The 56,704-nt window shown below is 71.6% G+C and carries 57 protein-coding genes (1 of these 57 cut by a window edge); 15 read left to right on the plus strand and 42 right to left on the minus strand.

The annotated features are described in order from the left end of the window. The 4 genes from L6E12_RS10600 to L6E12_RS10615 form a co-directional block, all read left to right on the plus strand. A partial coding sequence (locus L6E12_RS10600) for a 1-acyl-sn-glycerol-3-phosphate acyltransferase (protein ID WP_236227708.1) occupies positions 1–744 on the plus strand: 744 nt, incomplete at its 5' end. Between the two features lie 134 nt (positions 745–878). After that, entirely contained in the window at positions 879–2,003 is a 1,125-nt protein-coding gene (locus L6E12_RS10605) for a S1 family peptidase (protein ID WP_236227709.1), read from the plus strand. Between the two features lie 57 nt (positions 2,004–2,060). Further along, positions 2,061–3,716, plus strand: a complete 1,656-nt coding sequence (locus L6E12_RS10610; RefSeq protein ID WP_236227710.1) for an alpha-glucosidase — start codon at positions 2,061–2,063, stop codon at positions 3,714–3,716. A 331-nt stretch (positions 3,717–4,047) separates the two neighbouring features. Beyond that, on the plus strand, positions 4,048–6,363 hold the full coding sequence (locus L6E12_RS10615; RefSeq protein ID WP_236227711.1) for a bifunctional SulP family inorganic anion transporter/carbonic anhydrase: 2,316 nt from the start codon (positions 4,048–4,050) through the stop codon (positions 6,361–6,363). A gap of 263 nt (positions 6,364–6,626) precedes the next feature. Here the strand turns inward: L6E12_RS10615 and L6E12_RS10620 are convergent, their stop codons facing one another. Then, positions 6,627–7,817 carry a helix-turn-helix domain-containing protein gene (locus tag L6E12_RS10620; RefSeq protein ID WP_236227712.1) on the minus strand — a complete coding sequence of 397 codons (1,191 nt, stop codon included), beginning with the start codon at positions 7,815–7,817 and terminating at the stop codon, positions 6,627–6,629. Positions 7,818–8,079: 262 nt separating this feature from the next. On the opposite strand from L6E12_RS10620, the gene L6E12_RS10625 reads away from it, so the two are divergent. After that, complete coding sequence (locus L6E12_RS10625) at positions 8,080–8,442, plus strand: hypothetical protein (protein ID WP_236227713.1); 363 nt, start codon at positions 8,080–8,082, stop codon at positions 8,440–8,442. Between the two features lie 67 nt (positions 8,443–8,509). After that, complete coding sequence (locus tag L6E12_RS10630) at positions 8,510–8,926, plus strand: hypothetical protein (RefSeq protein ID WP_236227714.1); 417 nt, start codon at positions 8,510–8,512, stop codon at positions 8,924–8,926. Here the strand turns inward: L6E12_RS10630 and L6E12_RS10635 are convergent. Next, complete coding sequence (locus L6E12_RS10635; RefSeq protein ID WP_374201858.1) at positions 8,913–10,640, minus strand: ribonuclease J; 1,728 nt, start codon at positions 10,638–10,640, stop codon at positions 8,913–8,915. The two genes, L6E12_RS10630 and L6E12_RS10635, sit on opposite strands and share 14 nt — an antisense overlap. Further along, complete coding sequence (gene dapA / locus L6E12_RS10640; protein WP_236227715.1) at positions 10,637–11,650, minus strand: 4-hydroxy-tetrahydrodipicolinate synthase; 1,014 nt, start codon at positions 11,648–11,650, stop codon at positions 10,637–10,639. The genes L6E12_RS10635 and dapA overlap by 4 nt, the downstream gene beginning before the upstream one ends. Before the next feature lie 98 nt (positions 11,651–11,748). Between dapA and L6E12_RS10645 the strand changes: the two genes are divergently transcribed. Beyond that, the gene (locus tag L6E12_RS10645; protein ID WP_236227716.1) at positions 11,749–12,249 is read left to right on the plus strand and encodes a hypothetical protein; all 501 of its coding nucleotides are present in this window, start codon (positions 11,749–11,751) and stop codon (positions 12,247–12,249) included. Positions 12,250–12,279: 30 nt separating this feature from the next. On the opposite strand, the gene L6E12_RS10650 is transcribed toward L6E12_RS10645, so the two are convergent. The 7 genes from L6E12_RS10650 to L6E12_RS10680 form a co-directional block, all read right to left on the minus strand. Then, complete coding sequence (locus L6E12_RS10650; RefSeq protein ID WP_236227717.1) at positions 12,280–12,900, minus strand: TIGR03085 family metal-binding protein; 621 nt, start codon at positions 12,898–12,900, stop codon at positions 12,280–12,282. Between the two features lie 20 nt (positions 12,901–12,920). Further along, on the minus strand, positions 12,921–14,429 hold the full coding sequence (locus L6E12_RS10655) for a serine/threonine-protein kinase (protein ID WP_236227718.1): 1,509 nt from the start codon (positions 14,427–14,429) through the stop codon (positions 12,921–12,923). Positions 14,430–14,499: 70 nt separating this feature from the next. Next, positions 14,500–14,895: an ACT domain-containing protein gene (locus L6E12_RS10660; protein ID WP_236227719.1), complete on the minus strand. Its 396-nt coding sequence runs from the start codon at positions 14,893–14,895 to the stop codon at positions 14,500–14,502. Between the two features lie 4 nt (positions 14,896–14,899). After that, positions 14,900–15,652, minus strand: coding sequence for an FAD-dependent thymidylate synthase (thyX, locus tag L6E12_RS10665; protein ID WP_236227720.1), 753 nt, complete (start codon positions 15,650–15,652; stop codon positions 14,900–14,902). Between the two features lie 100 nt (positions 15,653–15,752). Beyond that, complete coding sequence (locus L6E12_RS10670; protein WP_236227721.1) at positions 15,753–16,622, minus strand: hypothetical protein; 870 nt, start codon at positions 16,620–16,622, stop codon at positions 15,753–15,755. Continuing rightward, positions 16,619–17,176 carry a toxin-antitoxin system HicB family antitoxin gene (locus tag L6E12_RS10675; RefSeq protein WP_236227722.1) on the minus strand — a complete coding sequence of 186 codons (558 nt, stop codon included), beginning with the start codon at positions 17,174–17,176 and terminating at the stop codon, positions 16,619–16,621. The genes L6E12_RS10670 and L6E12_RS10675 overlap by 4 nt, the downstream gene beginning before the upstream one ends. A gap of 59 nt (positions 17,177–17,235) precedes the next feature. Next, entirely contained in the window at positions 17,236–18,519 is a 1,284-nt protein-coding gene (locus L6E12_RS10680) for a winged helix-turn-helix domain-containing protein (RefSeq protein WP_236227723.1), read from the minus strand. Here L6E12_RS10680 and L6E12_RS10685 point away from each other — a divergent pair. After that, complete coding sequence (locus L6E12_RS10685) at positions 18,518–19,075, plus strand: GNAT family N-acetyltransferase (RefSeq protein ID WP_236227724.1); 558 nt, start codon at positions 18,518–18,520, stop codon at positions 19,073–19,075. The two genes, L6E12_RS10680 and L6E12_RS10685, sit on opposite strands and share 2 nt — an antisense overlap. 425 nt (positions 19,076–19,500) lie before the next feature. On the opposite strand, the gene L6E12_RS10690 is transcribed toward L6E12_RS10685, so the two are convergent. Next, on the minus strand, positions 19,501–20,643 hold the full coding sequence (locus L6E12_RS10690) for an RNA polymerase sigma factor (RefSeq protein ID WP_236227774.1): 1,143 nt from the start codon (positions 20,641–20,643) through the stop codon (positions 19,501–19,503). An 8-nt stretch (positions 20,644–20,651) separates the two neighbouring features. Next, on the minus strand, positions 20,652–21,059 hold the full coding sequence (locus L6E12_RS10695) for a YciI family protein (RefSeq protein WP_236227725.1): 408 nt from the start codon (positions 21,057–21,059) through the stop codon (positions 20,652–20,654). 202 nt (positions 21,060–21,261) lie between these two features. Between L6E12_RS10695 and L6E12_RS10700 the strand changes: the two genes are divergently transcribed. Together L6E12_RS10700 and L6E12_RS10705 are read left to right on the plus strand one after the other, a co-directional pair. Beyond that, a complete protein-coding gene (locus L6E12_RS10700; RefSeq protein ID WP_236227726.1) occupies positions 21,262–21,816 on the plus strand; it encodes an EF-hand domain-containing protein in 555 nt (184 codons plus the stop codon). Between the two features lie 123 nt (positions 21,817–21,939). Beyond that, entirely contained in the window at positions 21,940–22,449 is a 510-nt protein-coding gene (locus L6E12_RS10705) for a hypothetical protein (protein WP_236227775.1), read from the plus strand. Here L6E12_RS10705 and L6E12_RS10710 read toward each other — a convergent pair. The 14 genes from L6E12_RS10710 to truB form a co-directional block, all read right to left on the minus strand. After that, positions 22,417–22,605 (minus strand): DUF397 domain-containing protein, encoded by a 189-nt coding sequence (locus L6E12_RS10710; protein WP_236227727.1) that lies wholly within the window; start codon positions 22,603–22,605, stop codon positions 22,417–22,419. The genes L6E12_RS10705 and L6E12_RS10710 overlap by 33 nt on opposite strands. Before the next feature lie 80 nt (positions 22,606–22,685). After that, on the minus strand, positions 22,686–22,895 hold the full coding sequence (locus L6E12_RS10715) for a DUF2277 family protein (RefSeq protein ID WP_236227728.1): 210 nt from the start codon (positions 22,893–22,895) through the stop codon (positions 22,686–22,688). A gap of 185 nt (positions 22,896–23,080) precedes the next feature. Then, positions 23,081–23,248, minus strand: a complete 168-nt coding sequence (locus L6E12_RS10720) for a hypothetical protein (RefSeq protein WP_236227729.1) — start codon at positions 23,246–23,248, stop codon at positions 23,081–23,083. A 98-nt stretch (positions 23,249–23,346) separates the two neighbouring features. Beyond that, a complete protein-coding gene (locus L6E12_RS10725) occupies positions 23,347–23,832 on the minus strand; it encodes a GyrI-like domain-containing protein (RefSeq protein WP_236227730.1) in 486 nt (161 codons plus the stop codon). Between the two features lie 130 nt (positions 23,833–23,962). Then, positions 23,963–24,667 carry an alpha/beta hydrolase gene (locus tag L6E12_RS10730; protein WP_236227731.1) on the minus strand — a complete coding sequence of 235 codons (705 nt, stop codon included), beginning with the start codon at positions 24,665–24,667 and terminating at the stop codon, positions 23,963–23,965. 6 nt (positions 24,668–24,673) lie between these two features. After that, complete coding sequence (locus tag L6E12_RS10735; RefSeq protein ID WP_236227732.1) at positions 24,674–25,114, minus strand: hypothetical protein; 441 nt, start codon at positions 25,112–25,114, stop codon at positions 24,674–24,676. A gap of 50 nt (positions 25,115–25,164) precedes the next feature. Then, positions 25,165–25,941, minus strand: coding sequence for a 4-hydroxy-tetrahydrodipicolinate reductase (gene dapB / locus L6E12_RS10740; RefSeq protein WP_236227733.1), 777 nt, complete (start codon positions 25,939–25,941; stop codon positions 25,165–25,167). A 4-nt stretch (positions 25,942–25,945) separates the two neighbouring features. Continuing rightward, positions 25,946–27,283: a pitrilysin family protein gene (locus L6E12_RS10745; protein WP_236227776.1), complete on the minus strand. Its 1,338-nt coding sequence runs from the start codon at positions 27,281–27,283 to the stop codon at positions 25,946–25,948. 62 nt (positions 27,284–27,345) lie between these two features. Beyond that, positions 27,346–29,595 carry a polyribonucleotide nucleotidyltransferase gene (locus L6E12_RS10750; RefSeq protein ID WP_236227734.1) on the minus strand — a complete coding sequence of 750 codons (2,250 nt, stop codon included), beginning with the start codon at positions 29,593–29,595 and terminating at the stop codon, positions 27,346–27,348. A 293-nt stretch (positions 29,596–29,888) separates the two neighbouring features. Further along, positions 29,889–30,158: a 30S ribosomal protein S15 gene (rpsO, locus tag L6E12_RS10755; RefSeq protein WP_035290513.1), complete on the minus strand. Its 270-nt coding sequence runs from the start codon at positions 30,156–30,158 to the stop codon at positions 29,889–29,891. A 129-nt stretch (positions 30,159–30,287) separates the two neighbouring features. Beyond that, a complete protein-coding gene (locus tag L6E12_RS10760) occupies positions 30,288–30,791 on the minus strand; it encodes a 2'-5' RNA ligase family protein (protein WP_236227735.1) in 504 nt (167 codons plus the stop codon). Beyond that, positions 30,788–31,258, minus strand: coding sequence for an XRE family transcriptional regulator (locus L6E12_RS10765; RefSeq protein WP_236227736.1), 471 nt, complete (start codon positions 31,256–31,258; stop codon positions 30,788–30,790). Before L6E12_RS10765 ends, L6E12_RS10760 begins: the two co-directional genes overlap by 4 nt. A 100-nt stretch (positions 31,259–31,358) precedes the next feature. Continuing rightward, a complete protein-coding gene (locus L6E12_RS10770; RefSeq protein WP_236227737.1) occupies positions 31,359–32,303 on the minus strand; it encodes a bifunctional riboflavin kinase/FAD synthetase in 945 nt (314 codons plus the stop codon). A gap of 42 nt (positions 32,304–32,345) precedes the next feature. Next, a complete protein-coding gene (gene truB / locus L6E12_RS10775; protein ID WP_308074648.1) occupies positions 32,346–33,248 on the minus strand; it encodes a tRNA pseudouridine(55) synthase TruB in 903 nt (300 codons plus the stop codon). Between the two features lie 1,209 nt (positions 33,249–34,457). Between truB and L6E12_RS10780 the strand changes: the two genes are divergently transcribed. Then, positions 34,458–35,774, plus strand: coding sequence for a hypothetical protein (locus L6E12_RS10780; RefSeq protein WP_236227738.1), 1,317 nt, complete (start codon positions 34,458–34,460; stop codon positions 35,772–35,774). Between the two features lie 73 nt (positions 35,775–35,847). Further along, positions 35,848–36,537 (plus strand): Crp/Fnr family transcriptional regulator, encoded by a 690-nt coding sequence (locus L6E12_RS10785; RefSeq protein ID WP_236227739.1) that lies wholly within the window; start codon positions 35,848–35,850, stop codon positions 36,535–36,537. Positions 36,538–36,650: 113 nt separating this feature from the next. Here L6E12_RS10785 and L6E12_RS10790 read toward each other — a convergent pair whose 3' ends face one another. From L6E12_RS10790 to L6E12_RS10815, 6 genes are all read right to left on the minus strand, one after another. Next, the gene (locus tag L6E12_RS10790) at positions 36,651–37,328 is read right to left on the minus strand and encodes a hypothetical protein (RefSeq protein ID WP_236227740.1); all 678 of its coding nucleotides are present in this window, start codon (positions 37,326–37,328) and stop codon (positions 36,651–36,653) included. After that, complete coding sequence (locus L6E12_RS10795; RefSeq protein WP_236227741.1) at positions 37,325–37,537, minus strand: hypothetical protein; 213 nt, start codon at positions 37,535–37,537, stop codon at positions 37,325–37,327. The genes L6E12_RS10790 and L6E12_RS10795 overlap by 4 nt, the downstream gene beginning before the upstream one ends. 92 nt (positions 37,538–37,629) lie before the next feature. Then, positions 37,630–38,463 carry a hypothetical protein gene (locus L6E12_RS10800; RefSeq protein WP_236227742.1) on the minus strand — a complete coding sequence of 278 codons (834 nt, stop codon included), beginning with the start codon at positions 38,461–38,463 and terminating at the stop codon, positions 37,630–37,632. Between the two features lie 47 nt (positions 38,464–38,510). Further along, the gene (locus L6E12_RS10805) at positions 38,511–39,212 is read right to left on the minus strand and encodes a Crp/Fnr family transcriptional regulator (protein ID WP_236227743.1); all 702 of its coding nucleotides are present in this window, start codon (positions 39,210–39,212) and stop codon (positions 38,511–38,513) included. 934 nt (positions 39,213–40,146) lie between these two features. Beyond that, a complete protein-coding gene (locus tag L6E12_RS10810; protein WP_236227744.1) occupies positions 40,147–41,544 on the minus strand; it encodes a nitrate/nitrite transporter in 1,398 nt (465 codons plus the stop codon). A gap of 108 nt (positions 41,545–41,652) precedes the next feature. Further along, positions 41,653–42,954 (minus strand): MATE family efflux transporter, encoded by a 1,302-nt coding sequence (locus L6E12_RS10815; protein WP_236227745.1) that lies wholly within the window; start codon positions 42,952–42,954, stop codon positions 41,653–41,655. A gap of 62 nt (positions 42,955–43,016) precedes the next feature. Between L6E12_RS10815 and L6E12_RS35065 the strand changes: the two genes are divergently transcribed. Beyond that, positions 43,017–43,532, plus strand: a complete 516-nt coding sequence (locus tag L6E12_RS35065) for a CGNR zinc finger domain-containing protein (RefSeq protein ID WP_035290503.1) — start codon at positions 43,017–43,019, stop codon at positions 43,530–43,532. A 483-nt stretch (positions 43,533–44,015) separates the two neighbouring features. On the opposite strand, the gene L6E12_RS10830 is transcribed toward L6E12_RS35065, so the two are convergent. Continuing rightward, a complete protein-coding gene (locus L6E12_RS10830; RefSeq protein ID WP_236227746.1) occupies positions 44,016–44,927 on the minus strand; it encodes a proline iminopeptidase-family hydrolase in 912 nt (303 codons plus the stop codon). Positions 44,928–45,108: 181 nt separating this feature from the next. On the opposite strand from L6E12_RS10830, the gene L6E12_RS10835 reads away from it, so the two are divergent. Next, on the plus strand, positions 45,109–45,579 hold the full coding sequence (locus L6E12_RS10835) for a thioesterase family protein (RefSeq protein WP_236227747.1): 471 nt from the start codon (positions 45,109–45,111) through the stop codon (positions 45,577–45,579). A gap of 80 nt (positions 45,580–45,659) precedes the next feature. Here L6E12_RS10835 and L6E12_RS10840 read toward each other — a convergent pair whose 3' ends face one another. From L6E12_RS10840 to L6E12_RS10850, 3 genes are all read right to left on the minus strand, one after another. After that, the gene (locus L6E12_RS10840) at positions 45,660–46,391 is read right to left on the minus strand and encodes an SDR family NAD(P)-dependent oxidoreductase (RefSeq protein WP_236227748.1); all 732 of its coding nucleotides are present in this window, start codon (positions 46,389–46,391) and stop codon (positions 45,660–45,662) included. 78 nt (positions 46,392–46,469) lie between these two features. Then, positions 46,470–47,948 carry a DHA2 family efflux MFS transporter permease subunit gene (locus tag L6E12_RS10845; protein WP_236227749.1) on the minus strand — a complete coding sequence of 493 codons (1,479 nt, stop codon included), beginning with the start codon at positions 47,946–47,948 and terminating at the stop codon, positions 46,470–46,472. A gap of 50 nt (positions 47,949–47,998) precedes the next feature. Next, positions 47,999–49,081, minus strand: coding sequence for a diiron oxygenase (locus L6E12_RS10850; protein WP_236227750.1), 1,083 nt, complete (start codon positions 49,079–49,081; stop codon positions 47,999–48,001). 309 nt (positions 49,082–49,390) lie between these two features. Here L6E12_RS10850 and L6E12_RS10855 point away from each other — a divergent pair, with 309 nt between their 5' ends. Further along, a complete protein-coding gene (locus tag L6E12_RS10855; RefSeq protein WP_236227751.1) occupies positions 49,391–52,354 on the plus strand; it encodes a helix-turn-helix transcriptional regulator in 2,964 nt (987 codons plus the stop codon). Positions 52,355–52,430: 76 nt separating this feature from the next. Here the strand turns inward: L6E12_RS10855 and L6E12_RS10860 are convergent, their stop codons facing one another. The 6 genes from L6E12_RS10860 to L6E12_RS10885 all read right to left on the minus strand — a co-directional run. Further along, positions 52,431–52,589 (minus strand): hypothetical protein, encoded by a 159-nt coding sequence (locus L6E12_RS10860; protein WP_236227752.1) that lies wholly within the window; start codon positions 52,587–52,589, stop codon positions 52,431–52,433. Between the two features lie 148 nt (positions 52,590–52,737). Further along, the gene (locus L6E12_RS10865; protein ID WP_374201859.1) at positions 52,738–54,348 is read right to left on the minus strand and encodes an acyl-CoA carboxylase subunit beta; all 1,611 of its coding nucleotides are present in this window, start codon (positions 54,346–54,348) and stop codon (positions 52,738–52,740) included. Between the two features lie 32 nt (positions 54,349–54,380). Next, positions 54,381–54,992: an NAD(P)H-dependent oxidoreductase gene (locus L6E12_RS10870; RefSeq protein WP_236227753.1), complete on the minus strand. Its 612-nt coding sequence runs from the start codon at positions 54,990–54,992 to the stop codon at positions 54,381–54,383. Further along, complete coding sequence (locus L6E12_RS10875; protein ID WP_035280649.1) at positions 54,989–55,171, minus strand: MbtH family NRPS accessory protein; 183 nt, start codon at positions 55,169–55,171, stop codon at positions 54,989–54,991. The genes L6E12_RS10870 and L6E12_RS10875 overlap by 4 nt, the downstream gene beginning before the upstream one ends. A gap of 29 nt (positions 55,172–55,200) precedes the next feature. After that, entirely contained in the window at positions 55,201–56,439 is a 1,239-nt protein-coding gene (locus L6E12_RS10880) for an amidohydrolase family protein (RefSeq protein ID WP_236227754.1), read from the minus strand. 5 nt (positions 56,440–56,444) lie between these two features. After that, positions 56,445–56,704, minus strand: partial view of a type I polyketide synthase gene (locus L6E12_RS10885; RefSeq protein ID WP_236227755.1) — the 3' portion only. The gene runs 3,988 nt beyond the window's last position; the window shows 260 of its 4,248 coding nt (coding positions 3,989–4,248); its start codon lies off the right edge, out of view — the gene reads right to left on this strand; its stop codon occupies positions 56,445–56,447.

Consider the following 56,704-nt stretch of genomic DNA (forward strand, 5'->3'; position numbering starts at 1 on the left):
GCGTTCGTCCGACTGGTCGGCCGGATCGAGGTCAGCGGGGCCTTCCCGGAGCACCTGCTGGGCAAACCGGTGCTGGTCGCGGCGAACCACATCGGCATGTTCGACCCGTTCGTGCTGATGGCCGCGGCGAAGGGGCAGGGGTTCCTGCCGCGGTTCATGCTCACCGCGGGCCTGATGGACGCGCCGGTGCTGGGCCCGCTGCTGCGCCGCAGCGGCCACCTGCGGGTCGACCGGGGCAAGGCGAACGTGATCGACGCGTTCAGCCGGGCCGTGGAGACGCTCAAGACGGCGAAGGTGCCGCTGCTGGTGTACCCGGAGGGCCGGGTGACCCTGGAACCGGGCATGTGGCCGGAGAAGGGCAAGACCGGGGTGGCCAGGATGGCGCTGGGCGGCGGTGTGCCGGTGGTGACGATCAGCCAGTGGGGCGCGCACGAGGCGGTGTACTGGGGCAGCGAGACGGTGTCCGGGTGGAAGGACGTCAAGCCGCTGGTGGTGTCGTTCCTCCGCGCGGTGCGCAACCGGCCGGTGTTCAAGGTGCACTTCGGCGGCCAGGTGGACCTGTCGGACCTGTCGGCGGGCAGGCCGGGCGACGCGATGCGCGCACACACGCGGATCATGCAGGCGATCACTGCGGACCTGGTGCCGCTGCGGGCGGACGAGCCGGACGCGGCGCGGTTCCACGACCCGACCCGGCCCACCACCGGCCGGAGCCCGTGGCGGCCCCCGGCTCCCCCGCGCGGGTAGGGGCCGTTCGCCCCCCGACCTGATTGGTCTGGTCCAATCCGTCGACAAGTCTTGACTTGTTGGCCAACAATTCACCATTCTCGGTGGTGAGCGCGCTCTCCCTCCTCTCCCCTGCCGAGGAAAGAGACAATTCCATGAAGCGATCCTTCGTGATGCGCGCGAGCGCGTCCGGCCTGCTGCTGTCCGGGCTCCTGGCGGCGGGCGCGGTGTCCCCCGCGCACGCCGCCCCGGAGCTGTCCCCCGGGCTCGTCCCCGCGGTGCAGCGGGCGTTCGGGCTCACCGCCGAGCAGGCCGAGACCCGGCTGGCGCAGGAGGCCACCGCCACCCGGGTCGAGCCGAGGGCCAGGGCCGCGGCCGGGGCGGCGTACGGCGGTTCGTGGTTCGACCCGGCGCGCGGCGTGCTCGTCGTGGCGCTGACCGACCGGACCCGCGCGGGCGCCGTCCGGGCGACCGGGGCCGAGACCACGACCGCGACCACCAGCGCGGCCCGGCTCGACGCCGCCAAGACCGCCGTGGACGCGCTCTCCACCGACGCCCCCGCAGGTGTTTCCGGCTGGCACGCCGACCCGAGGACCGGGAGCGTGCGGGTCACCGTCAACACCCCGGGCGCCGACGTCGACGCCTTCCTCGCCGCGGCGGGCCGGGTGGCGCCGCTGACCGTCGCAACCGGACCGAAGCCGACCACGCTCAGCGCGGGCACCGTCGGCGGCGATCCCTACTACATCAACGGGAACACCCGCTGTTCCATCGGCTTCTCCGTCCACGGTGGATTCGTCAGCGCCGGGCACTGCGGCGGCGCGGGCAGCTCCACCACCGGCTGGGACGGTTCGTACCTGGGCAACTTCGCCGCCTCGCAGTTCCCCGGCGACGACATGGCGTTCATCCGGACCGGCGGCGGCTGGTGGACCGTGCCGGTGGTGATCGGCTGGGGGCAGGTGCCCGACCGGCTCGTGCGCGGGTCGAACGAGGCGCCGATCGGGGCCTCGGTGTGCCGCTCGGGTTCCACCTCGCACTGGCACTGCGGCACGGTCCTGGGCAAGAACGAGACGGTGAACTACGCCCAGGGCGCGTTCCACGGCGCGACGAGGACCAACGCCTGCGCCGAGCCCGGTGATTCCGGCGGCTCGTTCCTCAGCGGTGACCAGGCCCAGGGCGTGACCTCCGGCGGCTGGGGCAACTGCTCCTCCGGCGGGCAGACCTGGTTCCAGCCGGTCAACGAGATCCTCCAGCGCTACGGCCTGACCCTGCACACCGCGTAGACCCCGCGCCGGTCCGGGCCCTTGCCGGGTCCGGACCGGCGTGGTGGCATGGGCGCCATGAGCCTCCCCGAGAGCACCGCCCCCTGGTGGAAGAGCGCTGTGGTGTACCAGGTCTACCCGCGCAGCTTCGCCGACTCCGACGGTGACGGCATCGGTGACCTGCGGGGCATCGAGTCGAAACTGGACTACCTGGCCGAACTGGGCGTGGACGTCCTGTGGCTCTCGCCGGTGTACCCGTCGCCGCAGGACGACAACGGCTACGACATCAGCGACTACCGCGGCATCGAGCCGGTCTTCGGCACCCTCGACGACTTCGACCGGCTGCTGGCGGGGGTGCACGAGCGCGGCATGAAGCTGGTGATGGACCTGGTGGTCAACCACACCTCCGACGAGCACCCGTGGTTCGTGGAGTCGCGGTCCTCCAAGGACAACCCGAAGCGCGACTGGTACTGGTGGCGCCCGCCGCGCGGGGGCGTGCCCGCGGGGGCGCCGGGGGCGGAGCCGACCAACTGGACGTCGTTCTTCACCGGCCCCACCTGGGAACTGGACGAGGCGACCGGCGAGTACTACCTGCACCTGTTCTCCCGCAAGCAGCCCGACCTCAACTGGGAGAACCCGGAGGTGCGGGCGGCGGTGCACGAGATGATGCGCTGGTGGCTCGACCGCGGCGTCGACGGCTTCCGGATGGACGTCATCAACATGATCTCCAAGGACACCGCGCTGCCGGACGGCCCCGGCGGCGACGGGTCGGCGCACTACCTGCACGGGCCGCGGCTGCACGAGTTCCTCCAGGAGATGCACCGGGAGGTGTTCGCGGACCGGGCGGGCGCCACGATGACCGTGGGCGAGATGCCGGGGGTGACGGTCGAGGAGGCGCGGCTGCTGACCGACCCGGCGCGCGCCGAGGTCGACATGGTCTTCCAGTTCGAGCACGTGCAGCTCGACCACGGCCCCTCGAAGTGGGACCTGACGGGCCTGGACCTGCGCGACCTGAAGGCGACCCTCGGGCGGTGGCAGGCCGGTCTGGCGGACGTGGGGTGGAACAGCCTCTACTGGAACAACCACGACCAGCCGCGGGTGGTCTCCCGGTTCGGTGACGACGGCCGGTACCGGGTGGAGTCGGCGAAGGCGCTGGCGACCGTTCTCCACCTGCACCGCGGCACGCCCTTCATCTACCAGGGTGAGGAACTGGGGATGACGAACCACCCGTTCACCTCGGCCGCGCAGTTCCGCGACATCGAGTCGGTGAACCACCACGCGCTCGCGGGCGACGCCGCACTACCCGGTTTGCGCGCGATGAGCCGGGACAACGCGCGCACTCCCATGCAGTGGGACGCCTCGCCGAACGCGGGCTTCACGACGGGCACGCCGTGGTTGCCGGTGAACCCGAACCACACCGAGGTGAACGCCGCCGCGGCGCGGGCGGAAACCGACTCGGTGTTCCATCACTACCGCGCATTGATCGCGTTGAGACACTCGGAACCGACGGTGGTACACGGAAACTTCACAATGCTGTTGCCGGACGACCCGAACGTGTACGCGTTCTCGCGTTCGTACCGCGACACAGAGTTGTTGGTGCTGGCCAACTTCACCTCGGAGGAGCAACGGCCTGACCTCGGGTTTCCTTGGTGGGACGCCCATTTGATGCTCGGCAGCCACTCGAACGGGGCATCAGTGCTGCGCCCGTGGGAGGCCCGTGTGTACAGACGGTAAAGGTAAAGAGATTCCCATCACTCGGTCAGTGGTTGTTGCACAACGGAAATCCCGGTTAACCGTGAGCGGTTAACCGGGATTTTGGTTGTAGGACACAACTTCGGACGGTGAGCGGCGCGACCGAGTCCCACCCGTTCGAGAGCCCGGTCACACTCCATTAGGCTATTAGGGTGAATACGGGACAGAGGGCTGCCCATGTGGAACCCTGGCCGGTAAAGATCCGTTTACTCGACGAACGGGACACCATGTGTCATCTTCGTCACGATGTGCACACGGCAGTTCTCTCTCCGTGCAATGGCGCACCGACAACCACAATCCCTGGAGGTACCCCATGGGTGCTGCACGCACCGACGCCCACGCCCCGCCCGGTCGGATCCGGACGTGGCTGGGCCAAGACGCCCGGCATGACATCCCGGCCTCGCTCGTCGTGTTCCTCGTCGCCGTACCCCTCTCGCTCGGCATCGCCGCCGCCTCCGGCGCACCGGTCATGGCCGGGCTCATCGCCGCCGTCGTCGGCGGGATCGTCGCGGGCGCCCTCGGTGGCTCCCCGCTCCAGGTCAGCGGCCCCGCGGCCGGTCTGACCGTCGTCGTCGCGGAGCTCATCACCCAGTTCGGCTGGGCCGTCACCTGCTCGATCACCGTCATCGCGGGTGCGCTCCAACTGCTGCTCGGCGCCTGCCGCATCGGCCGCGCCGCGCTCGCCATCTCCCCCACCGTGGTGCACGCCATGCTCGCGGGCATCGGCGTGACCATCGTCCTCGGCCAGCTGCACGTCCTGCTCGGCGGCGCTGCCGGGACCTCGGCCTGGGAGAACATCAGCGAGCTGCCCGGGCAGCTACTCGACCTGCACAGCCCCGCCGCCTTCATCGGCCTCGGCGTGATCGTCCTGCTGCTGGCGTGGCCGAAGCTGCCCGCGCGCATCCGGGCGGTCCCCGGCCCCCTGGTCGCCATCGTCGCCGCCACCGCCATCTCCTCGCTCGCCGCGCTCACCCTCGACCGCGTCGAGCTGCCCGACTCCCCGCTCTCCGCGATCGCGCTGCCGCAGCTCCCGAGCGGGCAGTGGGGCGCCTTCGCGCTCGGCGTGTTCACCCTCACCGTCATCGCCAGCGTGGAGAGCCTGCTCTCGGCCGTGTCGGTCGACAAGCTCCGCGAGGGCCACCGCTCCAACCTCGACCGCGAGCTGGTCGGGCAGGGCTCGGCCAACATGGCCTCCGGCCTGCTCGGCGGCCTCCCGGTCACCGGCGTGATCGTCCGCAGCTCCACCAACGTCCGCGCAGGTGCGCGGACCCGCGCCTCCGCCGTCCTGCACGGCGTCTGGGTGCTGCTGTTCACCGTGCTGCTGGTCGGCCTGGTCGAGCAGGTCCCGATGGCCGCGCTGGCCGGTCTGCTCGTCTTCATCGGCATGCAGCTCGTGCGCCCGGACGACATCCGGTCCGCCCGCTCCCACGGCGAGCTGCACGTCTACCTGATCACCGTGGCGGGCGTGGTGATGCTCAACCTGCTGGAGGGCGTGCTCATCGGCCTGGCCGTGGCCATGTTCGGCATGCTGCGCCGCGTCGTGTGGGCCCGGGTCCGGGTCGAGGACGGCGACGGACCCGACGCCGAGGGCCGCGAGACCCGCTCGGTCGTCGTCGAGGGAACCCTCAGCTTCCTGTCGGTGCCGCGGCTGTCGCGGGTGCTGGCGCAGGTCCCCGAGGGCAGCGCCGTGACGGTGGAACTGGTCGTCGACTACCTCGACCACGCCGCCTACGGGCACCTGGCCGCCTGGAAGAACACGCACGTGGCGGGCGGCGGCACGGTCGTCGTCGACGAGATCGGCGGCCCCGGCCCCAACGCCCGGCGCAAGCGGTCCGGGGTGGTCAGCACCCGCACGTTCCTGGCCTGGTCGCAGTGGCAGGCCGGGGAACCGGAGATCCCCGCGCAGACCCGGCGCGACCCGCTGGTGGCAGGAGCGCGGGAGTACCACCGCCGGGGGGCGCCGATGATCCGGCCGCAACTGCGCAAGCTGGCCTCCTCCCAGGCCCCGCACGCGCTGTTCCTGACCTGCGCCGATTCCCGGATCGTGCCGAACGTGATCACCGCGTCCGGCCCCGGTGACCTGTTCACCATCCGCAACGTGGGCAACCTGGTGCCCAGGCCGAACGAGTCCGACGACCAGTCGGTGCAGGCCGCCGTGGAGTTCGCGGTGGGCAACCTGGGCGTGTCGACCATCGTGGTCTGCGGGCACTCCCGCTGCGGCGCGATGACGGCCGTCGCGTCCGGCCAGGCGGGCGACGGCGCGGTCGCGCAGTGGCTGCGCTGGGCCGAGACCAGCGTCCGCGAGTGGCGGGCCGGTCACCCCCTGGGCCGGGCGGCCGAGGAGGACGGCTGGTCCGAGGTCGACCAGCTGGCCATGGTCAACGTGGCCGTGCAACTGGAGACCCTGCGCTCGATGCCGGAGGTCCGCGACGCCGACGTGCGTCTGGTGGGCATGTTCTTCGACATCCCCACCGGCACCGTGCTGGCGCTGGAGGACGACCGCTTCACCCCCATGCCGGGTGACCGGTCGGCCCTGCCTGCGGACAACGCCGCGAACGGGAGCACAGCGGGCGAGCCCGCGGTGGACGCCGCGAAGGCCGCGACCAACGGGTCACCGGTCACCACGTAGGCGGCCAATGGGGTGACCCCCGTCACGCCGGTCCGGGTTCGCGCGATGAAGCGGGTGAACCCGGACCGGAAGGGGTGGCCCGCCATGACCGACCCGACCCGCCGAGACCGGCGCCGCGACCGCAACCGCCTGCTGCGCCAACTGCTGACCGCCACGGTCGCCGTGGTGATCGCCTCGGCCACCCGTCGCTGAGACGGCCTCCGCCCCCACGAGCGCTGCTCGTGGGGGCGGAGTCGTGTCCGGCGGGGGTGCCGGTAACCGGATCAGCCTGCCAAGCCGAGCCAGTGGGCGTACTTGCTCAACTCCGGGTTCGACCTCCGGTGCAAGGACACCAGGACTGCGGTGAGCTCGCGGACCATCGGGTGCAAGCGGGTCAGTTGCGGGGCGATCCGCCGTGCCTCCTGGAGGGAGCGGAGGGCGGCGCTCCGGTCGTCGTTGATGAGGTGCGCGCGGGCGAGGGCAATGTGGTGAGAGCCGCGTCGGGTTTTCGGCATGGACCTCGGCGCGTGCCAGCGCCCGGCAGCTTCGATAGCCGCGATGCCATCTCCCAACTCCACTTGAGCCGCGACCTCGTGAGTCGTGCGGTTGGCCATTCCGAACGTCAGACCCCAGTGCACTTGGTCCTGCCCGATCCTGATCGCCAGACCATCCGCAGCTTCGAGGTGGGAGCGGGTGGCCGCACTGTCCCCGGCGAGTGAGGCGAGGGTGACAGACCGCAGGTGCAGGCTGCCGTACACGGTGATGGTGTCGCCTGCCGGATTGTGCCGGATCTGGTCATCCAGATCCGACCGCGCCGCATCCATGAGCCGTAGGCCACGGCTGAAATCCCCGGCTGCTTCGAAGGTCGCACATCTCGTCCACTGCGCGAGTGCTCCCGCCAACGGGTTGCCTGTGCGTTCCGCCGCCCACGTGATTTTGTGTTCGACAGCTTCGGCCAGATCACTGTAACCGAGTCGGTGAAGCAGAGTGTGGGTTGCGTGGTAGGTTCTGACCAGGAGGTTCCACACCTCCGTTCCGGAGGTTCGGTGCGCGGCGCTGACCAGTTCTTCCAACAATGCTGGCAAGCGAGCTGAAATTTTCCCGTACTGAGCTTCACCACGCAGACGAACAATTTCTTTCACCTCAGCGGCGAGTTCGGCCACCGGGCGGACCGGAACCTCGTCGGGCAGGTCGTAACCGCGCAGAACCGCGCGGATCGCGTCGATCTGCCGGTGCGTGCTGTCGTCTTTCCGGTCTTCGGTGTACGGCTGCCCGGTGAGCTTCTCGATGGGCACCCGCAGTTCGCGGGCGACGCCGGAGAGCAGCCCGTTGCTCACCGCGCGGTCGCCGACCTCGACCTTCTGCAACAGGCTCAGGGAGACGTTGACTTTGCCCGCGAGCTGGCGTTGGGTGAGCCGGGACGCCTTGCGCAACATGGCGATCTGCCGACCGATGTGGGCCGTGTCGTCGTACATCGGTATCCCCTTCCGGCAGCACCAGGCGAAGACGGGCCGCACTGGCGTTCGAGCCCAGGGTAGGGCGCCTGCCGGAGCCGGAGCCAGCGGGACCCGCGACCGATCACTTCCCGCGTTCACCCTGCCACTGTGTGCAACTCCTGTGCAACCTCACCGGGTGCCCGGTCTTTAGCATCGGGAACGTTGATGGACTCACGCCTGCGAAGTGCCTGCCACCCGGCTCCGCCGTGGCCGCACACGCGTGGTTGAAAGGAAGCTGCTCATGCGATTCGGTTATTTCCTGCTGAAGGTCGTCGGTACCGACGGCAAGCGAATCGAAGACTGGGATCTTGTCGATTTCCGCGAGGTGTCGCTGGACGCCGAGGACTTGGGCGGCTCGACCACGACAGAAGCCATCGCCGGATTGTCCCGGTGGGGTGACGAGCGCCTGGCATCGCACACCGGTTACTACGAGTTGTTCAATGTGTGCCTCGCCTCGGTGGGCGAGAATGAGGAGGACGAAGAGGGCGCGAAATTCCCCGACCGGGTGATCGCGGAGGAATACCGGGTCATGGAGTCGGGCAAGCGCTTGAACGCCTCGGGCGTCGTGGACATGCGCGAGCAGTTCCCGGTGACGTCGTGCTGATCCGGTGCACGGCACCGCCCCCGGCCGCGAGTCGGTCTCCGCAGCGAAACAGGGGGTGATCGGCACCATGCCGTCACCGCGCCACACCTACACCTGCGTCGAACTGGTGTCCGGTCCGATCTCGTTCCGCATCGGCGAGGACGCGCTCGAACTGGACGTGGGCAGCAGCGCTTCCGAGATGTCCCTGCACCTGGACCTCTCGGTGGCCGCTTGCACCACCGTTCACTCCGTTCTCGGGTTCGCGCTGCCGATCATCCGCAGGAACAAGGCCCTCATCGGGGAGGGGCGGTTGTCCGAGGTCTTCACCACCGCCGTGGAGGAGTGGGTGGAGATGGGCTCACTCGTCGTCCCCGGCCGAGTGGCAGCCGATTTCCGGGAGGAATCGCCGGACCAGGACCCATCCGCCGCCCGTGAACCGACTCCGCCCCACGAGCGCTGCTCGTGGGGCGGAGTCGTTCGCGGGCGGTCGGTCAGACGGGGATGACCGTGGGGACGATCATCGGGCGCCTGCGGTAGGTGTCGGCGACCCAGCGGCCGACCACCCGGCGCACGGACTGGGCGATGCGGTGGGGGTCGGTGATGCCCTCGGACTCGGTGTGCGACAGCTCCATCTCCACCAGCGACACCACGCCGTCGAGGGCCTTGGGGTCGTCGGAGAAGCCCCGCCCGGAGACCGTGGGCGGGGAGACCGCGCGGCCGGTGGAGGAGTCGACCACGACGGTGATCGAGATGAAGCCGCCCTCGCCGAGCACCAGCCGGTCGGACAGCGTCGACTCGCCGACGTCGCCGACGGAGAGGCCGTCGACGTAGACGTGGCCGACCTCGACGCGGCCGGAGATGGCCGCTCGGCCGTCGACCATGTCGACGACCACGCCGTCCTCGGCGATGACCACGTGGTCGGCGGGGACACCGGTCTGCACGGCCAGGGCGGCGTTGGCGCGCAGGTGGCGCCACTCGCCGTGCACCGGCATCACGTTGCTCGGGCGGACCGCGTTGTAGAGGAACAGCAGTTCCCCGGCGGGGGCGTGGCCGGAGACGTGGACCTTGGCGTTGCCCTGGTGCACGACGTCCGCGCCGAGGCGGACCAGGCCGTTGATCACGCCGAACACCGCGTTCTCGTTGCCCGGGATCAGGGAGCTGGCCAGCACGATGGTGTCGCCGGGACGGATGGAGATCTGCCGGTGCTCGCCGCGCGCCATCCGCGACAGGGCCGAGAGCGGCTCGCCCTGCGACCCGGTGGAGACGAACAGGACCTGGTCGTCGGACATCGTCATGGCCTCGTCGATGTTGACCAGGAGGCCCGCGGGGACGTTGAGCAGGCCCAGGTCGGCGGCGATGCCCATGTTGCGCACCATCGACCGGCCCACCAGCGCGACCCGGCGGCCGTGCTTGACCGCCACGTCGAGGACCTGCTGCACCCGGTGCACGTGGCTGGCGAAGCAGGCCACGATCACCCGCTGGTCGGCCCGGCGGATGACGCTGTCGAGGACAGGGCCGATCTCGCGCTCGGAGATGACGAAGCCGGGGACCTCGGCGTTGGTGGAGTCGACCAGGAACAGGTCCACGCCCTCGTCGCCGAGGCGGGAGAAGCCCGCCAGGTCGGTGAGGCGGCCGTCGAGCGGAAGCTGGTCGAGCTTGATGTCGCCGGTGTGCAGGACGACCCCGGCCGGGGTGCGGATGGCGACCGCGATCGCGTCCGGGATGGAGTGGTTGACCGCGAAGAACTCGCAGTCGAACTCCCCGTAGGAGGCGGTGTCGCCCTCCTTGACCTCGCGCAGGTTCGGGTTGAGCCGGTGTTCCTTGCACTTGGCCGCGACCAGGGCGAGGGTGAACCGGGAGCCGACGACCGGCAGGTCCGGCCGCAGCCGCAGCAGGAACGGGACCGCGCCGATGTGGTCCTCGTGGCCGTGGGTCAGCACGAGGGCGTCGACGTCGGCCATCCGGTTCTCGATGGCGGAGAAGTCGGGCAGGATCAGGTCGACACCGGGCTGCTGGTCCTCGGGGAAGAGCACCCCGCAGTCGACGATGAGCAACCTGCCCGCGAACTCGAACACGGTCATGTTGCGGCCGACCTCGCCGATGCCGCCGAGCGCGACGACGCGCAGCGCGCCGTCGGGCAGCGGGGGCGGCGGGTTGTGCGGCCACTTCCCGGCCTTCGGGGTCTGGCTCTGGGTGGGTCGTGCTGGTTGCGGGCTCACTGGCGGACCGTCCCGGCGCTGGTGTGGGTCGTGGTGGTGACGTAGGCGGCGTTGGCGTCGGTGTGGGCGACGCGCGCGCTGGCCACGTGTGATTCCGGTGCGCTCGACAGCGGCACCCCGGCCTCGGCCAGGTCGGCGGCGATGGCCTTGACCTGCTCGGGGGTGGCGGCGACGAGCGGCAGCCTGGGGTCGCCGCAGTCGTGGCCGCGCAACCGCAGGGCGGTCTTGGCGAACACCACCCCGCCGACCCGGCTGAACGCGCGCAGCACCGGCAGCAGTCCCATGTGGATGCTGCGGGCCTGGGCGACCTCGCCCTGGTCGTGGTTGTCGGCCAGCGACCGCAGCCGCCCGGCCACCACGTGCCCGATGACGCTGACCACCCCGACCCCGCCGACGGACAGCCACGGCAGGTTCAGGGCGTCGTCACCGGAGTAGTAGGCCAGGTCGGTGCTGGCGATCACCTCGGACCCGGCCAGCAGGTCGCCCTTGGCGTCCTTCACGGCCTGGATCCGCGGGTGCTCGGCGAGCCGCCGCAGCGTGTCCACCTCGATGGGCACCACGGAGCGGGGCGGGATGTCGTAGAGCATCACCGGCAGCCCGGTCGCGTCGGCCACGGCGGTGAAGTGCGCGAGCAGCCCGGCCTGCGGCGGCCGGGAGTAGTACGGGGTGACGACGAGCAGGCCGTGCGCGCCCGCCTTCTCCGCCTCCCGGGCCAGGTGCAGGCTGTGCGCGGTGTCGTAGGTGCCCACCGAGCCCACCACGGTCGCCCGGTCGCCGACCGCCTCGACGACGGCGCGCACCAGGTCGGACTTCTCCCGGTCGGTGGTGGTGGGCGACTCGCCGGTCGTGCCGTTGACGACCAGGCCGTCGTTGCCCAGCTCCACCAGGTGCTCGGCCAGGGCTTGGGCGCGGTCGAGGTCCACCGCCCCGTCGGGGGCGAACGGGCTGACCATCGCGGTCAGCACCCGGCCGAACGGCCTGCCGGGGGCGGCGGTGGGACATGCGGTCATGGTGCTGACGCTACCCGTTGGCCTCTCCGGTGCCGTCCGCCACCTGCGGTTGCGACACCGACGGGTGCCCTCCCGGGTGACGCGCGTTACGGTGCGCTGTGCCCGATCCTGTCTTCGAGCCCGACCCGGCGACCACCCCCGACCCGAGCAAGGTCAAGGTGCTGCGCGGTTCCCCGCCCGGCATCCGCAACGCCCAGCTCCACTACCGGGCGGCGGGCGGCATCCTCGGCCGCAAGACGGTCCCCCGCTCGCAGGCGCAGTCGGCGTTGCTCAAGTACCACGACAAGGACGGGTACGACCAGGAGAAGGTCATGACCCTGTCGGAGGCCGAGCACTTCCTGCGCGAGGCCCGCCTGCGGGCGGAGGCCGCGGACGTGGAGGAAGCGGCCCGGCACGCGGCGGTGGACCTGGTGTGCCCGCACTGCGGGGTGCGGCGGCAGTACGCGGGGGCGATGAGCTTCCTGCTCGGGGAGCTGGCGATGACGGGTGGCGTGAAGGCGCTGTCGCAGGACGCGGTGGTGCAGCACGCCTACCGGTGCCCGGTGTGCGGGTCCACGGAGTTCTTCGCGGACGGGTTCCTGCGGCACCCGATCCAGTGATGTTTCCGGTGTGGACAGGTGCCGCCCGGGTCAGAAGCCCCGGCTGAGGTCCTTCACGGCGGTGATCGAGGCGTCCGGGCCCTCGAACTCCACGCGGCTCTCGTCGCGGCCGAAGGCGAACAGGAGGATCTCGCCCGGCTCCGCGACCAGGGTGACCGGGTTCGGGCCCTCCTTGACCGTCGCCGTGCGGCCTTCCGGGGTGCGCAGGGCGATGCCGACCGGGCTCTTGCGCAGCAGGACCTTGCCCATGCGGCTCAGGGTCGCCCAGATCGCGGCGTCGCGGCGGGCGGCGGGCGGCCGGGGTTCCCAGCCGGGGGTGGCCCGGCGGACGTCCTCGTGGTGGACGTAGTACTCCGTGGTGTTGACCAGCTCGTCCAGCGGCTTGAACGGCGACCAGACCGGGGGGCCGGTGCGCACGAGGGTGACCAGTTCGTCCCACGGCTTGGCCAGGTAGCCCCGGGTCACCTTGTCCAGGTAACCGGCGAGCGGCTTGACCAGGATGCCCGCCGAGGCGTCGAGCCTGCGTTCGCGGACCACCAGGTGCGCGGCGAGGTCCCGGGTGGTCCACGCCCCGCAGAGGGTCGGGGCATCCGGTCCGACGACGGTGAACAGGTCGCACAGCGCCGCGCGCTCGTCCTTGGCCACACCCATGCGCCGACCCTACCGCTGGGTCACTTGTACTCGTTCACCTGGGAGCCGGTGAGTTGCTGGCCGTCCTTGCCGGAGAGGACGCAGTAGATCGTGTAGCGGCTGCTGTCCTCCTCGTCCTTCCAGGTCTGCTCGGAGGGGTAGACGACCGAGTACATGAGGTCCTTGCGCTTCTCCGGGATGACCCGTTCGGTGTTGAACATCCACCCGCAGTAGCCCTTCCCCGTGGCTTCGAGGCCGGTGGCGTCGTAGCCGAGGGTGTAGCTGGAGTTGAGGGGGGTGATGGTGCCGAAGACCTCGATCAGGAACGTCTTCTTGCAGTCGTTGCCCGAACTGGAGAAACCCGCTCCCCTCTGGAGGCGGTTGTTGCTGCAATAGCCCTCCGCGAGGTTGAACTCGGTGAGGTCGCCGCCGGGGCCGTAGGTGTAGGTCTCGACCTTCGGGGCGGCGTCGCCGGAGCCGGTGGCGGTGAAGGCCCGGTTGAGGAAGATGCCGCCGACCAGCGCCAGCACCGCCACGACCGCCGCGACGGTGAAGACGACACCGGGTTTGAGGCTCCAGCGCTTGTCCCCCGGGGGCTGGACCGCGCGGGTGGCGCCGTGTTGGGGCTGCGGTGGGTGGAAGACCGTGTTCTGGGTGGGGACGGGGCCGGTGTGCTGCGGGGTGGCCATGCCGTGCGGGCCGGTCGGCGGACCGGTGCGGACGTGCGCGAGCAGCCCGCGGACCTGGGCGGCGTTGAGGCGGGCCTGCGGGGTGGCGACCATCAGGCCGGTGATCACCGAGGCCAGCGCGCCCTGCGCCCTGGTCAGGTACGGGACCTCGGCCAGGATGGCGTGCATGGTGGCGGCGGTGGTGGGGCGCTCGAAGGGCGAGTAGCCCTCGATGGCGAAGAACAGCACCGCGCCCAGCGCCCACAGGTCCGACGAGGCGTGCGCCTCCTCGCCGCGGATGCGCTCGGGGGCCATGTAGGTCGGGGAGCCGATGAGCATCCCGCTGCTGGTGAGCCGCGGGTCGTCCAGCGACTGGGCGATGCCGAAGTCGGTGAGCTTCACCCGGTTGTTGTTGGCCAGCATGATGTTGCTCGGCTTGACGTCGCGGTGGATGATGCCCGCCTGGTGGGCGGCCTCCAGCGCGGAGAGCAACTGTTCGGCGAGGACGGTGACCTGCTCGGGCGGGAGCGGGCCGCGCTCCTTGACCACGTCCGACAGGGTGGGGGCCTGGATCAGCTCCATCACGATGTAGGTGGCCCCGGCCTCCTGCACCACGTCGTAGACGGTGACCACCGCCGGGTCGTTGAGCCTGCCCGCGGTGCGCGCCTCGCGGAGCACCCGCTCCTCGAACACCCGGCGCTCGTCGTGCGGGACGCCCTCGGGCAGGTGCAGTTCCTTGATGGCCACGTTGCGGCCGATCATCCGGTCCTCGGCCAGCCACACCACGCCCATGCCGCCGCGGCCGAGCTCGTTGAGGATCGCGTAGCGACCCGCGACCACCCGCGACCCGTGCGCCACGGTGGGTCCCTGCTCCTGCGTCACCCGTCCACCTCCTGCAAGTGCCGGGGATCGTAACCGGCAGGCCCCCGCCCGCGCGGGTGCTCCCGGCAGATCAGTCGCTCGCGGGGTGCACTTCGTGTCCGGCGGAGCGCAGGGCCGCCACCGCCCTGGTCAGGTCGGCGTCGTGGACGAGGATGTGGTCGGTGTCGAAGGTGGACACCGCGAACAGCGAGACCCCGGCCGCGGCCAGCGAACCGGCGAGCGAGGCCATGATGCCGGTGAGGGTGAACTCCAGCGGGCCGCGCACGGTGAGCACCCGCCACCCGTCCTCGGTGCGGCCCCCGGCGGGGCCGCGGCCGGTGGGGGCCACGACGGACACCTCGTCGGGGGTGCTGGTGACCGACACCAGCCCCGGTGAGCCGAAGACCGCCGGGTGGACCGGGGTCCCCGGGTCCAGCCGGGTGACCGCGTAGTCCCCGTCGGTCACGTCGATGATCAGTCGCTTCACCGGCTCAGCCCTCGGCGACCAGTGGGCTGGAGGCGACCTCGGTGCCGTCCGGCAGCGCGCTGATGGTGAAGTCGGCGAACACGGCGGCGGCGGTCTCCTGCAGGTGGCGCAGGCACTCCACGGCCAGCGCGCGGATCTCCACGTCGGCGTGCTCGGTGGCGCGCATGGCGATGAAGTGCCGCCAGGCGCGGTAGTTGCCGGTGACCACGATCCGGGTCTCGGTGGCGTTGGGCAGGACCGCCCGCGCCGCCTGCCTGGCCTGCTTCTTGCGCAGGGTGGCGCCTGCCACGTCGGCGAACTTGGCCTCCAACCCGGCCAGCAGTTCGGTGTAGGCGTCCTGACTGGCCCGCGCGGCGGCGAGGAACTTCGCGTGCAGCTCGGGGTCGTCGGCGATGACGTCCGGCTCGACCACGGCGGCCGACGTCTCCGGGACGTAGCGCTGGGAGAGCTGCGAGTAGGAGAAGTGCCGGTGGCGGACCAGCTCGTGGGTCAGCGAGCGGGAGATGCCGGTCAGGTAGAAGGAGACGCTGCCGTGCTCCAGGACCGACAGGTGGCCGACCTCGATGACGTGCCGCAGGTAGCCCGCGTTGGTGGCGGTGGCCGGGTTCGGCTTCGTCCAGGACTGGTAGCAGGCGCGGCCCGCGAACTCCGCCAGCGCCGCACCGCCGTCGGCGTCGGTCGACCACGGGACGTCCGCCGGGGGCGAGAACTCGGTCTTGGCGATGAGCTGCACCCTCGGCCGCACCGTCTGGGTCACGTGCTGGTCCTTTGCTCCGACTGGTGTACCCGGTCGTCTGCACTATAGGTGGACCGCGGCGGGAGCGGGCCCGGTGCACGGCCCGCCCCGCCGGGTGTCGTCAGCCCGCCAGCGTCACCGCCACGTCGCCGGTGCCGCTGCGCCCGCGCACGCGCAGCGCCGGGGCCTCGGCGGGGGCGGTGGTCTCCAGCGGCAGCTCCGCGACCGCCGTGCCGACGCCGGTCGACACGTCGACCTCCGCGGGTGTCCCCCGGCGCACGGCGACGTTCAGGGCACCCGAACCGGTGTTCAGCTCGACCTGGCCCGCGGCGGCGTCGCCGACGGTGATGGTGCCGGAACCGCTGCGCACGCGGGTGTCGGCGGCCACGGTCGCCAGGTGGACGTTGCCGCGGCCGGTGACGACGGTGGAGGGCCCGCCGAGTTCGGCGGCCTCGACGTCACCCGACCCGGTGCGCGCCCGCAGCCCGCCGCCCGCCGACCCGACCCGGACGGTGCCGGTGCCCGCGTTCGCCTGCACGACCCCGGTGGCGCGTTCGACGTCGATCGAGCCCGCGCCGGTGGCGACCTCCACCCGGTCGGCGGTGCCCGCGACGGTCACCGAGGCGGCGCCGCCGTTGGCCGTCACCCGGGAACCGAGCGGGGCCAGCACGGTCACCCCGAGCGGGACCGCGCCCAGCGGGACCGACTTCGGGGAGCGGACGGTGAGCTTGCCCGCGGTGAAGTCGACCCGGGTCCGGCGGACCGCCTCGGCGGCGGTGTCGGTGGGGGCCTGGTCACCCAGTTGGCCGTTGATCCAGCCGATGACCTGCGAGATGCCCTCCGACCACGGGGTGGCGCTCTCCGGGGCGTGCCGGACCTCCACGTGCACGTCGGGCTCGTCGGTCAGCCGGACCTCGATCCGCCCGGCCGCCGTGCCGACGTCGACGTGCACCGGGCCGCCCGCGGTGAAGGTCTCGTTGCGCGCGCTCATCCCGCGTACCACCCGCGCACCCGGGAACCGCCCTCGCCGTCGTCGGGGTCCGGCTTCTCGGCGGGGGTGCCGGGGTGCGAGTGCCATCCCTTGCCCTTGCCGCTGAGCGCGCCCTGCAACGCCTGCTGCACGAAGGTGTTGAGGGACACCCCCTGGGTGGAGGCGGCCTGCTCGGCGCGGCCCTTGAGCTCCTCGAACAGCCGCAGCGTCATCCGGCTCATGTCGCCCGCCGCGCCGCCGAACGGCGGCGGCGTGGGCGGGGCCTCCTCGGCCCTGGGCTGCTCGGACCCGGGCTGCCCGGTGCTCGGCTTGGCGGTGCCGGTGACCGCCACCCGCACGTCCCGGCCGTCCAGCCGCACCTCGACCACGTGGTCGGGCAACTCGGCGGTCACCTCGGCGGCCAGGTCGGCCAGCGCGTTCATGATCGCCAGCCGGGCGGCGGGCTCGACGGCCGCGGCGAGCACCGCCGCGGCCCGGCGGGTCGTCTCGTCCCCCGCGGACGCGGTGGTGGTCAGGTCATCCCGCAGGGCGGTGATGTACGGGCTCAGGTCCATGACACCACCATGACACCATTCCTGACATCTGTCGAGGAAGTGATGGTGTCACCGTGATGTCAGACGGCCTTGCGGAGGGCGTCGGCGAGGTCACCTCGCTCTCCGACCCACAGGTGTTCGAGCCCCAGCCAATCCGCCATCAGCCGCAACTCCGCGGCGAGTTCGGCGGCCACCCTGGTCCGGTCGACCCCGTCCTCGGCGAACGAACCCTGCGCGCGGAGGGTTCCCGTGGCGCGGTCGGCCTTGATGTCCACCCTGGCGACGATTTCCCCGTCGAGCAGGAACGGGAACACGTAGTAGCCGTAGAGGCGCTTGGGCTCCGGGACGTAGATCTCGATGCGGTAGTGGAAGCCGAACAGCCGCTCGGTGCGGGCGCGCTCCCAGATCAGCGGGTCGAACGGGCACAGCAGCGCCCGCCCCTCGACCCGGCGCGGCGCGCGGGCGGCCGGGTGCCGGTAGGCCGGGTGCCGCCACCCCTCGACCGACACCGCCTCCAACTGCCCGTCCTCCACCAACTCGGCCACCGCCCGCTGCGACTGGGCGGGCTGGAGCCGGTAGTAGTCCCGCAGGTCCTTCTCCGTGCCGACCCCGTGGGCCAGCGCCGCGCGCAGCGTCAGGCGGCGGGCGCACTCGTCGTCGTCCGGGGTCTGGGCCAGCACCTCGGGCGGCAGGACCCGCTCGGGCAGGTCGTAGTGGCGCTGGAAGCCCTTGCGCGTCCCGGTGGTCAACTCGCCGACGGCGAAGAGGTACTCGCACACGTGCTTGACGTCGGACCGGTTCCACCACCCGCCCTTGACCTTCGGCACCGCCCCGCCCAGCGCCGCCTCCAGGGTCCCCGCCCCGATCGGCCCCTGCTCCTCGACGGTGGCCAGCACGTCGTCGACCAAACCGGGCGACTCGCGGCGGATCCGCTCCAGGTGCCGGGCGTAGCGCTGCTCGTACCGCCGCATCCGCCACCGGAACAGCGGCCAGTCCTCGGCGGGGATCAGGCTCGCCTCGTGCGCCCAGTACTCCACCAGCAACCGGGGCCTGCGCGCCGAGTGCGACCACGCCGCCTCGTCGACCAGGTCCTGGTCGTAGGCGCCGAGCCGGGAGAAGACGGGCATGTAGTGCGCCCGCACGGCCACGTTGACCGAGTCGAGCTGGAGCAACTGCACGCGCGACAGCGCCTTCTGCAGGTGGCGCCGGGTCGGCGGGCCCGCGGGGCGGGCGTCGGCGAAGCCCTGCGCCGCCAGCGCCGTCCGCCGGGCCGCCGCGGCCGAGAGGGTGGGGGTTGCTTCGATCACCGGGACGATGCTGCCGGCCACCACCGACAACCCGGCACCCGATAGGTTGCCCGGCATGGCCGATGCCCAGGTCCGCCCCGCCACCCCCGCGGACGCCGACGAGATCGCCCGCATCCAGGTCCAGACCTGGCAGACGGCCTTCGAGTCGCTGCTGCCCACCGACGTCCTGGCCGGACTGGACCCGGCCGAGGCGGCCGAGCAGTGGCGCCAGACCATGGCCCAAGGCCCGGCCACGGTGTTCGTCGCCCTGGAGGGGCCGTGGGTCGTCGGCTTCTGCTCGGTCGGCCCCTCCCCCGAATCCGAATCCGCCGCCGCCAACGACCTGCCCGTCGAGGACGCGGCCACGGTCGCGCTGGTGAGCCTGCTGCTGGTGGAACCGCGGTGGGGGCGCCGTGGTCATGCGGGCAGGCTGCTCGCCACCGCGGCGGCTGCGCTGCGGGAGGCGGGGTGCACGCGCGGGATCGCGTGGGTGCCGGAGCGCAACGCGGCCTCGGTGGGGTTCTTCCGCCGGGTCGGGTGGGAACCGGATGGGGTTGTGCGGACATTGGACGCGGGTGGGCGGCCGTTGCGCGAGGTGCGGGTGACCGGGACGTTGGAGCTGGAACTGGCCTGAGCGTCGTGGCGTGCTCGGCGGTGCCGTTGTTTAAAGCCCGGTCGATTGTTGGTGGTGCCCGGGTGGGTGGATCTGCTCGGGCGGGGCCCCTACAGCGATCATGCGCCCAGTGTGACCGAGTGGGGCTGAAGAGATGCCCCACAGCCCACGCAGGCTTGCACATGATCGCTACCCCCACCCAAGCACATCCACCCACCCGGGCATTCGGTCACCGGGCCGGCGGTTTTCGGGGTGGTCGCCGGCTGCGCGCGGTGGGTTACAGGTGACAGGCCACCCGGCTGACGGTTGGCGGGATGGTCGGCGGCTGAGCAGCCGGTTTTTGGGGTGGGCGGTTGTTGCTGCGGCGGTGGGGTTCCGGGTGGCTGATCGCCGGGTGGGCGGGTGGGGTGGTTGGGGTGGTTGGGTGGCGGCTTGGGGCGGATCCTCTAGCGGTGGCGGGTGTTGAGGCGGGCGGCTTGGCGGGTCAGGTGGTCGCGTTCGGCGAGGTCGGGGGCCTTCTGGGCGGCCTCGGCGTAGAGGCGGGCCGCCGTGTCCAGGTCGCCGTCGCGTTCGTGGAGGTGGGCGGCCACTGCGGTGTGGCGGGGCAGGGAGGCGTCCAGGAGTGCCAGGGCGGCCAGGCCCGCGCGTGGGCCGTCGGCTTCGCCGATGGCGACCGCGCGGTTGAGGCGGACGATCGGGCTGTCGGTCAGGCCCGCCAGTTCGTCGTACCACTCGACGATCTGGACCCAGTCGGTTTCCTCGGCGGTGGGGGCGTCGGCGTGCAGGGCCGCGATGGCGGCTTGGGCTTGGAACTCGCCCAGGCGGTCGCGGGCGAGGGCCGCTTGCAGGACACCGACGCCCTCGGTGATGGCGTCGGTGTCCCAGCGGGTGCGGTCCTGTTCGGCGAGGGGGACCAGGCTGTCGTCGGGGGCGGTGCGGGTGGCGCGGCGGGCGTGGTGCAGGAGCATGAGGGCGAGCAGCCCGGCCACCTCGGGGTGGTCGATCGAGGCGGCGAGCTGCCGGGTGAGCCGGATGGCCTCGGCGGCCAGGTCGACGTCGCCGGAGTAGCCCTCGTTGAAGACCAGGTAGAGCACGCGCAGGACCGTGGCGACGTCGCCGGGCTGGTCGAAGCGCACGGCGGAGACCGTGCGCTTGGCCCGGCTGATGCGCTGGGCCATGGTCGCCTCCGGCACCAGGTAGGCCTGGGCGATCTGGCGGGTGGTCAGCCCGCCGACGGCGCGCAGGGTGAGCGCGACCGCCGACGACGGGGTCAGCGACGGGTGGGCGCACAGGAAGTACAGCTGGAGCGTGTCGTCCACCGCGGGCGCCGGACCCGGGGCCGGTTGCCCGTCGACGAGGTCCTCGCGCCTGCGGCGGGCGGCCTCGGCCCGGGTGGCGTCGAGGAACCGGCGCCAGGCCACGGTGACCAGCCAGCCCTTCGGGTCGCGCGGCGGGTCGTCCGGCCAGGTGCGCAGCGCCTCCACCAGCGCGTCCTGCACGGCGTCCTCGGCCGCCGCGAAGGGGGCCCCACGGCGGACGAGGACGCCGAGCACGCCCGGGGTCAGACCCCGCAGCAGTGCCCCGGTCACCGGCGGACTCACTCGGTGATGGTGTGCGACGCGGTGAGGAACGGGCGCAGCTCCAGCCACTCGTGGATCGGCTTGCCGTCCTTCCCGGGGGCGGCCGACAGTTCCCCGGCCAGCTCGACGGCCCGCTCGTGGCTGTCGACGTCGATCACCATCCACCCGGCGATGAGGTCCTTGGTCTCGGCGAACGGGCCGTCGGTGACCGGCGGGCGCCCCTCGCCGTCGTACCGGACGAACGTCCCCTCGGGGGCGAGTGCCTGGCTGTCGACGAACTCGCCGGTGCCCTCCAGCCGGGCGGCGAAGTCGTTCATGTACTGCACGTGGGCCGAGATCTCCTCCGGCGTCCACTGGGCCATGGGCACGTCGTTGACCGCGGACGGGGCGCCGCGGTAGTGCTTGAGCAGCAGGTACTTGGCCATGGTGGATGTCTCCTCGGTACTGGTGCGACCCCATTCTGGTCGCTCACACCCCGGGGACGGAGCCGGGTGCGGGTTCTCGACACCGCCGTCGGGGATCTTCCCGATATTTTTTCCGGGGCCGTCCACACCCGACCCCACAGCGCTCTCGACCCGTGGTTGACTCGACGTCGTTCGTGCACCCGACGGGGAGAGGACCGCTGCGATGTCGTCGTTCCTGGACCGCAAGTTGACGCGTCGGTTCCAGACCTACGACCTCGACCGGGACGGGTTGGTGGACGCCGCGGACTTCGAGCGGGCCTGCGCCAACCTGGGCGCCGAGTACGGCCTCCCCGACACCGACCCGGGGCTGCGCAGGCTGCGCGAAATCATGCGCGGGCTCTGGCAGCACCTGGCCGCCGCGGCCGACACCGACGGCGACGGCCGGATCGACCTGGGCGAGTACAAGCGGGCGTTCACGGCGGGCCTGCTGGAGACACCGGAGAACTTCGACCGCGTCTACGTGCCCTTCCTCGACGCGCTGATGGCCATCGCCGACACCGACGGCGACGGCCGGTTGTCCGCCGAGGACGAGGTGCGCTGGACCCGGGGCCTGATGGCGCTGCCGGACGCGACCGGGCGCGACATCCACCGGCGGCTCGACACCGACGAGGACGGCTACATCGGCACGGCCGAGCTGCTGTCGGCGATCCGCGAGTTCTACTTCGACGACAGCCAGGGCTCGGCCGGGGAGTTCCTGCTGGGCCCGCTGCCGGAGTGACGGCGCCGGGCTGACGCGCGGGGATCGATGCCGGGCCCGGTGGAACGGGCCCGCCGGTCCGGGCGTCCCCGTGGTGGAGTCGGGTACCGTCGACGGCCGGTCCGACGGAAGGGGGTCCGCGTGCTGCTGCCCTGGCTGTGCCTCACCCTGGGCATCGCCTTCGGGTCCGCCGTGGTCCCGTTCGTCAGCATCGAGCTGTTCGTGATCGGGCTGGCCACGCAGCAACCGCAGATCTCCTGCCTGCTCCTCGGCGCCGCGGTGGCGGTGGGGCAGGTCGGGGGCAAGCTGCTGTACTACTACGCCGGGCGGGGGTCGATCCACCTGCCCGCGTTCCTGCACCGGCGGCCCAGGCCGCTGACCGCGCGGCGGGCCCGGTGGGAGCTGCGCACCAAGCGGGTGCGGGCGTGGGTGGAGACCGTGCGGGCCAAGTGCGAGGAGCACCCGCACTGGATGCTGGGCACCTACAGCGTCAGCTCCGTGGTGGGGCTGCCGCCGTACATGGCGACCGTGGTGCTGGCGGGACTGGTGCGGATGCGGTTGAGCACGTTCGTCGGGGCCGGGCTGGTGGGCCGGTTCATCCGGTTCAGCCTGCTGGCGGCCTCACCGGCGCTGTTCGCGGGCTGGTTCCTCTAGGAGCAGGCCGCGCAACGCCGCCCAGGCGCCGCCGGGGAACCACAGTTCCGCGCCCTGGCTCTTCGAGTCGCGGACGCCGACGCGGGGGCCGAGGGCGACCTCCGCGCAGTTGCCGCTGTCCCCGCTGAAGCTGCTGCGCCGCCACCTGCTCGCCACGTGCGTCCCCTTCCCCGCTCACGGCGGCGAACCGGTTCGCGGGTGGCGGGCACCCGCGAACCGGTCCACGCGCCGGACTCCTACCGGCCCTTGACGACCAGTTGGTCCAACAGGTCCGCGGTGGCCGCCGCGACGGCGTCCACCGCCGCCTCGAAGGCCGCCGCGTTGTGCGCGGCCGGTGCCCGGAAACCGGAGATCTTGCGCACGTACTGCAACGCCGCGGCGCGGACGTCGTCGTCGCCCGCCTCCTCGACGAACGGGGGCCTCAGGGTCTTGATGCTGCGACACATGGCCCCATGGTGCACCCGGGCACCGACAACCACGAGGTCGCGGACCCGACCGGTTTCACGTGGTCGGCAGGAACCGCCCCGGTGGTGACCGGAAGCGACGAAGACCGGCGAGCCCCCGCTCGCCGGTCTTCGTCGATGTTCTGGGTGTGAGCCGGTTACTCCTTGTCGCCCAACTCGGTTGTGGGCTATTCGCCGTCCGGGTCGGACCGGTCGGCGGGACCGTGGGCGCACCCCGGGGCTCCGATGTCGTGCAACTCCCGCCTGCCCGGCACGCGGGCGTAGGCGGGGCAGAGGCAGACGCCCGTCGAGTCGTACAGACCGTCGGGGTCCACCAGGGTTTCGTTGGCGTTCACTTGTCCACCTTCGAGGGAAAAGCGACCTGTGGTGTCGGCAGTGACGCCGATCATGCTAGGGCAGGCAGCTCGTGCCCCACTGGGAACAGTCGACTCGATCACTCGGTCGAGAGCAGGTACGCCACCTCGGTACGCCATTCGCCCAGGTCAGCGACCTCGTCGGGGTGGGTGAGATAAGTCTCGAAACGCCCCGCCCACACTCCGTCCCGGACGGCGAAACCGGTTCCGGTGCGCGCCGACCAGTCGTCCAGGGCGGCGAAGGTCTCCCGGATCCGGTCCGGGTCGCCGAGGTGGTCGAGCACCGCGTAGTCGCCCGCGGGCCGCACCCCGGCGGCCACCCGCCCGTCCCCCTCGACCGGCTCCCGGACCGGCCAGCCGACCTCCACGTCGATCAGGCCGGTGGGGTCGACGGCGTGGTAGCGGTAGAACGGCGCCCCCACCGGGGTGGTCCCGCGCGCGGTGAGCCAGTCCAGCACCTCAGGCACCAGGGCGTTGACCCGTCCCCACTCGGTGAGCGGGGCGGTGGTGCGGATGCTCGCGTAGGGCTGCTCGGTGCGGCTCTCGACGTGCGGCTCGGTGGTCATGCGGGGATTCCTCTCGCTCGGTTGCCCGTCACCCGGAGGCGCGGGCCGGGGCGGGCAGACCCCTCGGCAAGCCGAAGGCCGGGAACAGGCGGGTATCCAGGTGCGGGGCGAACGCGGTCACCGGGCGAGGCTAGCGAGCGGCACCGACAACCGTGGTCCGGTAGTGCTCCAACCACTCCACGAGTTCGGCCGGGCGGGAGAACGCGGGCAGGTGGTCGCCGTCCATCTCGTCCGGGGTGATGCCCAGCCGCTCGGGCACGATGCGCCGCTGGAAGTCGGCCGGGAACAGCCGGTCGTCGCGGCACAGCAGGAACCGGGTCGGCACCGGCGGCCACGCCTCGGCGGGCCACGGGTCGGCGAAGGGCCGGTCGGACTGGACCGGGACCGGCTGGGCCAGCACCTCGTCCAGGTCCTCCGGCGGCACGTCGTGCAGGAAAGTCACCAGGGGGTCGAACGGCGCGTCGGGGTCGCGCCCGTCGCGCAGGTCCTGCGCGCGCTGGGCCTCGACCTGACCGGTGGCCTCCCACCAGTCCCCCGCCGCCTCCCCCGGCTTCGGGGTCATGGCGGCCACGAGGACCAGCAGGTCCACCGCGATCCGCTCGCAGGCAGGCGGGGCGGAGTACGCCGCCATCGAGTGGGCCACCAGGATCACGCCGGGGCGGTCGCCGACCGCGTCCACGATGGCGTCGGTGTACTCGGCGAGCCCGGCGGTCGGGTCGGCCACCGGGAGGTCGGGGGTGATCACCTCGTGCCCGAGCGCTTGGAGCAGCGGGGTGACGCGGTACCAGTAGGTGCTGTCGGAACTCGCGCCGTGGACGAGGACGTAGGTGCTCACGGTCGGTCACACACCTGCCAGTTCGAGGGCTTTGCGCATCGCGTCCCTGGCCCGGGACCGGTCGCCCGCGACGTCGTAGGCCACGGCCAGGCGGTACCAGGACCGCCAGTCGTCCGGGGTGGACTCGACCTCGGCGCGGTGCTCCTCGAACCAGGCGTCGGCGGCACCGCGGTCGACCCGGCCGGAGGGCGTGCGGGGCAGGTCGGAGGTGTCCGGCAGGCCACCCTCGGCGGCGAGGCGCTTGGCCAGGACCGACGTGCGCATCCCGAAGCGGAGGGTGGCGTAGGCGATCCAGGCGCCGACCAGGGGCAGCAGGAGGACGCCGACCCCGAGGGCGACCGCGATGGGGGAACCGTCCTGGAACAGCGCGACCGCCCGACCGCCGAGCAGGACGAAGTACACGACCAGGACGGCGGTGAGGATGATCGAGACGGTTCTGGGGGACACGCCGCGATCGTACGGGCCGCCGGGCGGCGGATCGCCGCTGGTCGGGCCGGTCAGAGGTCCAGGAGGTTTTCCAGGCCGACGGTCAGGCCGGGCCGGTCCGGGATCGCCCGCACGGCGTGCACCACACCCGGCATGAAGCTGGTGCGGTCCAGCGAGTCGTGGCGGATGGTCAGGGTCTCGCCGGTCCCTCCGAAGAGGACTTCCTGGTGGGCGACCAGGCCCCGCAGGCGGACCGAGTGGACTCGGATGTCGTCGACCAGGGCACCCCGGGCGCCGTCCACCTCGGCGGTGGTGGCGTCGGGGATCTCGGTGAGACCCGCTGCCGCGCGGGCTTCGGCGACGAGGCGGGCGGTGTGGGCCGCGGTGCCGCTGGGGGCATCGGCCTTGCGGTTGTGGTGCAGTTCGATGATCTCGACCGTGTCGTAGTACTTGGCCGCGAGCTGGGCGAAGCGCATCGACAGCACGGCGCCCAGGGCGAAGTTGGGGGCGAGGAGGACACCCAGGTCCGGCTTGGGTTCCAGCCACTCGCGCAGGGTGGCGACCTTGGCGTCGTCGAAGCCGCTGGTGCCGACGACCGCGTGGATGTCGTGGTCGAGGCAGAAGCGCAGGTTGTCCATGACGACGTCGGGGTGGGTGAAGTCGACGACCACCTCGGCACCGGCGTCGGCGACCGCGGACAGCGGGTCGCCCGCGTCGACGGCGGCCACGACCCGCAGGTCCGGGGCCGCTTCCACGGCTCTGACGACCTCCGCGCCCATGCGGCCGCGGGCGCCGAGCACGCCGACGCGGACGGGGTTGTCCGCGGAGCGGGGGGTGGGGGTCGTCATTGGTTCACCTCAGTCGGACCGGGACGTCGTCGATGTGGTCGTACGGGCCGACCACGGCCGCGGCGAGCGGGCGGGTCAGCAGGTCCTTGGCGAGGACGGCGACGTCCTCGGCGGTGACGGCGGCGATGCGCTCCAGGGTCTGCTCCACCGTCAGGTAGTCGGCGTAGGCGAGTTCGCCCTTGCCGATGCGCGACATGCGGGAGCTGGTGTCCTCCAGGCCCAGCACCAGACCGCCGCGCAACTGGCCCTTGCCGCGGGCCACCTCGGCGTCGGACAGGCCGTTCGCGGCGACGTCGGCGAGGACCTCGCGGACCACCCCGGCGACCTCGCCCAGGCGGTCGGGCTGGCAGCCGGTGTAGACCGACAGGTGCCCGGAGTCGGCGTAGGAGGCGACCGACGAGTACACCTGGTAGGCCAGGCCCCGGCGCTCGCGGACCTCCTGGAACAGCCGGGAGCTCATGCCACCGCCCAGGGCGGCGTTGAGCACGTTGAGGGTGAAGCGGCGCTCGTCGTGCCGGTCGAGGGCGCGGACGCCGAGCATCATGTGCGCCTGCTCGGTGTCGTCGGTGTGCAGCACCAGTTCGGGCGCGCTGCCGAAGCGGGCGCGGCCCACCCTGGGCGCGGCCGGGGCGCGGTCGCCGGTGAGGCGGTCGCCGAGCGCCTTGCGCGCCAGGGCGAGCACCTGGCGGTGGCTGACGTTGCCCGCCACGGCCAGGACCATCTTCGGCATGGTGTAGCGGCGGCGGTAGAAGCCGTTGAGCGCGGTGCGGCTCATGCCGGTGATCGACTCCTCGGAGCCCAGCACCGGGCGGCCGAGCGCGTGCCCCGGCATCAGGGCCTCGCAGAACGCGTCGTGCAGCAGGTCCTCGGGGTCGTCGTCGCGCATGGCGATCTCTTCGAGGACCACCCCGCGCTCGGTCTCCACGTCCGACTCGGCGCAGATCGCGTCGAAGACCACGTCGGACACCAGGTCCAGCGCCAGCGGCAGGTCCTCGTCGATGACGTGCGCGTAGTAGCAGGTGTGCTCCTTGGCGGTGAACGCGTTCAGCTCACCGCCCACGGCATCGATCTCCTCGGCGATGGCCGCCGCGGACCGCTTCGCCGTGCCCTTGAACAGCAGGTGCTCCAGGTAGTGCGCGGCACCGGCGACGGGCGGGGCCTCGTCGCGCGAACCGACGCCGACCCAGATGCCGACCGAGGCCGAGCGCACGCCGGGCACGCGCTCGGTGATCACCCGCAGGCCGCCGGGCAGCAGCGTGCGGCGTACCTCGGCGTCGGCGGAGCGCTCCAGCACCACGGTGCTGCCCGGCTTCTGCAGGTGCCCCGGGGTGCGGGAGGAGATGCGGGAGGTACCGCGACCGCGGGCGCCGGAAGCGCCCGCGGTCGCGGTGGAGCCGGTTGCCACTAGGCGTTGGCCGCCTCGGAGGTGGCGTCCTCGGTCACCGGCGCGTCGCCGTCGGCCGGGGCCGCGGCTTCCTCGGTGACCAGGACCAGGCTGATCTTGCCGCGCTGGTCGATGTCGGCGATCTCCACGCGGAGCTTGTCGCCCACGTTGACGACGTCCTCCACCTTGTTGACGCGCTTGCCCGCGCCCAGCTTGGAGATGTGGATCAGGCCGTCCTTGCCCGGGAGCAGGGAGACGAAGGCGCCGAAGGCGGCGGTCTTGACGACCGTGCCCAGGAACCGCTCGCCGACCTTGGGCAACTGCGGGTTGGCGATGGCGTTGATCAGGTCGATCGCGGCCTCGGCGGACGGACCGTCCGCGGCACCGACGTAGATCGTGCCGTCGTCCTCGATGGAGATGTCGGCACCGGTCTGCTCGGTGATGGAGTTGATCATCTTGCCCTTCGGGCCGATGACCTCGCCGATCTTGTCGACCGGGATCTTCACCGAGGTGACCCGCGGGGAGTACGGGCTCATCTCGTCCGGGCGGTCGATGGCCTCGGCCATGACCTCCAGGATGGTGTAGCGGGCGTCGCGCGCCTGGCCGAGGGCCTGGGCGAGCACGTCCGACGGGATGCCGTCGAGCTTGGTGTCGAGCTGGAGCGCGGTGACGAACTCCTTGGTGCCCGCGACCTTGAAGTCCATGTCGCCGAAGGCGTCCTCGGCACCGAGGATGTCGGTCAGCGCGACGTACTCGGTCTTGCCGTCGACCTCGTCGGAGACCAGGCCCATGGCGATGCCGGAGACCGGCGCCTTGAGCGGCACACCGGCGTTGAGCAGCGACATGGTCGAGGCGCAGACCGAGCCCATCGAGGTGGAGCCGTTGGAGCTGAGCGCCTCGGAGACCTGGCGGATCGCGTAGGGGAACTCGTCGCGCTTGGGCAGCACCGGCACCAGGGCCCGCTCGGCGAGCGCGCCGTGGCCGATCTCGCGCCGCTTGGGCGAGCCGACGCGGCCGGTCTCGCCGGTGGAGAACGGCGGGAAGTTGTAGTGGTGCATGTAGCGCTTGTGCGTCTCCGGCGACAGCGAGTCGATCTGCTGCTCGAGGCGGAGCATGTTCAGCGTGGTGACACCCAGGATCTGGGTCTCGCCGCGCTCGAACAGGGCCGAGCCGTGCGCGCGCGGGATGAGCGCGACCTCGGCCGACAGCGACCGGATGTCGGTCAGGCCGCGGCCGTCGATGCGCACCTTGTCGCGCAGGATGCGCTGGCGGACCAGCTTCTTGTTCAGCGAGCGGAACGCCGCGCCGATCTCCTTCTCGCGACCCTCGAAGGCACCGCCCTCGACCGCGCCGACCTTGACCAGCGTGTCGGCCTTGATCTCGTCGAGCTTGGACTCGCGCTCCTGCTTGTCGCCGATGGTCAGCGCCTTCGCCAGCTCGTCGGAGACGGCGGCGGTGACGGCCTCCAGCGCGTCCGGCTGGTAGGCCGGGTACGTGGGGTAGTCGCGGGTGGCCTTGGCGGCGTGCGAGGCCAGCTCGGCCTGCGCGTCGCAGAGGAGCTTGATGAACGGCTTCGACGCCTCGAGGCCCGCGGCGACGATCTCCTCGGTCGGCGCCTGGGCACCGGCGGCGATGAGGTCGGTGACGTTCTCGGTGGCCTCGGCCTCGACCATCATGATGGCGACGTCGTCGGCGACGACGCGACCGGCGACGACCATGTCGAACACCGCGGTGGTGAGCTGCTCGTGGGTCGGGAAGGCGATCCACTGGCCCTCGACGAGGGCGACCCGGACGGCGCCGATGGGGCCCGAGAAGGGCAGCCCGGCGAGCTGGGTGGAGGCGGACGCGGCGTTGATCGCGACCACGTCGTAGAGGTCCTGCGGGTTGAGCGACTGGACCGTGATGACGACCTGGATCTCGTTGCGCAGGCCGTCCACGAAGGACGGGCGCAGCGGGCGGTCGATCAGGCGGCAGGTGAGGATCGCGTCCGTGGACGGGCGGCCCTCGCGGCGGAAGAACGCGCCGGGGATGCGGCCCACCGAGTACATGCGCTCCTCGACGTCCACCGTCAGGGGGAAGAAGTCGAAGTGCTCCTTCGGCTGCTTCGAGGCGGTGGTCGCCGAGAGCAGCATGGTCTCCTCGTCGAGGTAGGCCACGACGCTTCCCGCGGCCTGCCGGGCCAGGCGCCCGGTCTCGAATCGGATGGTGCGCGAGCCGTACTTGCCGTTGTCGATGACAGCGGTCGACTCGTGCACGGTGTTTTCTGACATGTAGCGGTACTCCTCGTCTAAGGGCGCGCAAACCACCCGAGCACGGGGTCGCGGTTCGGACGAGGCCGGTCTTCGATCGAAGTCCTCGGGCCCCTCGGCACCGCGCGGAGTTGTTCCGCGGGGTACCGGGGCCGTCCCGGAGACCACTACCGAGGACCGGCGAACTGGTCCCGTGGCGCGCAGCGTGCTTCGCCCTTGTCGTCTTTGTTCTCGTCTTCGGTGCGAGTGTCCACCCGGGTGGGTGAACAACCCGGGGGGAGGGACCGAAACCGGTTCCTCCCCCCGGGGTCGAGCTATCGGCGCAGGCCGAGCCGCGAGATCAGCGACCGGTAGCGCTCGATGTCCACCTTGGTCAGGTAGTTGAGCAGCCGCCTGCGGCGGCCGACCAGGAGCAGCAGACCACGACGCGAGTGGTGGTCGTGCTTGTGCTCCTTGAGGTGCTCGGTGAGGTCCTTGATCCGCTTGGTGAGCAGCGCGATCTGGGCCTCGGGCGATCCGGTGTCCGAGTCGTGCACGCCGTACTCGGTGAGGATCGTCTTCTTCTGGTCGGTGGTCAGTGCCACTCGTGGATCTCCTGGTTCTGGATGTGCCGTGCGGCCCGGACCGGGTCGTCCCGCCCCCGGGTGAGTCGGTACCGGCCGCCACGGACCACAGCCGGACCCAATCACCAAGGTTAGCAGGTGCTCACAGGCTCAGCCGGTGGCACGCAGTCGCACCTGGTCGAGGGGCGTGTACCGACCGCCCTCGCTGGCGTAGAGCACCAGCTCGGACGGCGTCCACCACGGGCCGCGGTAACCGGCCAGTTCCGCGGCGAGCGCCTTTCCGGGCCCACCGCCGTCCTCCCGCGACCAGCGGGCGACGGTGACGTGCGGGGAGTACTCGGGGTGCCCGCCCGCGGACGCCTCGGCGGCCTCGGCGATCGCGGCGAGGTTCGGCGTGCGGTCCTCGACCACCAGCAGCGCCACGGCGCTGAAGGTCCCGGAACCGTTCAGCCGGAGTTCGGGTGCGGCCAGGCCGGTGACCCGGTCGCGCAGTGAGCGTAGCCGGGCCTCGGGGTCGTCCGCACCGTAATAACCGACGGTGACGTGCCACTGCTCCCGCGAGACGGCCCGCAGCGGCGGGCGGACCCGCAGGTGGGCGGCCAAGTGGTCGCCGATGGCGTCGGGCAGGGGGAACGCGGAGAACAGCCGGGTCACGCCCGCTTGCCCGCCCGGCGCAGCAGGTCGGCCAGCTCCGGGAACCGGTCGTCGAGCATCCCGGCGGCCTCGGTCAGGTCGTCCGGGGAGGCGATCCGGCGCAGCGCCATGATCGCGCTGCGGCCGATGTCGACCGGCAGGTTGTCCCTGGTCACCGACGGTTTCGAGTTGCGCACGTCCTCCAGCGCCCGTTGCAGCGCCTCGCGCCTGCCGGAGGCCACCTCGGGGGTCAGCACCTTGCGCTCCAGCATGATCAGCCTGGCCAGCACCGCCGGGTTGCCGATCTTGGCCCGGCGACCGCTCATCACCTGGCTCAGCATCGGCGCGCTGATGCCCAGGACGTCGGCGAGGTTGGCCTGGGACACGTCGAACGCCACCACCAGCCTGCGCACCCGGTCGCCGAGCGGCTCCCCGTACCACTCCCGCTGCAGGGCGATGTTGCGTTGGACGATTTTGTGGTCCTCCACCTGCGCCTCTCCCCTGATGCTCCCGCCCCGTGCGCGAACCTCGCGGGGGGTATCTTGCCAGGCCAGGAGCGGAACCGGGGCGGAACCGACCAGGAGGTCCTCAGCCCAGGAGCGCGCGCGTGTCGGCCACGTCGAGGTGCATCTGCTCGACCAGCGCCTCGGAGGAGGGGTACTTCTCCATCCCGCGCAGCCGCTCGACGAAGTCGACGGCCACCCGCTGCCCGTAGAAGTCCTCGGTCACGTCCAGCACGAACGCCTCCACCCGCCGCTCCCGCCCGGAGAACGTCGGGTTCGTCCCCACCGAGGTCGCCGCCACCAGCGGGGCCCGGTCGGGGGCGTTGAGCAGGGTGAACCGGCAGGCGTAGACCCCGTCGGCGGGCACGGCGGCGAAGCGCGGCACCGACAGGTTCGCGGTCGGGAAGCCCAGCTCGTGCCCCCGGCCGTCACCGCGCACGACGATGCCCTCCAACCGGTGCGGGCGCCCCAGCGCCGCGGCGGCGGCCCGCACGTCCCCGGCGTCGATGCAGGCGCGGATGTAGGTGGAGGAGAAGGTGAGGCCACCGGCGCTCTCCGCGGTGACCAGGGCGGCGCCCTCGGTGCTGAACCCGAACCGCTGCCCGAGGGTGGCCAGCATCTGCACGGTGCCCTGCGCGCGGTTGCCGAAGGTGAAGTTCTCCCCCACCACCACGGCCGAGACGTGCAGCCGCTCCACCAGCATCTCGTGCACGAACTCGTCGGCGGGCAGCTTCGACAGCTCCGGGGTGAACGGCAGCACGCAGAACACGTCCACGCCGAGGCCCTCGACCAGCTCGGCCTTGCGGCGCAGGGTGGTCAGCTGGGCCGGGTGGCTGCCGGGGCGCACGACCTCCGCCGGGTGCGGGTCGAAGGTGACGACCACGCTGGGCAGGTCGCGCTCCGCGGCGAGGGTCACCGCCCGCCCGATCAGGGCCTGGTGTCCGAGGTGGACGCCGTCGAACACGCCGATGGTCGCCACACAGCGACCCCAGCCACCGGGGAGGTCCGCGAGCCCGCGCCAACGCTGCACGCGGACAACCCTAATACGGTTCGCCGCCGCCCGGGCGGTGGGTCACGGCACGTTCAGCACGACCAGCGCCCTGGCCGACCGCCCCTCGTCCACACCGAGCGCCACGGCCTTCCCGGCGGGGTCGAAGATCCCGTAGGTGCCGTCGATCCCGGCCGCGGGCAACCGCTTGCCGTGCGCGAGGGCCTGGGCTTCCACCCGGTCGAGGTCGCGGCGCGGGAAGGCGGTCGCCACGGCCGCGTCCATGTCCAGCGACAGCGCCGGGTCCTGCTCCAACTGCTCCAGCGTCCGGCAGACCCGCAGGTCGAAGGGGCCGACGCGGGTGCGCCGCAGCGCCGCGAGGTGCCCGCCGACCCCGAGGGCGGCACCGAGGTCGCGGGCCAGCGCGCGCACGTAGGTCCCGGAGGAGCAGTCGACCATCACGTCGAGGTCGAGGGAGGTGTCGGTGCGGGTGGTGCCGAGCAGGTCGAACCGGAACACGGTCACCGGCCGGGCGGGGATCTCCACGTCCTCCCCCGCGCGGACCCTGGCGTAGGCGCGCTTGCCGTCGATCTTGACGGCGCTGACCGAACTGGGCACCTGCATGATCTCGCCGGTCAACTCGGCGATCCCCGCGGCGATGGCCTCGTCGGTCACGCCGCCGGGGTCGGCGCCGGTGGTGGGCTCCCCCTCGGCGTCGTCGGTGGTGGTGGCCTGGCCCAGGCGGATGGTCGCCAGGTAGACCTTGCGGTCGAGGGCCAGGTGCCCCAGGAGCTTGGTGGCCCGCTCGACGCCGAGCACCAGGATGCCGGTCGCCATCGGGTCGAGGGTCCCGGCGTGCCCGACCTTCCGCGTGCCCACGATCCGGCGCACCCTGGCGACGACGTCGTGGGAGGTCATACCGGGGGCCTTGTCGACGACGACGAGGCCGGGGGGGACGGTGGGGCGCGGGGCTTTCTGGCTGGGCACGAGCGGCAATCCTAGGCCGTGGGGTCGAGGCCGGGACTTCGCGGTGCTGCTCGGGTGGGTCGACTGGGAATCCGGGATTTCGCCGGGGTGCCCGGTCGTGGCCTCGGATGAGCGGCAGGCGCCAAGCGGAGTCGCGGATCAAGCGACACCCAGGGGCCCGTGGAATCGAGCAGGAGGTAGGTCATCTGCCGAGCACTGTCGCGGACCGGCTCGGATGCCGCAGTCGACGGCGCGGGTCGAAGCGGTGCGTCCGCCAGGCGCGGGGAACAAAAGCCTGCACCGCCCGCAGGGTGCGACACACCCTGTCGGCGTACCGAAGGGTGATCAACTGCGGGCGCAGCGGGTCGTGGTCGTCGGCGCGGACGGTCCGGTGCTCATTGCCCCGGACGACGACGTCGACCACGGAGCCACCCCACTCCAGCGTCACGGCCAACTCGGCGGGACGCTGCCCGTCCGCGTCGAAGCAGTGGAACTCCCGGCCCCGGCTTTCCGACCGGTCGAATAGTCAGAGCGATCTCCGCGGACTCAACGGAGTTCCGCTCCGGACCGTCACTCACGGAATTGCCGTCCACGGGTGTCTCCACCCTGGCGACCCATCTGAAATGTGTGGCGTCACGCGCATGACGATGCCCCTGACAGCAGAGGAATCGACGGAGATGTCCTGCTCGACAGAGGCTTCAAAATACTGTCAGGAATACTAGACCACAGGGTGAAAAGGACTCGGTCATTTCACGACCATGACAAGGAACATCGGGGGCAGCGAGTCGCCACCACAGCCACCGGCCAACACCTGGCCTCTACGACACCGGGCGCTCGGAGGACACCGAACGGGGTGCCCACACTGCGTCGAGCCCACCGACTCCTCGAACAAGGGCAGCACCCACGCGCTGAGGCTGGGCAGCTCGACGGGGATCACCGCCGTCGAGGAATCGTTCTGACAGTCGACGTCAACCACCTGATCGCCGCCGAGAACATCGGCGCCCACGGCATCACACCGCACATCGCCCGCCTCGGAACCACCCGTGGACCCAGCTTCGACGCCGCCCGCCTGCCCGTCGAACGCACCCTCGCGCAACTCAAAACACCGGCGACTCAAGATCCGCCCGATGTGCGTTCGAGTCGCACCGAGGGGGCACAGGAGGGCCCGAGTGCGTCACGTGACGCACAGCAGTTGGCGCGGCGCAGGCCGACGGGTGTTGCATCGTCTCGATGGGGGTGCACCAGCCACGCCTCGGAGTGAAGGGCGGCGACGTGAGCGAGTACCCATTCCCGGCGACCATTCTCGCCGTGGACCTGGTTTCGTCCAGCACCCTGGTCGACCCGGAGAAGGTCGCCGCCAGGACGCAGATGTACGAACTGTTGGAGAACGCCTTCACAGGTTCAGGAGTCGAGTGGGGTCTCTGCCACCACGAAGACCGGGGCGACGGGGTGATGGTCATCGTCCCCGTCGAGGTGTCGAAGGTGCTGCTCTTGGACTCGGTGCTGACGTCGTTCGCCAACGGGATCGCGAACACTCCCGCGCTGCAATCCGGGTGGTTGCTCCGAGCGCGGGTCGCGGTGCACGCGGGCGAGATCAAGGATGACGGCCGGGGGTACGTCGGCTCGGACGTCAACCACGTCTTCAGGCTGTTGGACTCCGATGCCCTCCGCGAGGCCGCGCGGGCAACCCGCCGCAGGTGCGTCATATTGGTCTCCGACGTTCTTTACCAGGGAATCATCAGGCACGGCTACGGCGCGATCAGCCCCGACTCCCACCAGCGCACCGTAGTGCGAGCGAAGGAGACGACCGCGACGGCGTGGCTATCCATCCCCGGCGACGACGCGACCGCGCGGACGGTCGCGAGCCGCGAGCCCGCCGTCGTGCAGCGTCGGGACCCGCACCCGGTCGGGTCGGGCGTGAACGTGGCGGGGTCCTTCGTCGGCGGCGACCAAGTGGTGCACGGTGACAACGCCGGGCGGGACCTGACGAAGATCGAGAATGCGACGTTCGTCCAGAAGGTCAGGAAGTTCACTGCCGCGCACCCGTTTCTGGTCACCCTGTTGGCCGTCCTGCTGCTCGGCGGTGGCGGGTATGGCGTGACGCACCTGGCGGACGCGCGATCCCGGGCCAGTACAACCGCGTCGGGACACACCGAACCGGCGCCCGCCGCGTCCTCGACGACGACCACAGCACCCGGCACCACGACGGCGGCGGCGCCGGGTGGCGGAAATGCCCAGGCAGGCGGTCTCCGTGACCCCAGCATCATCCTGGGCCAGTGGACTTCCTCCGATGACCAAGGCCTGAAGTCCTTCACCGGCAACGGCGGTCCATGCGAGGGGTTCTTCTACGCCAACGGACAACCGCTGGACATCGGCGGCCCGATGACCTGCGTGATCTCCAACCAGCCGGACGCCGAGGGCAGGTATACGCTCCGCGTGACGCAGCGGCCCAACCAGTCGAGCTACCGAGTCCGGTTCAACTCCACCGACCAGGCCACCGTCTACGACGCCAACGGAACCGCTTTGTACACCCTCAAGAGATTCTGACCGCACTGTTACGGCTCCGCCCGGCGCGGCGATACACCATACGCCTTGCTGGTCTAGGATTGGGGTAAAGCGCGTGGATGCCATCCCCCCGGCCGCTGCGGTCACCCGCGACCATCGAATCGGCAGCTTCTGGCGCAGGTTGACCGATGCCGAGCGCGTCGCACTGATCGGCGTGGGCAGGCGGCGCAGCTACGCCAGAGGTGACATTCTGATCCAGGCCACCGACATCGGGCGTTGGGCGGCCGTGCTTCAACGCGGGCGTGTCAACGTGTTGGCCGTCGACCGGTCGCGGACCATCGCACAGCGGTGGGCAGGCGACATCATCGGGGAGCAGGCGCTGCTCAACGACGGAGAACGATCGGCGAGCGTGCAGGCCGACACCCAGGTGCATGCCCTGATCATCGGCGGCAGCGACTTCGACGCCCTGCTCACCCACAGCCCACGCATCCTGCGGGTGTTGTGCACCGTCGTCTCCGAGCGACTCCGGGAATCAGATCGCAATCTGGTCGGCCAGCAGGCCGACGCGTTCACCAGGGTGGCGCAAATGCTCCTCAGCCAGGCGGAGGAACACTCCCGCGTCGGTGGGCAGGGGGCGCGCATCAGCATCGGCTCCCAAGAGGCCTTCGGCGATCTCCTCGGCGTGTCCAGGGAATCAGTGGTCCGCGCGCTCAAGCGCTTGCGGGACAGCGGGATCATCTCGACGAACCGCGGCGTGGTGACCATCCACCGACCGGACGAGCTACGGGCGATCACCGTCCCCTGAACCAGGCGCGCGCCCCGGAACTCGATGGCTTTCGCGTCAGCGCTCTTCCGTACGGCAACCGATTCGGTGCGGGATCCTCCCGCACCGAATCGGTTGCCGACATGCGGGCGCCGTCACCGCGACGCCAGCCGACCCAAGGTCGTATTGGGCGCCAACCCGCAGGTGTAGACGCCGTTCTGCAGGATGAAGGGGTCGCCTGCCCGGTCGGGCTTGCCCGCGGCGAGGTACACCTTCTTGAGGACCGCGACCTGTGTATCGGAATCGGCCGCGAGGAACTCGGAGCAGGTCGAGTCGGCGTCGAGGCCGGGGCCGGAAGCCACGCTGATGACGACCCCCGTGCCGACGAGGCACAAGGCGACCACAGCCACTGCCGCCACGGGTATGCCGCCGTAGTTCCTCTTGCTCGTGTCGACGTTGTGGCTGTTGTTGGTGGACCTGACGTCGCCTCCCGCCACGATCCCCTGTCCGCTGGCGCTGATCGAGCCGCCCGCCTTGATGGTGTTCGAATTGCCGGGGGGCAGGTACACGGACACAGCGGCCCGAAAGCCGAGATCGGCGCGCAGGTTGTCGGCGACGGCGTCCACGAGGTGCCTGCGTTTGACGACCGAGGCCAAGTCGGTGTGGAAAGCCCGCAACACCTCGGACCGTCCCGAACCGCTCAGGTTCTTGACCATGAGGGAATGGAGCGCACTCGCCTTCTGGACCTCGTCCGCACGACAGGTGTCCGTGAGCATCCGGTGGACGAGGTCAACGGCGAGACCTGCCGATGCCGTGACGTCCATGGTGGTCATGAGGCCGCCACCACGTCCAGGCAGTACACCGCGTCGTCCGGCTCGTGGCGAAGCTCGATCCCGTAGGAACCGTTCTCCGAGCAGTGGCCATCGATGTCCAGCACCTCGGTGATTCGGTAGAGCGGGTCCTTCAGGGACTGCTCGAAGGACGAGTCCGCGCAGTCGGCGCTGGTGATGTTGGTCCCTCGGAGGCCGACCGTCGTGTGCACACACTCACCCACTTCGCGTTTGTCGGTGAACGCATCGCACCCGCTGACCGAGCTCAGGACGAGTGCCGCTCCTGCGATGATAGGGAGAATTCTCACCGTGTCTCCTTTCGCCCACGCCACCGAGTGCGGCGGGGTGCGCTGTCGATGTCCACGTTTCCGCCCGCGATGATCCCGTCGGTCGCGGTGATGTCACGTCCGGCGATGATGCTGTGCCCGGCGGTGGTTTCCGGCCCGGTTAGGGCGGGTTCCGGTCGTGGCGATGTCGTTCCCTGCTGTGCCTCCCCACCCGGGACGTGCAGCCAGGCATGGACGTCGGTCTCCTTCACGGACACAGCCACCCGCCGGAAGGTGCGGTCCGCCATCCCGGGGTACCGGTGGCGAACAGTGCTCTCGTGCAACTGCTCGGAGACCACCACGGCCGCCCGCCCCGCGCCGTTCCCCAGTGCCGCTTTCAGCACCGGGGCGTCGAGGAGCCGGAAGGCGAGGTTGACGTCCGAGCCCACGAAACCGTTGGCGTCCCGGTGGACCTCGCCCGCATGGGCGCAGACGCGCAAACCCCACGTCCACCCGGGGACGCCCGCATCCGCTTCGCGCACGCCCCGGAGGAGTTCCGTCAGTACCGGGCCGAGGACCCTCGGCTTGGGGATACCGGGCGGGACGACGATCAGGATCCCGTCGCCCCGGTCCTCGTGCTCGCATACGTCCCAGTCGACGCCACCAGCGCGGAAAGCCGATATGACCAGGTCGTACAACTGCCTGCGCACGGCGAACGCCTGCGGGTTGGTCAAGCTGCTGAACGACCTCACGTCGAGGGTGATGATCAAGGCGGGGAAGGGGTCGGCGACCGCCCCGTCCCCTGTCGCGTCGGGAAGCCACGGTGGTATCGGGTCGTCCGCGTCGTCGCTGTTCTCCTGGCTGTTCCGCATGGCGACAGTGGACCACCGGATGCGTCGGGCGCCGTCCGATCACTGCCTCACGTGCGGCACTCCCGGACCCTTTTGTTACCGGCGCGGAGCGCATCCGGGTCCACCACGACCACGACACCGCGCCGGCCGGTCGTGATGCACCCGTCGCGGCGGAGCGCGCTGAGCGCACGGACGACCGAAGCCCGGGACACGGCCAGCCTGGTGGCGAGTTCGGCCTGCGACTTGATGTTGATCGAGACCCATCGGTCGCCCCGTTCGCGTGAGTCGTCGAGCGTGCGCACAAGGAAGTCGACAACCTTCGTCAGCGCGTTGTCCAACTGGTTGCCCAACACTCGGTCGGATTCACACAAGCGCTCGGAGAGCACGGCGCACAACACCCGCAGGACACCGGGGTGCAATTCGATCAGACCGGACAAGGCCGTGTTGGGCAGCACCAGAGCCTGCACCGGTGAATCCGCGAGGACCGTCGCGGACCGGACCTGCCCGTCGAGCATCGCCTGCTCACCGACGATATCGCCCGCGAACCGGTTGGCCAGCCCCGCCCGCCCGCCCGCACCGACGACGCGCACCTGACCGCGGTGGATTACCGCGGCCGTGTCGCCGACCTCGCCCGCTGACATGAGGGTCGCGCCCTTCGCGTACTTCTCGACAGTGGCCCGCTGGACGACGGCCGACCGTTCGACCTCCGACAGCCGAACCCAGAAACTGCGGCGTCGGTGCTCACTGGTGACCGAGCTCAGATTGCTCACGGGTGTCCCTCTCCGCCCGCACAGAGAGGGCCTCTGGATGTGGAGTGAGGTGGCGCTCCCCGATTAAAAGGTCGATCAACCCAGGAGTCCAGTGATCACCGACTGACAACATCTGGACAGAGACAGGACAAGGCGGACGCCTGGACGCCGGTGAACCCGGTCCCTGGCGGTCGGGCTCACCGGGCGGGAGGGTCAGCGTGGTTGTGAGGTGGGCGGGTATGACCCGATGCCGACGGAACACCTCCGGCGCGTCCGTTTCCACTTCTGGTCGTCGCACGCCGGGGGCTTGACCAACTGCGAGCATGAAGTTGTTCGCCATCCTGCGCGGCTACCGGTCTGCCGCCGGCACCCCTCGGCGACACTGCGTCCGGCATCGCCAACCTGCATGACACCGTCCTCACCGACTGAACACAGCATCCTCGGCAAGAACCCCGAGTCAGTTACGAGACGCCCCTTGGTGCAGAACTGGATGAAACGGTATGAATTCGATAAACGGCGCCCGAGCGGCGGCGCGAGGAAAACACCGATCGGGCCATTGGTGTCGCATCGACGAAGGATGCCGCGGTATCCGGGGCGGCCGCCACCGAAGCGGCCGAGGTGGACGCGGCCCGTCGGACAACCCGCCCAACCGGTCGGCCAGAAACCGCGAGCGCCACTTCGACACCGTCGCCCGCGACATGCCCGGATCACCGGCGACCTCACCGAGCCACTGGGGCTCGGGTTGGCTGTTCGCAGCCGGGGCGCGGTTTTCGGGGTGGTCGGCAACCGGGTGGCGATGTTCTCGCCGGTGGGGTCAGGGGGTGGCGCGTCCGGTCGGGCTCTGAATCGGACGGGTGGAACACAGGCTGCGCTCAACCGAGCCGCCGAGTTGCGCGAGGTGATGCCCCCGGGCGAACTGGACGAGTTCAGCGGGCTGTACCGGTTCAGTCTCGGTTCAGACCCCACGCCCACCTGAGCCTGCCGGGGTGACCGGTTCAGGTTGGGCCTCGCCTGCGGCGAGGGTGGGGATGTCCCAGGCCCGGCGGCGGATGCGGACCGGGACGGCTTCGCCGCGTTCGGTGGCGGTGAGGACGGCGGCGCGGGCCCGGCGCCACCAGACCCAGGTGCGCCAGGTGCCGAGCAGGAGGAGGGCGGCGATGGCGAGGAAGGCGACCCGGAAGTCCGCCGGGCCCGCGTCGGCGGTGTTGCCGCCCAGGAGGACGCCGACGGCCAGGGAGGTGGTGGTGATGGCGCAGAAGCCGCCGACGTTGACCACGCCGGTGGCGGTGCCGACCCTGGCGATGGGGTTGTAGTCGCGGGCGAGGGCGAAGGCGATGCTGCTGACCGGTGAGCCCAGGGACAGGAAGCCGATGGCGGCGACCACGACCGGTCCGGGCACCACGCCGCCGGGCCAGCCCAGCAGGACCGCCCAGACGACGATCGCGCCGGTGAGGAACGCCCAGACGATCGGCAGGCGCAGGATGGGGCGGCGGCCGGTGGTCTCGCCGATGAACGGGCCCAGGACCATGCCGACGACCACCAGCAGGCTCAGCACCGACCCGGCCTGCGCGTCGGACATCCCCTGGGCCTGCACCAGGTACGGGAAGCCCCACAGCAGGCCCAGCGCGGCCGGGGTGAACATGGTGGTGAAGTGGACCCAGAAGCCCAGTCGGGTGCCGGGGACCACCCAGGCGGCCCGGACGTGGCCCGCGACCTGGCGCAGGGCGATGGCGGGGGCGGGCTGCACCGGGGTGCCGCGCGGGGTGTCGCGGACGCGGAGGGCGACGGCGAGGGAGTAGCAGAAGGTGAGGCCGCCCGCGATGGCGAAGGTGGTCGTCCAGCCCGCGCTGTCGAGCAGCAGGGTCAGCGGGACGGTGGCGACGAGGTTGCCGAAGGAGCCGAAGGTCGCGGTGATGGCGGCGAGGGTGGCGTAGCGGCGCGGCGGGTAGTGCGCGGCGACGACCCGCAGGACGCTGACGAAGGTCATGGCGTCGCCCAGGCCGAGGACGGCGCGGGCGGTGAGGGCGAGCGGGAAGCTCGCGGCGAAGGCGAACAGCAACTGGCCCAGGCCCATGAACAGGGCGGCGGCGGTCAGCACGCGGCGCGGGCCGAAGCGGTCGACGAGCAGGCCGGTGGGGATCTGCATGGCGGCGTAGACGCCGATCTGGAGCACGGTGAAGGTGCCCAGGGCGGCGGAGCCGATGTGGAAGCGCTCCGCGGCCTCCAGGCCCGCGACCCCGAGGGAGGTGCGGTGGAAGACGGCCATCAGGTAGACCGCCGCGGCCGTGACCCAGATGAGCAGGGCGCCCCGCCTGCCCGCGGTCTCCGCGTCGGACGCGAGCGCCGATGACATGGGTGTCCGCCCCTTCCCTCGTGGTCGGTGTCCATGGTGCCGCACGAACCGCGGAGCAGACGCAACTATTAGCGTCGCTAATCGGTGCTGTTGCGCACACCCGTGGGATCAGCGGACCACCCCGACGACCGCCCACCGCCCGGACCGGGTGCGCAGCAGGATCGTGACCAGCCGGACCAGCATGAACGCGCTCAGCCCGGTCCAGATCCCGGCCAGCCCCCAGCCCAGCGCGAACGACAGCCACACCAGCGGCAGGAACCCGACCACGGCCGACAACAGCGTCGCCGTGCGCAGGAACGCCGCGTCACCCGCGCCCAGCAGCACGCCGTCGAGGGCGAACACCACCCCGGCGACCGGTTGCAGGGCGACGAAGAACCACCAGGCGTGCGGGATCTCGGCGAGCACGGCCGGGTCGCCGGTGAACGCCCGCGGCAGCACCCCGGCGAGCAGCCCGAACACGATCCCCAGACCGATGCCGAAGGCGAGCCCGTACCCGGCGAGGCGGCGGGCCAGCTCGCGCGCCCGGCCCGCGTCCCCCGCCCCGAGCGCCGCCCCCACCAGCGCCTGCGCGGCGATGGCCAGCGAGTCGAGCACCAGCGACAGGAACGTCCACAGTTGCAGCACCACCTGGTGCGCCCCGACCGCGCCCACGGACGTGCGCGCGGCGACCGCGGCGGCGGAGACGAAGCACGCCTGGAAGGCCAGGCTGCGCACCAGCAGGTCGCGGCCGAGCACCAACTGCGCGCGCATGACCGGGAACCGGGGCCGCAGCGGCACCCGCTCGCGGCGCAGCGCCCGCAGGAACAGCCCGCCGCCGAGCACCTGGCCCGCCACGTTCGCGGCGGCCGACCCCTCCAGCCCCCAGCCCGCGGCGTAGACCAGCGCCGGGCAGAGCGCGGCGGACACGGCGTTGCCGGTGAGCACGAGTCGCAGCGGCGTCCGGGTGTCCTGCACGCCGCGCATCCACCCGTTCCCGGCGAGCGACACCAGGATCATCGGCACGCCGAACAGCGCGATCCGCAGCCACGACACGGCGGCGTCCGCCAGCGCCCCCTCCCCCGCCAGCGCACGTGCGACCGGGGCCGCCAGCAACTGCCCGGCACCGAGCAGGAGCACCCCGAGGGCCAGGGCCAGCCAGGTCGCCTGCACCCCCTCGGCCACCGCCTCCGCGCGCCGCCCGGCCCCGTGCAGCCGGGCGGTGCGGGCGGTGGTGCCGTAGGACAGGAAGGTCAACTGGGTCGACAACTGTGCCAGCACGATCGCGCCGATGCCCAGGGCGCCGAGTTGGACCGCCCCGAGGTGACCGACCACGGCGGTGTCCACGAGCAGGTAGAGCGGCTCGGCGGCGAGCACGGGCAGCGCGGGGAGCGCGAGCGCGAGCACCCGCCGTCCCGTCGTGTGGTCCCGCATGGACACTCCTAGTAAGGTGCGAAAGAGGTATGCACCCCTGACACTAGCCGTAAGGACCGGTCATGGACAACGCTGCTTACTTGGACGTGGCGCTGCGCCTCGCCAATGCCGACCTCGACGGCCTGACCGGCCTCCGCGCGGCACTGCACGACGAGCCGTGGTGGTCGGAGCGCTGCGGCCAGTCCGACCTGGTGGCACTGCGCGAGACCCGGGGCGCCCTGCGGGAGGTCCTGGGCGCGGTCGTGCGCGGCGACGGGGACGCCGTGCTGGCCGGGGTGAACCGGCTCCTGACCGAGCACCCACCGCAGCCCCGCCTGTCCGGCCACAGCGGTGACTGGCACATCCACGTGGCCTCACCGGACGCGCCCCCGGCCACGGAGGTCGCGGCAGCCGCCGCCTGGGGGGTGGCCCAGGGCGTGGTCCGCCACGAAACCGAGCGCTGGGGCGCGTGCGACGCGGCGGACTGCGGCAACTACTTCCTGGACCTGTCGACGAACCGGGCCAAGCGCTTCTGCTCGGCGCGGTGCGCGAACCGGGTGCACGTGGCAGCTTTCCGCTCCCGCCAACAGGATTCCTGACCCCGCACCCCACCGCGCGCAACGAACAACCAGCCACCCGACAAACCGCAGCCCCGGCCACCAGCCATCCCAGAAATCGGCGGCCCGGCCACCAGCCACGCCAAACCCATCAGCGCAGCGGCCACCCACCTCGCACCCCACCATGCGCAGCAGGCAATCACCCCATCAACCGCAGGCCTGCTAACCAATCACCCGGAACCCCACCAGGCGCAGCGAAAACCAGCCACCCCCGCAACCGGCGGCCCGGCTACGGAAATGCCCGGGTGGGTGGATGTGCTTGGGTGGGGGTGCCGATCATGTGCAAGCCTGCCTGGGCTGTGGGGCATCTTTTCGCCCCACTCGGTCACACTGGGCGCATGATCGGCGTAGGGGCCCCGCCCAAGCGGATCCACCCATCCGGGCACGCCCCGAAAATCCCGGGCTTGTAAACCAACGGCACGACCAAACAGATTCCACTATGGACAGAAAACCCAGCCGAAGGGATCAGCCGGACCCAGGGTCGTGCTGGGAGAAGAAGGCGTCGACGACCGCGCGGAAGCGGTCGGGCTCCTCGACGTGCGCCATGTGGCTGGAGTTCTCGAAAACCTCCCACCGGGCCCCGGGAATCCCGTCGTGCAGAGGTGCGACGGCACGCGGGGTGACCTCGTCGTACCGACCGGAGGCGAGCAGGACCGGCGCAACGATCCGAGGCAGGCGAGGACGGATGTCCCAGTCCCGCAACGAGCCGGTCAGGCTGAACTCACTGGGCCCCATCATCGCGTTGTAGACCGCCGAATCCTCCCCCAGGGCCACGAGCGTCGCCATGACCTCATCCGGGACCGGCTTGGCCCGGCACACGTGCTCCCGGTAGAAGGCACGGACAGCCCGCTTGTAGTCCGGCGACCCCGTGGTCCCCGCCGCCTCGTGCTGCTCGATCGCCGCCCGGACCTCCGCCGGGAGGTTCCGCACCAGCCCACCCACCTCGTCGATGTACTGCCGGGCCGAGGCGAACGCGCCGACCGCGACCACCGACAGCAGGCCCGCCGGGCGGGCGACCGCGTGCTCCAGGGCCAGCATCCCACCCCAGGAGTGCCCCAGGACGTGGTACCCGGACCCGAACCCCAGGTGCGACACCAGGGCGGTGAGTTCGTCGAGGAACAGTTCCGGCCGCCAGAACACCTCCGGCGCACCGGGGAGGCGGCCGGAGCGGCCGCTGCCGAACTGGTCGTAGAAGACGCACACGCGGTCCAGGGCGGCCAGCGACAGCAGGTAGTCGTGGGTCATGCCGGGGCCGCCGTGGCAGACGACGACGGGGGCGCGGCCGGGGGCGGGGGTTCCCACGACGCGGTACCAGGTCCGCAAGCCCTGCCTGTGCAGGGTTCCCTCCGCGGTGGTGCGGGTCTCGGCGGTGCTCATGTCACCCCTCGCTGTCGTCGCTGTGCCGCCATGCAAGTCCCCGGGGCTGACCGCTCGCTGACGGCCTGAACGGCCGTTTCGGCTGGTAGCATCCCGTGTGCGCTGAGTTCCGGGCACAGGACCGGAGACCGTTGCCGGGGAACGGATCCCCGGCGGCGATTCCCCCCGAGGAAGGACCGTCATGGCCGCTCCCGCACAGACCCCGGCGACCGCCGTCGAGTACGGGCACGTCGAACCGCTGTGGACGCACTTCGACGACCTGGACCTGATGGGGATGGTGCACAACACCCGGTACCCGGTGCTGGTCGAGCGGGCGCTGACCGGGCACTGGACCCGGCAGGGGTTCGACTTCGTCAACGGCGTCTACAGCAAGCCGGACGTGGTGGTCGTGGTGGCGGAGTTCTCGATTTCCTACCGGGCGCCGATCCGCGGCACCAACCCGATCGGGGTGCACCTGTGGGTGGAGAAGGTGGGGCAGTCCAGCGCCACCTACGGGTTCCGGGTCCTCTCCGACGACGGCGCGACCGTGCACGCCGAGGGGCGGCGGGTCCACATCAGACTGGACCAGGCCACGCACCGCCCGACGCCGTGGACCGACGAGGCCCGCGCGGTGCTCGACGCGCTCGCCAAGCCGCAGGAGACCTCCGCCTGACACGGCGACAACCGCCCGGGTGCGACCAGTGGTCGCACCCGGGCGGTGTCGTCAGTGCCGCTGACCCGTCTGCCCCTGTCTCACCAGGGGATCGTGCCCGTCTCGGTGAGGAACCGGCGGTCGGGCAGGGTGGCGGCGTCGGCCGTGGCGTACCGGACGATCACCGCCGCCCCCTCCTCGACCGACTTGGGGCCGGTGAAGTTGTTCAGGTCCGTGGCGACGAACCCGGGTGAGACCGCGTACACGGTCACCCCGGACTCGGCCAGGGCACTGGCGTAGAACACCGACGCCATGTTCATCGCCGCCTTGGACGCGCAGTACGGCAGCAGGTCCGGGCGCTGGGCGGCGCCGGTGGCCACCCGCTCGAAGGTGGCCAGCGAGCTGGTCACGTTGATCACCCGCCCGGACGCCTTGCGCAGCGCCGGGAGCAGCGCCTGCGTCACCGCGAACACCCCGGTGAAGTTGGTGTCCAGCACCGAGGTGAGGTCCTCGACCGTCAGCTCGTCGAGGGTGCGGGCCGTGCCGCGCGGGATGCCGGTGACCCCGGCGTTGTTGACCAGCAGGTCCAGGCCGCCGTGCTGCTCGGCCACGTGCTCGCCGACGGCGCGGACGCTGTCGGCGTCGGTGACGTCGAGCCGGAGGAACCGGACGTCGCCGTCGATCCCCGCCGCCGCGGCCTCGCCCAGGGCGGGGTCGCGGGCGGTGAGGAGCACCGTGTGGCCCAGTGCGGCGAGCTGGCGCGCGGTCTCGTGGCCGAGGCCCTTGTTGGCGCCGGTCACCAGGGCGACCTTGGCGGGGGCGGTGTCGGTCATCGGTTCACTCCGGGTCGATCGTTCTCGGACTGGCTGCGGGGTGGTCGTGCTGCGGGGTGATCATCCCGCAGCGGCGGTTCACTCCGCGGCGGCGGGTTCCTTGGCCTCGGCCGAATCCGCCTTCGGCGCCGCGGCGGGCGTCGCCGGGGTCGCGGCGGGAGCGGCGGGCGGCGGGAAGCGCAGCCAGAACAGCGCGATCAGGAACGAGATCGCCACCAGCACGGTGCACGCCAGGTAGACCGTCGAGTACGCGTCGACGCCCAGGGAGCCGTCCGCGGCGGACTTCGACTGGAGGATCACCGCGCACATCGCGATGCCCAGCGCGCCGCCGAACTGGCGGGCGGTGGTGTTGAGGCCGCTGGAGGAGGCGAACCGGGTCGGCGGGGCCGACATCGCCGCCGACTGCGAGGTGCCCAGCGTCGCCGAACCCATGGCGAAGCCGACCAGGAAGCCACCCGGCAGCCACAGCGTGAGGAAGGCCGAGCTGTCGGGCAGGCCGAAGCTGAACCAGATGCCGCAGGCGAGGAACGCGCCGAGGCCCAGCAGGGTGACCGTGCGCGGGCCGCCGATCTTCGGGGCGACCTTGCCCATCCGCAGCGCGGCGATCGAGGCGACGATCGCGCCCGGCGTCATCGCCAGGCCCGCCTGCAGCGGCGAGTACTGCCACAGGTCGATGATGTAGAGCACGCCGACGAGCAGCCACGGGTACTGCGCCATGCCGTAGAACAGCGAGGTCGCGTTGGTGGCGACGAAGGTCTTGTTGGCCCACAGCGTGGTCTCCAGCGCCGGGACCGGGTGCGAGCGGGAGCGCAGGACCACGAAGGCGAGCAGGAGCACGCCGCCCACCAGGCAGGCCAGGGTCTTGGCGTCGGTCCAGCCCCAGGTGCCGCCCTCGGTGACGCCCATGGTGAGGGCGCCGACGCCCAGGGCCAGCAGCAGCGTGCCCAGCGGGTCGGGCAGCGCGCCGCGGCTGCTCTTGTCCTGCGGCGCGAGCAGCCGCAGGGTGGCGACCACCAGCAGGACGCCGAACGGCAGGTTGATGTAGAACACCGAGCGCCAGCCGAACAGGTCGACCAGCACCCCGCCGACGGTCGGGCCGACGGCCGCGGCCAGCGCGGACGCCGCGCTCCACAGGCCGATCGACTGCGCCCGCTTGTCCGCCGGGCCGTCGAGCAGCAGGATCGTCAGCGACGCCGGGATCATCGCCGCCGCGCCCGCGCCCTGCACGAGCCGGGCGACGATGAGGAACGGCAGGTTCGGCGCCACCGCGCAGGCCAGCGAGGCGACGGTGAACAGGCCGACCCCGCCCGCGAACAGGGCGCGGCGGCCCAGCACGTCGGCGAGGCGGCCGGAGGGGGCCAGCAGCGCGGCGAACATGACCGCGTAGGCGCTGATCACCCACGACAGCGAACTGACCGAGACGGTGGGGAACGCGCGTTGCAGGTCGGGGACCGCGAGGTTGGCCACGGTCGAGTCGAGCATCGACAGGAACGCACCCCCCGACGCGGTCAGCAGGATCGCGCGGGTGCGGCCCGCGCTCGTGGTTGCCTCAGCCATCCTTCAACTCCTGGTTACCGGCGCCCGGCGGCGCGAAGTGGTGGTCGCGCTCACTCGTCGGTGGCGGCGTAGTCGATGACCTTGTCGACCTGCTGGATGCGGGCCAGGTCGAGGTCGCCCGCGATCTGCTCGTCCTGGGCGATCAGCGCGTCGAGGTCGTGGTGCTCGTAGCCGATGATCCCCATCTCGGCGAACGCGTGGCGCATCTTGTCGCCGAACAGGCCGAGGTCGTTGAGGGTCGGGACGATGCGGGAGAACAGGTGGCTGCGGAACGCCTTGAAGTGCTGGGAGCCGCGCATGTAGTCGATGCACTCGTCGGCGTCGATGTCGAGGTTGCGCCAGACCTCCTCGCCGACGAACCGCTCCTGCATCTGGTAGCAGGCCTCGATGCAGAACTCCTCGCGCTCGTCGCGCTCGGCCTGGGTGAGCTGCGGGTAGTACTCGCGCAGGGTCAGCCGCCCGAACGCCACGTGCCGGGCCTCGTCCTGCATGACGTAGGTGTTGAGCGCCTGCGCCAGCGGCTCGGAGGCGTTGTCGCGGATCAGGCCGAACGCGGCCAGCGCCAGGCCCTCGATCAGCACCTGCATGCCCAGGTAGGTCATGTCCCACCGGGAGTCGGAGATGACGTCGTTGAGCAGCGCCTTGAGGCTGGGGTTGATCGGGTAGGCGAGCTGGAGCTTCTCCCGCAGGTAGCGCGAGTAGACCTCCATGTGCCGGGCCTCGTCCATCACCTGGGTGGCCGCGTAGAACTTCGCGTCCAGGCCGGGGACGGTGTGCACGATCTTCGACGAGCAGATCAGCGCGCCCTGCTCACCGTGCAGGAACTGGGAGAACTGCCAGGCCGCCAGGTGGTGGCGGACCATCCCCTTGTCCTTGTCGCCCAGGGAGTCCCACACCCGGGAGCCGTAGATGGCGATGGTCTGCTCGGGCACGCCCATGGGGTTGTTGCAGTCGACCTCGATCGACCAGTCGAGCCGCTCGGCCGCGTCCCACTGCTTCTGCTTGCCCTTCTCGTACAGGCTGAGCAGGCGGTCGCGGCCCTCGTCGTACTCCCAGTCGAAGACCGTGGTGCCGCCGCCGGGGATCTGCCACTGGGTCTGGTCGACGGGTAACGCGTACATCCGGGTGCTCACGGATTCCTCCAGGGATGGGTCGCGGCCCGTGGTCTGCCACGTCACCGGGCACCGGGCTCTACCGGGGCAAGTCTGTGCGAGGCGCCCCCCTGGAGGCAGTGGGGATAACCCTGGGGTCCCCCAGGGGTGTGCGCTCCCGGGCTTGTTTTCCCGGTCCTCCTAACATCCGACGTGAACGGAATAGGTGCCCATTTCCTGGAGCCTGTCGCATACTGGTGCCGCAGACATCCGCCGGGACCCGCAGGGCCGCGCCGACGGGGGGTGTCCGAGGGGTCCAAAGGCCGCAGTCCATTGGATGGGGGATAAAGCTTGAGCACGCTTGATGACCTTGGCGTTCCCGGGTTGGAACGACCGGGTGGAGCAAGCTTTGCCGAGGGCGCGAAACGGAGGAAGTGGGCAGACCACCTCGTCGGTCGAGAACACGAACTGGGCATCATCGCCCGCTCACTGGACAACCTGTCGAACGGCGCCGCGGGCAGCCAGTTGATCGAACTGACCGGGGACGCGGGCATCGGCAAGACCGCCCTGCTGGGTGAACTGGTCAGCCTGGCCCGCGCCCGGCACGCGGTGGTGCTGTCGGGCAGGCCGGAGCGGGGTTCCTCCTACAGCGTCTGGGCCGACGCCTTCGACGACCAGCACCGGCTCGTCGGCGACGTCGTCCGGAGCTGGACGCCCGCCGAGCGCGCCGAGCTGGGCTGGCTGTTCCCCAGCCTGGCCACCCGCGAGGACGCGTTGCTCGGCATCCCATTACCCGGGCCCGCACCGGTGGGCCACCGCCTGGTGCGGGAACTGCTGGAGCGCCTGGCCGTCTCGGCGCTCGTGGTGGTGCTCGACGACATGCACACCGCCGACCCGGCGTCGCTGGACCTGCTGGGCAGCCTGCTGCGCCGCCCGCCGAACGCCTCGGTCATGTTCGCGGTGGGCTACCGCGACCGGCAGGCGGGCACCCGGCTGCGCGAGGCCATCGCGGGCCGGTCCCGCCAGGTGACGCTCACCGCGACCCGCCTGGCGCCGCTCACCGAGGCCGACACCGCCCGGATGCTGTCCGGGCAGGGCACCGCGAGCTGGCGCAGGCAGCTACACGTGGAGAGCGAGGGCAACCCCTCCTACCTCAAGGTGCTCTCCGCCGAGCGCGCACCGTTCCCGGGTGGGGGCCCGGGGTCGGCGGCGCTGCACGACGTCCGCGCGGGCGACTGCCCGGTCTTCTTCGACGAGCTCGACGGGCTGTCCCCGGCGGCGCGCACGGTCGTGGAGGCCGCCGCGGTGCTCGGCGACGTGTTCGACACGACGCTGGTGGCCAAGATGCTCGAGCAGCCCGAGGCGGCGGTGCTCGCCGCGATCGGCGAGCTGATCCGCCAGGACCTGGTGCGCCCGGTGGTCTCCGGCCAGTACTTCGCCCTGCGCCACCCGGTCGTGGCCAGGGTCATCCGGGAGAACGCCGAGCTGAGCACCCGCATCGAACTGCACCGCACCGCCGACGCTGCGCTGCGCGCCAGGGACGCCTCCCCCGCGACCCGCGCCCCGCACGTCGAGCAGTGGGCCCGCTACGGCGACCTGGGCGCGGTCGAGGTGCTGGAGACCGCCGCGGCCTCGGTCATGACCACCGACCCGGTGCGCGCCGCCACCTGGCTCAAGACCGCCCTGCGGGTGCTGCCGCAGATCCCGGACCTGCAATCGCGGCGCGCGGAGATGCTGGTGCGCCTGGCCAAGGCCCGGGGCACCTCCGGCTACCTGCGCGAGTGCCGCGACACCATGCACGAGGCGCTGCGCCACCTGCCCGCCGAACCCCGCGTCGCGCACGCCAAGGCGGTCGCGTTCACCGCGATGGTGCAGCGGCTGCTCGGCGCGCACGCCGAGACCGAGGCCATGATCCGGGCCGAGATCGAGGCCCTGGACCGCCCGGACAGCTCCGCGTGCGCGCAGCTCACGTTCGAACTCGCCTGCAACGAACTGAGCAAGGGCGACCCCGAGCGCTGCCAGGAACTCGCCGCGACCGCCCTCGACGTCGCCGTGCGGCACGGGCTCGCCCCGATGCAGGCGTCCTGCCTGGGGCTCAGCGCGATGGCCAAGGCCACCGCGGGCGACATCGAGGGTGCCCGCACCTGCCTGCGCGGTGCCACCACCCTGCTCGACGCCATGCTGGACAACGACTTCGCCCACAGCCTCACCGCGGTGGTGTGGATCGGGTGGAGCGAGGTCGTCCTGGAGCAGTGGGACGACGCCCTGCGCCACTTCGACAAGGCCGTCGAGGTCGCGGGCCGCAGCAAGAGCTGGCTGGTCCTGCCGCACCTGCTGGTCGGCTACGTGTTCGTGCTGCGCAACCGCGGCCGCCTGCGCGAGGCCCGCACGGCCGCCGAGCACGCGGTGCACCTGGCCGAGAAGTCCCGCAGCCCCGAGCAGATGACCAGCGCCCACTCCATGCTGGCCTGGATCGACGCCACCCTCGGCGAGACCGACCAGGCCCTGCACAGCGGCATCGTGGCCACCGACAACAACCGCGAACCCGCCAGCGGGTGGTGCGGCACCCTCGCGCTGCGGATGCTCGCCGAGGTGCGGCTGATGACCCGCAACCGCGAGGAGTGCATGGCCCTGGTGACCTCGGCGGGCGGCCCCGGCCTGGTCGCCGCGGACGTCTGCTCCCGGGTCGCCTGGTACGAGCTGCTGACCAGGGCCGAACTGCTCACCGGCCGCGTCGAGGCGGCCGCGGTCTGGGCCGGGCACGCCGCGAAGGCCGCCACCGCGCTGGACCAGCCGGGCCGCAACGCCCTGGCCGTGCTCGCCCAGGCCCAGGTCGACCTGGCCCGCAGGCCCGAGACCGCCGTCCCCGCCGCCGAGCGCGCGGTGCGCGGCCTGGAGGACGCGGGGATGGTCGTCGACGGCCTGCGCGCCCGCGTCGTCCTCGGCACCGCCCTGTGGCACCAGGGCCGCCACGACGACGGGATGCGCGAGCTCAAGACCGCGGAGATGACGTTCACCCAGATGGGCGCGCAGAGCCTGGCCCGCGTCGCGCGGACCGAACGCCGTCGGCTGGCGGCGCGGTCGGCGACCGTGCGGGGGCCGCGGTCGGAGAGCGCGGCCGGGGCGACCACGCTGACCGGCCGGGAGCGGGAGGTGGCGGAGCTGGTGGGCGAGGGCATGACCAACCGGCTGATCGCCCGGCAACTGCACATCGCGGAGAAGACCGTGGAGATGCACCTGTCCAACGTGTTCGCCAAGATCGGCGTGAGCAGCCGCTCCGGGGTGGCGGCCTACATGATCCGGAACACGGCGTAGGGACTGGTGCCCGAGGCCCCCGGTGCGCTGCGCACCGGGGGCCTCGTCCTGCGCGGGGGCGGCGCTGTCCATCACGTCACGCGGGTGAGGTCCGCGGCACCGCCGCATTCCCCACCACGGCGGGCAGCACCGTCGGCGCGGGCGGGGTGGACGCCCTGGCGAGGTTGTCGGGAGGGGCGCAGCGGGCCAGGGCGGGCAGGGTGACGCCACCGGGAACGCGGGGCGGTCGTGTCATGGGGCCAGGGAACCACATGCCGTCGGGACCGGTCCCGGAATCGATCTGCCCGGTCGACGGCCACCGGTTGCGGTGCGCACCGGAGCCCTCGTCCCGCGCGGACGCGGTGGTCGCGGGCGGTCCGGTGGACCGCCCGCGACCCCTTTGTCTACAGTGGAATGTTGCTGTGCTTGCGGGGGGCGACGGTCTCCCGCTTGGTGCGCAGGGCGCGCAGGGCGCGGATGATGGCCACCCTGGTCTCGCTCGGGGCGATGACGTCGTCGATGCAGCCGCGTTCGGCCGCCACGTAGGGGCTGGTGAGGGTGTCCTCGTAGGCCTCGGTGAAGGCGCGGCGGGCGTCGTCGGGGTTCGGGGCGGACATGATCTCCTTGTGGAAGAGCATGTCCACGCCGCCCTGGGCGCCCATGACGCCGATCTGGGCGACCGGCCAGGCGAAGCAGACGTCGGCGCCGAGTTCCTTGGAGCCCATGACCGCGTAGCCGCCGCCGAAGGCCTTGCGGGTGATGACGGTGACCTTGGGGACGGTGGACTCGATGTAGGCGAAGCCGAGCTTGGCGCCGCGGCGGATGATGCCCGCGTGCTCCTGCACCGCCCCCGGCAGGAAGCCGGGGACGTCGACCAGGGTGATGATGGGGATGTTGAAGGCGTCGCAGAAGCGGACGAACCTGGCCGCCTTCTCCGCGGCGTCGATGTCGAGCGAGCCCGCCAGGTGCAGCGGCTGGTTGGCCACGACGCCGACGCTGGCGCCCTCCACCCTGGCGAAGCCGCACAGGATGTTGGGGGCGAAGGCGGGGTGGACCTCCAGGAAGTCGCCGTCGTCGACCACGCGTTCCACGACCTCGCGCATGTCGTAGCCGTGTTCGGGGGCGTCGGGGATGAGGGCGTCGAGTTCGGCGTCGGTGTCGGTGGTGGTCAGGTCGGTGGTCGCGGCGTAGGTGGGGGACTCGTCGAGGTTGTTGGCGGGCAGGAACGCCAGCAGGTCGCGGACGTAGGCGATCGCGTCGGCCTCGTCGGTGGCCAGGTAGTGCGCGTTGCCGGTCTGGGCGCTGTGCACCTTGCCGCCGCCGAGGGCCTCCAGGCTGATCCGCTCGCCGGTGACCTTGCGGATGACCTCGGGGCCGGTGACGAACATGTGCGAGGTCTTGTCCACCATGACCACGAAGTCGGTGGCCGCCGGGGTGTAGACCGCGCCGCCCGCGCAGACGCCCATGATCAGCGAGATCTGCGGGATGACCCCGGAGGCGCGCACGACCCGGCGGGCCACCTGGCCGTAGGCCGACAGCGACAGCACGCCCTCCTGGATGCGGGCGCCGCTGGAGTCGTTGATGCCGATGACCGGGCAGCCGGTCTGCACCGCGAGGTCGAGGATCTTGCCGACCTTGGTGCCGAACATCTCCCCCACGCTGCCGTTGAACGACGTCACGTCCTGGGCGTACACGCACACCTGGCGGCCGTCGACCGTGCCGTAGCCGGTGACCACGCCGTCGCCCGCCGGGCGGTTGGCGTCGATGCCGAAGTTGGTGGAGCGGTGCCGGGCGAACGCGTCGGTCTCCACGAACGAGCCGGGGTCGAGCAGCAGGTCGATGCGTTCGCGGGCGGTCAGCTTGCCCAGCACGTGCTGGCGCTTGGCCGCGCGCGGCGAACCGGGCTGGCGGGCCACCTGGCGGCGCCTGCGGAACTCGGCGATCCGCTCCGCGGTGCCCGCCCGCCCGGGCACCACCGGCTCGGGCGGAGCGGGGTCCGGCGGCGGTGCGAGCACCGCCGCCCGCTCCTGGTCGGACACGCCCGCGGTCACGTCGGCATCCCCGCCAGGACCCGCGACTGGGCGGCGCGGGTGGCGAACTCGGCCACCTGCCACCCGATCTTGCGAAGCTGCACGTCGCACTGGGCGCGGGCCGCGTCGCCACCGTCTCCCGGGGTGGGCGGGGAGGTGTTGACGGTGATGCCCAGCGGGGTGGGCCAGCCGCGCAGGGCGTGCACGATCGAGCGCAGCGCCGACAGGGTGGCCCCGCCCGCCTGCCAGCCCGCCGCGGTGACGAAGCAGCCGACGGCGCGGCCGTCGAGGTAGGCGCGCTCCCGGTCGGCGAGGTGTTCGAGGTGGTCGAGGGCGTTCTTGACCATCGCCGACACGCCGCCGTGGTAGGCGGGGCTGGCCAGCAGCACCCCGTTGGCGCGGCCGACGGTCTCCACCAGGTCCAGGACGCCGGGGTCCGTGGGCGCCGCGCCGGGGCGGAACATCGGCAGCGCGGCCAGGAACTCGCCGCCGAACAGGCGGACCTCGCAGCCCGCGGCCTCGGGGCTGCTCAGCGCGGTGAGCAGGGCCCGCTCGGTGCTGGAGCCCGCACGGCCGGTGCCGCCGATGGCGACCACCAGCGGCCGGGGCCTGGTCTCGGTGGTCGTCACGCGCCGCTCCTCAGGCTCGCCGGGCGCATGTCGGTCCACACCCGCTCGATGTGGTCCAGGCAGTCCTGCCGGGGGCCGGTGAAGCCCTCCGCGCGCCAGCCCGCGGGCAGCGCCAGGCCGTCCTCCCACACCGAGTACTGCTCTTCACCGTTGACGACCACGTGGAACGCGGTGGACATGCTCTTCTCCTCGATCGGCTCTGGCGCGGTCACTTGCGGGTGTCCTTGACGACCTTGCCGCCCTTGACCACGAGCCGGACGCGGCTGGGGTCGTCGAACAGCTCGGGTTCGGTCAGCGGGTCGAAGTCGACGGCGATGACGTCGGCGAACTTGCCGACCTCGACCGAGCCGATCTTGTCGGCGACCCGCATGATCTCGGCGTTGACCGAGGTGGCGGACTGGATGGCGCCCATCGGGCCGAGCACCTTGGCCTTGAGCGCCAGTTCCAGGCCGCGGCGGTCCTGCTTGGGGCCGATGAGGTCGGAGCCGGAGCCGACCGGGATGCCCGCGGCGGTGGCCAGGCGGATGGCCTCGACCATCCCCTCCATGGTGCCGCAGACGCGCTCGCGGATCTGCGGCGGCAGGCCGTGGGCGTCGAAGTCGTCGGTGAGCACCTGGGCGATGGCCAGCGTGGGCACCAGGGCGACCCCGGCGGCGGCCATCTGCGCGGCGGTGGCCTCGTCGATGCCGGTGCCGTGCTCGACGCACTTCACCCCGGCCTTGACCGCGTTCTGGATGCCGTACTTGTTGTGCGCGTGCACGGTGACGTAGGTGTGCCGGGCGTTGGCCTCCTCCACCGCGACGGCGATCTCCTCGATGGAGAACTGGGTGTCGTCGAGGTCGTCGGCGATGGACACCACGCCGCCGGTGACGGCCATCTTGAGGAAGGTCGCGCCCTGGCGGAAGCACTCGCGGGCGGCCTTGCGCACCTCGTCGCGGCCGTCGGAGATGCGACCGACCGCGGTCAGGCCGCGCACCCGGAACGCGAAGGACTCGTCCGGGGCCTGGAACGGCGAGCCGAGGTGGCCGTGGCCGCCGCACTGCACCAGCGGCGAGGCCGAGGCCCACAGCCGCGGCCCTGGCACCATGCCCTTGCCGACGGTGCGCAGGACGCCGTGGTCGATGCCGCCGCAGTCGCGCACGGCGGTGAACCCGGCCTCCACGGTCTGGCGCAGGGTGCGGAAGATGTCGGCGGCGCGCTCGGCGACCGACAGCTCGTTGTTGAGCACCGCGCGCATCTCGCTGGCGTGTCCCATGTGGACGTGCGCGTCGATCAGGCCGGGCAGCAGGGTCAGCCCGGACAGGTCGACCAGGTCGGCGTCGGCGGGGGCGTCGGCGGTGGAGCCGACCGCGGTGATCCTGTCGTCGGTGACGACGACCGCGCTGTTGGCGGTCGGGTCGCCGCCGAGGCCGTCGATGAGCGTGGCGCCGGTGAGCAGCATGGACATGTGGGTCAGACCCCCGTGGTGGTGGCGGGAACGGGCGGCAGGAGCCTGCCCCGGACGAAGTAGTCGAGCATCCTGCGGAAGTACTCGGGGTCGAGCGCGGGCGGGCGGGCCAGGTCGGGCGGGAGCACGGTGAGCACGTTGCCGCAGTCCATGACCGGCATGTCCCGGTCGGGCGTCTCGCCGATCATCGCCATCAGCGGGGCGAGGGCGTTGTCCTCGCCGTCGCGGTCGACGTGCTCGACCAGGGTGGTGCGCCACCGGTCGA

It is taken from the genome of Actinokineospora sp. PR83 (assembly GCF_021056305.1).
GTDB classification, from domain to species: domain Bacteria; phylum Actinomycetota; class Actinomycetes; order Mycobacteriales; family Pseudonocardiaceae; genus Actinokineospora; species Actinokineospora spheciospongiae.

Coding starts and splice junctions, on each gene's coding strand:
- L6E12_RS10650 (WP_236227717.1), bottom strand. CDS start 12,900: ATGGGTGTGGCCAAGGACGAGCGCGCGGCGCTGTGCGACCTGTTCACC.
- L6E12_RS10700 (WP_236227726.1), top strand. CDS start 21,262: ATGTCGTCGTTCCTGGACCGCAAGTTGACGCGTCGGTTCCAGACCTAC.
- L6E12_RS10800 (WP_236227742.1), bottom strand. CDS start 38,463: ATGCGGAACAGCCAGGAGAACAGCGACGACGCGGACGACCCGATACCA.
- L6E12_RS10670 (WP_236227721.1), bottom strand. CDS start 16,622: ATGAGCGCGCGCAACGAGACCTTCACCGCGGGCGGCCCGGTGCACGTC.
- L6E12_RS10830 (WP_236227746.1), bottom strand. CDS start 44,927: ATGAGCACCGCCGAGACCCGCACCACCGCGGAGGGAACCCTGCACAGG.
- L6E12_RS10675 (WP_236227722.1), bottom strand. CDS start 17,176: ATGGACCTGAGCCCGTACATCACCGCCCTGCGGGATGACCTGACCACC.
- L6E12_RS10840 (WP_236227748.1), bottom strand. CDS start 46,391: ATGACCGACACCGCCCCCGCCAAGGTCGCCCTGGTGACCGGCGCCAAC.
- L6E12_RS10615 (WP_236227711.1), top strand. CDS start 4,048: ATGGGTGCTGCACGCACCGACGCCCACGCCCCGCCCGGTCGGATCCGG.
- L6E12_RS10685 (WP_236227724.1), top strand. CDS start 18,518: ATGGCCGATGCCCAGGTCCGCCCCGCCACCCCCGCGGACGCCGACGAG.
- L6E12_RS10810 (WP_236227744.1), bottom strand. CDS start 41,544: ATGTCATCGGCGCTCGCGTCCGACGCGGAGACCGCGGGCAGGCGGGGC.
- L6E12_RS10860 (WP_236227752.1), bottom strand. CDS start 52,589: ATGACACGACCGCCCCGCGTTCCCGGTGGCGTCACCCTGCCCGCCCTG.
- dapA (WP_236227715.1), bottom strand. CDS start 11,650: ATGACCGCATGTCCCACCGCCGCCCCCGGCAGGCCGTTCGGCCGGGTG.
- L6E12_RS10835 (WP_236227747.1), top strand. CDS start 45,109: ATGGCCGCTCCCGCACAGACCCCGGCGACCGCCGTCGAGTACGGGCAC.
- L6E12_RS10605 (WP_236227709.1), top strand. CDS start 879: ATGAAGCGATCCTTCGTGATGCGCGCGAGCGCGTCCGGCCTGCTGCTG.
- L6E12_RS10845 (WP_236227749.1), bottom strand. CDS start 47,948: ATGGCTGAGGCAACCACGAGCGCGGGCCGCACCCGCGCGATCCTGCTG.
- L6E12_RS10880 (WP_236227754.1), bottom strand. CDS start 56,439: ATGTCCATGCTGCTCACCGGCGCCACGCTCATCGACGGCCTCGGCGGC.
- L6E12_RS10780 (WP_236227738.1), top strand. CDS start 34,458: ATGGGGGTGCACCAGCCACGCCTCGGAGTGAAGGGCGGCGACGTGAGC.
- L6E12_RS10715 (WP_236227728.1), bottom strand. CDS start 22,895: ATGTGTCGCAGCATCAAGACCCTGAGGCCCCCGTTCGTCGAGGAGGCG.
- L6E12_RS10630 (WP_236227714.1), top strand. CDS start 8,510: ATGCCGTCACCGCGCCACACCTACACCTGCGTCGAACTGGTGTCCGGT.
- L6E12_RS10680 (WP_236227723.1), bottom strand. CDS start 18,519: ATGCCGGGCAACCTATCGGGTGCCGGGTTGTCGGTGGTGGCCGGCAGC.
- L6E12_RS35065 (WP_035290503.1), top strand. CDS start 43,017: ATGGACAACGCTGCTTACTTGGACGTGGCGCTGCGCCTCGCCAATGCC.
- L6E12_RS10625 (WP_236227713.1), top strand. CDS start 8,080: ATGCGATTCGGTTATTTCCTGCTGAAGGTCGTCGGTACCGACGGCAAG.
- L6E12_RS10610 (WP_236227710.1), top strand. CDS start 2,061: ATGAGCCTCCCCGAGAGCACCGCCCCCTGGTGGAAGAGCGCTGTGGTG.
- L6E12_RS10620 (WP_236227712.1), bottom strand. CDS start 7,817: ATGTACGACGACACGGCCCACATCGGTCGGCAGATCGCCATGTTGCGC.
- L6E12_RS10790 (WP_236227740.1), bottom strand. CDS start 37,328: ATGACCACCATGGACGTCACGGCATCGGCAGGTCTCGCCGTTGACCTC.
- L6E12_RS10695 (WP_236227725.1), bottom strand. CDS start 21,059: ATGGCCAAGTACCTGCTGCTCAAGCACTACCGCGGCGCCCCGTCCGCG.
- L6E12_RS10725 (WP_236227730.1), bottom strand. CDS start 23,832: ATGACCACCGAGCCGCACGTCGAGAGCCGCACCGAGCAGCCCTACGCG.
- L6E12_RS10875 (WP_035280649.1), bottom strand. CDS start 55,171: ATGTCCACCGCGTTCCACGTGGTCGTCAACGGTGAAGAGCAGTACTCG.
- L6E12_RS10815 (WP_236227745.1), bottom strand. CDS start 42,954: ATGCGGGACCACACGACGGGACGGCGGGTGCTCGCGCTCGCGCTCCCC.
- dapB (WP_236227733.1), bottom strand. CDS start 25,941: ATGACGACCCCCACCCCCCGCTCCGCGGACAACCCCGTCCGCGTCGGC.
- L6E12_RS10750 (WP_236227734.1), bottom strand. CDS start 29,595: ATGTCAGAAAACACCGTGCACGAGTCGACCGCTGTCATCGACAACGGC.